Origin of the sequence: Ruegeria sediminis (assembly GCF_005938215.1) — a bacterium.
GTDB lineage: Bacteria > Pseudomonadota > Alphaproteobacteria > Rhodobacterales > Rhodobacteraceae > Ruegeria > Ruegeria sediminis.
Map to the genome: position 1 here is coordinate 54166 of NZ_VCPD01000007.1, position 54958 is coordinate 109123.

Annotated in this window: 57 protein-coding genes (2 of these 57 running past the window's edge); 26 read left to right on the plus strand and 31 right to left on the minus strand. The window is 66.6% G+C overall.

The genetic code is table 11. The annotated features are described in order from the left end of the window. Positions 1–136, minus strand: partial view of a metal ABC transporter ATP-binding protein gene (locus FGK63_RS17190; protein WP_138844556.1) — the 5' portion only. 668 nt of this gene lie to the left of the window's left edge; 136 of the gene's 804 nt are visible here — the first part of the coding sequence; its start codon is at positions 134–136; its stop codon lies beyond the left edge, outside the window. A 4-nt stretch (positions 137–140) separates the two neighbouring features. Then, the gene (locus tag FGK63_RS17195) at positions 141–1097 is read right to left on the minus strand and encodes a metal ABC transporter solute-binding protein, Zn/Mn family (RefSeq protein ID WP_171052696.1); all 957 of its coding nucleotides are present in this window, start codon (positions 1095–1097) and stop codon (positions 141–143) included. 197 nt (positions 1098–1294) lie between these two features. Between FGK63_RS17195 and deoC the strand changes: the two genes are divergently transcribed. The 3 genes from deoC to FGK63_RS17210 are packed head-to-tail and all read left to right on the plus strand — an operon-like array spanning position 1295 to position 5472. Then, positions 1295–2284 (plus strand): deoxyribose-phosphate aldolase, encoded by a 990-nt coding sequence (gene deoC / locus FGK63_RS17200; RefSeq protein ID WP_138844558.1) that lies wholly within the window; start codon positions 1295–1297, stop codon positions 2282–2284. Between the two features lie 11 nt (positions 2285–2295). Beyond that, positions 2296–4629, plus strand: coding sequence for an aldehyde dehydrogenase family protein (locus tag FGK63_RS17205; protein ID WP_138844560.1), 2334 nt, complete (start codon positions 2296–2298; stop codon positions 4627–4629). Between the two features lie 27 nt (positions 4630–4656). Beyond that, positions 4657–5472 (plus strand): SDR family oxidoreductase, encoded by an 816-nt coding sequence (locus FGK63_RS17210; protein WP_138844562.1) that lies wholly within the window; start codon positions 4657–4659, stop codon positions 5470–5472. A 22-nt stretch (positions 5473–5494) separates the two neighbouring features. On the opposite strand, the gene FGK63_RS17215 is transcribed toward FGK63_RS17210, so the two are convergent. From FGK63_RS17215 to FGK63_RS17245, 7 genes are all read right to left on the minus strand, one after another. Then, positions 5495–6805, minus strand: a complete 1311-nt coding sequence (locus FGK63_RS17215) for a M16 family metallopeptidase (RefSeq protein WP_138844564.1) — start codon at positions 6803–6805, stop codon at positions 5495–5497. Further along, positions 6802–8142: a M16 family metallopeptidase gene (locus tag FGK63_RS17220; RefSeq protein WP_138844566.1), complete on the minus strand. Its 1341-nt coding sequence runs from the start codon at positions 8140–8142 to the stop codon at positions 6802–6804. Before FGK63_RS17220 ends, FGK63_RS17215 begins: the two co-directional genes overlap by 4 nt. Positions 8143–8221: 79 nt before the next feature. Then, complete coding sequence (locus FGK63_RS17225; RefSeq protein ID WP_138844568.1) at positions 8222–8737, minus strand: DUF3035 domain-containing protein; 516 nt, start codon at positions 8735–8737, stop codon at positions 8222–8224. Positions 8738–8787: 50 nt separating this feature from the next. Beyond that, positions 8788–9261, minus strand: a complete 474-nt coding sequence (gene lspA / locus FGK63_RS17230) for a signal peptidase II (RefSeq protein ID WP_138844570.1) — start codon at positions 9259–9261, stop codon at positions 8788–8790. Beyond that, on the minus strand, positions 9261–10850 hold the full coding sequence (gene purH, locus FGK63_RS17235; protein ID WP_138844572.1) for a bifunctional phosphoribosylaminoimidazolecarboxamide formyltransferase/IMP cyclohydrolase: 1590 nt from the start codon (positions 10848–10850) through the stop codon (positions 9261–9263). The genes lspA and purH overlap by 1 nt, the downstream gene beginning before the upstream one ends. A 23-nt stretch (positions 10851–10873) precedes the next feature. Beyond that, positions 10874–12613 (minus strand): heparinase II/III family protein, encoded by a 1740-nt coding sequence (locus FGK63_RS17240; protein ID WP_138844574.1) that lies wholly within the window; start codon positions 12611–12613, stop codon positions 10874–10876. 87 nt (positions 12614–12700) lie between these two features. Next, positions 12701–13960, minus strand: a complete 1260-nt coding sequence (locus FGK63_RS17245) for an RsmB/NOP family class I SAM-dependent RNA methyltransferase (RefSeq protein ID WP_138844576.1) — start codon at positions 13958–13960, stop codon at positions 12701–12703. A gap of 91 nt (positions 13961–14051) precedes the next feature. On the opposite strand from FGK63_RS17245, the gene FGK63_RS17250 reads away from it, so the two are divergent. Then, complete coding sequence (locus FGK63_RS17250; RefSeq protein ID WP_138844578.1) at positions 14052–14234, plus strand: DUF1674 domain-containing protein; 183 nt, start codon at positions 14052–14054, stop codon at positions 14232–14234. Between the two features lie 6 nt (positions 14235–14240). Here FGK63_RS17250 and FGK63_RS20835 read toward each other — a convergent pair whose 3' ends face one another. The 4 genes from FGK63_RS20835 to FGK63_RS17265 all read right to left on the minus strand — a co-directional run bounded on the left by FGK63_RS20835 (position 14241) and on the right by FGK63_RS17265 (position 16427). Continuing rightward, a complete protein-coding gene (locus FGK63_RS20835) occupies positions 14241–14384 on the minus strand; it encodes a hypothetical protein (protein ID WP_171052697.1) in 144 nt (47 codons plus the stop codon). A gap of 3 nt (positions 14385–14387) precedes the next feature. Then, positions 14388–15092: a hypothetical protein gene (locus tag FGK63_RS17255; protein WP_138844580.1), complete on the minus strand. Its 705-nt coding sequence runs from the start codon at positions 15090–15092 to the stop codon at positions 14388–14390. A 63-nt stretch (positions 15093–15155) separates the two neighbouring features. Beyond that, entirely contained in the window at positions 15156–15515 is a 360-nt protein-coding gene (locus tag FGK63_RS17260) for a dihydrodipicolinate reductase (protein ID WP_138844582.1), read from the minus strand. 51 nt (positions 15516–15566) lie between these two features. Then, positions 15567–16427, minus strand: coding sequence for a LysR family transcriptional regulator (locus FGK63_RS17265; RefSeq protein ID WP_138844584.1), 861 nt, complete (start codon positions 16425–16427; stop codon positions 15567–15569). Between the two features lie 98 nt (positions 16428–16525). Between FGK63_RS17265 and tmpA the strand changes: the two genes are divergently transcribed. The 3 genes from tmpA (at position 16526) to FGK63_RS17280 (ending at position 19220) form a co-directional block, all read left to right on the plus strand. Then, positions 16526–17662 carry a 2-trimethylaminoethylphosphonate dioxygenase gene (tmpA, locus tag FGK63_RS17270; protein ID WP_138844586.1) on the plus strand — a complete coding sequence of 379 codons (1137 nt, stop codon included), beginning with the start codon at positions 16526–16528 and terminating at the stop codon, positions 17660–17662. After that, positions 17659–18249 (plus strand): (R)-1-hydroxy-2-trimethylaminoethylphosphonate oxygenase, encoded by a 591-nt coding sequence (gene tmpB / locus FGK63_RS17275; RefSeq protein WP_138844588.1) that lies wholly within the window; start codon positions 17659–17661, stop codon positions 18247–18249. Before tmpA ends, tmpB begins: the two co-directional genes overlap by 4 nt. A gap of 251 nt (positions 18250–18500) precedes the next feature. Next, positions 18501–19220, plus strand: a complete 720-nt coding sequence (locus tag FGK63_RS17280; protein WP_171052698.1) for a glycosyltransferase family 92 protein — start codon at positions 18501–18503, stop codon at positions 19218–19220. Between the two features lie 45 nt (positions 19221–19265). Here FGK63_RS17280 and dapB read toward each other — a convergent pair whose 3' ends face one another. Beyond that, entirely contained in the window at positions 19266–20075 is an 810-nt protein-coding gene (gene dapB, locus FGK63_RS17285; protein WP_138844592.1) for a 4-hydroxy-tetrahydrodipicolinate reductase, read from the minus strand. Positions 20076–20164: 89 nt separating this feature from the next. Here dapB and rbfA point away from each other — a divergent pair, with 89 nt between their 5' ends. The 7 genes from rbfA to rpsO all read left to right on the plus strand — a co-directional run bounded on the left by rbfA (position 20165) and on the right by rpsO (position 25084). Continuing rightward, the gene (rbfA, locus tag FGK63_RS17290; RefSeq protein WP_138844594.1) at positions 20165–20560 is read left to right on the plus strand and encodes a 30S ribosome-binding factor RbfA; all 396 of its coding nucleotides are present in this window, start codon (positions 20165–20167) and stop codon (positions 20558–20560) included. Continuing rightward, positions 20557–21294: a phosphodiester glycosidase family protein gene (locus FGK63_RS17295; RefSeq protein WP_246044073.1), complete on the plus strand. Its 738-nt coding sequence runs from the start codon at positions 20557–20559 to the stop codon at positions 21292–21294. Before rbfA ends, FGK63_RS17295 begins: the two co-directional genes overlap by 4 nt. Beyond that, the gene (locus FGK63_RS17300) at positions 21291–22010 is read left to right on the plus strand and encodes an aspartate/glutamate racemase family protein (RefSeq protein WP_138844596.1); all 720 of its coding nucleotides are present in this window, start codon (positions 21291–21293) and stop codon (positions 22008–22010) included. The genes FGK63_RS17295 and FGK63_RS17300 overlap by 4 nt, the downstream gene beginning before the upstream one ends. Positions 22011–22086: 76 nt before the next feature. Beyond that, positions 22087–22992: a tRNA pseudouridine(55) synthase TruB gene (gene truB, locus FGK63_RS17305; protein WP_138844598.1), complete on the plus strand. Its 906-nt coding sequence runs from the start codon at positions 22087–22089 to the stop codon at positions 22990–22992. Between the two features lie 41 nt (positions 22993–23033). After that, positions 23034–23555 carry a DUF1643 domain-containing protein gene (locus FGK63_RS17310; protein WP_138844600.1) on the plus strand — a complete coding sequence of 174 codons (522 nt, stop codon included), beginning with the start codon at positions 23034–23036 and terminating at the stop codon, positions 23553–23555. 85 nt (positions 23556–23640) lie between these two features. After that, positions 23641–24672 (plus strand): calcium-binding protein, encoded by a 1032-nt coding sequence (locus FGK63_RS17315; RefSeq protein WP_138844602.1) that lies wholly within the window; start codon positions 23641–23643, stop codon positions 24670–24672. A gap of 142 nt (positions 24673–24814) precedes the next feature. Continuing rightward, positions 24815–25084, plus strand: a complete 270-nt coding sequence (gene rpsO, locus FGK63_RS17320; RefSeq protein ID WP_138844604.1) for a 30S ribosomal protein S15 — start codon at positions 24815–24817, stop codon at positions 25082–25084. Positions 25085–25216: 132 nt separating this feature from the next. On the opposite strand, the gene FGK63_RS17325 is transcribed toward rpsO, so the two are convergent. Further along, entirely contained in the window at positions 25217–25624 is a 408-nt protein-coding gene (locus FGK63_RS17325) for a universal stress protein (RefSeq protein WP_138844607.1), read from the minus strand. Between the two features lie 184 nt (positions 25625–25808). On the opposite strand from FGK63_RS17325, the gene FGK63_RS17330 reads away from it, so the two are divergent. Next, on the plus strand, positions 25809–27146 hold the full coding sequence (locus FGK63_RS17330) for a metal-dependent hydrolase family protein (RefSeq protein WP_138844609.1): 1338 nt from the start codon (positions 25809–25811) through the stop codon (positions 27144–27146). Between the two features lie 16 nt (positions 27147–27162). Here FGK63_RS17330 and FGK63_RS17335 read toward each other — a convergent pair whose 3' ends face one another. Next, the gene (locus tag FGK63_RS17335; protein ID WP_138844611.1) at positions 27163–28551 is read right to left on the minus strand and encodes an SLC13 family permease; all 1389 of its coding nucleotides are present in this window, start codon (positions 28549–28551) and stop codon (positions 27163–27165) included. 142 nt (positions 28552–28693) lie between these two features. Here FGK63_RS17335 and FGK63_RS17340 point away from each other — a divergent pair, with 142 nt between their 5' ends. Next, the gene (locus tag FGK63_RS17340) at positions 28694–30352 is read left to right on the plus strand and encodes a U32 family peptidase C-terminal domain-containing protein (RefSeq protein ID WP_138844613.1); all 1659 of its coding nucleotides are present in this window, start codon (positions 28694–28696) and stop codon (positions 30350–30352) included. A gap of 85 nt (positions 30353–30437) precedes the next feature. Here the strand turns inward: FGK63_RS17340 and FGK63_RS17345 are convergent, their stop codons facing one another. Together FGK63_RS17345 and FGK63_RS17350 are read right to left on the minus strand one after the other, a co-directional pair. Continuing rightward, positions 30438–31322 (minus strand): ankyrin repeat domain-containing protein, encoded by an 885-nt coding sequence (locus FGK63_RS17345; protein ID WP_171052699.1) that lies wholly within the window; start codon positions 31320–31322, stop codon positions 30438–30440. A gap of 157 nt (positions 31323–31479) precedes the next feature. Next, entirely contained in the window at positions 31480–32601 is a 1122-nt protein-coding gene (locus FGK63_RS17350) for a hypothetical protein (protein WP_138844617.1), read from the minus strand. 509 nt (positions 32602–33110) lie between these two features. On the opposite strand from FGK63_RS17350, the gene pnp reads away from it, so the two are divergent. The 3 genes from pnp (at position 33111) to FGK63_RS17365 (ending at position 36608) form a co-directional block, all read left to right on the plus strand. Further along, positions 33111–35261: a polyribonucleotide nucleotidyltransferase gene (gene pnp, locus FGK63_RS17355; protein ID WP_138844619.1), complete on the plus strand. Its 2151-nt coding sequence runs from the start codon at positions 33111–33113 to the stop codon at positions 35259–35261. A 119-nt stretch (positions 35262–35380) separates the two neighbouring features. After that, entirely contained in the window at positions 35381–35776 is a 396-nt protein-coding gene (locus FGK63_RS17360; protein WP_138844621.1) for a nuclear transport factor 2 family protein, read from the plus strand. Between the two features lie 115 nt (positions 35777–35891). Next, complete coding sequence (locus FGK63_RS17365; protein WP_138844622.1) at positions 35892–36608, plus strand: glycosyltransferase family 25 protein; 717 nt, start codon at positions 35892–35894, stop codon at positions 36606–36608. Here FGK63_RS17365 and FGK63_RS17370 read toward each other — a convergent pair. Then, the gene (locus FGK63_RS17370; RefSeq protein WP_138844624.1) at positions 36605–37258 is read right to left on the minus strand and encodes a peroxiredoxin; all 654 of its coding nucleotides are present in this window, start codon (positions 37256–37258) and stop codon (positions 36605–36607) included. The genes FGK63_RS17365 and FGK63_RS17370 overlap by 4 nt on opposite strands. Before the next feature lie 265 nt (positions 37259–37523). Between FGK63_RS17370 and FGK63_RS17375 the strand changes: the two genes are divergently transcribed. Further along, complete coding sequence (locus FGK63_RS17375; RefSeq protein ID WP_138844626.1) at positions 37524–38963, plus strand: aldehyde dehydrogenase family protein; 1440 nt, start codon at positions 37524–37526, stop codon at positions 38961–38963. 64 nt (positions 38964–39027) lie between these two features. Here the strand turns inward: FGK63_RS17375 and FGK63_RS17380 are convergent, their stop codons facing one another. Both FGK63_RS17380 and FGK63_RS17385 read right to left on the minus strand, forming a co-directional pair. After that, positions 39028–39462, minus strand: coding sequence for a glyoxalase superfamily protein (locus tag FGK63_RS17380; RefSeq protein ID WP_138844628.1), 435 nt, complete (start codon positions 39460–39462; stop codon positions 39028–39030). A gap of 188 nt (positions 39463–39650) precedes the next feature. Then, positions 39651–40298, minus strand: a complete 648-nt coding sequence (locus FGK63_RS17385) for an RluA family pseudouridine synthase (protein WP_138844630.1) — start codon at positions 40296–40298, stop codon at positions 39651–39653. Between the two features lie 97 nt (positions 40299–40395). Here FGK63_RS17385 and FGK63_RS17390 point away from each other — a divergent pair, with 97 nt between their 5' ends. Beyond that, positions 40396–40806, plus strand: a complete 411-nt coding sequence (locus tag FGK63_RS17390) for a nuclear transport factor 2 family protein (RefSeq protein WP_138844631.1) — start codon at positions 40396–40398, stop codon at positions 40804–40806. Between the two features lie 2 nt (positions 40807–40808). Beyond that, the gene (locus tag FGK63_RS17395) at positions 40809–41522 is read left to right on the plus strand and encodes an SGNH/GDSL hydrolase family protein (protein ID WP_138844633.1); all 714 of its coding nucleotides are present in this window, start codon (positions 40809–40811) and stop codon (positions 41520–41522) included. Here the strand turns inward: FGK63_RS17395 and rarD are convergent. The 8 genes from rarD to FGK63_RS17435 all read right to left on the minus strand — a co-directional run bounded on the left by rarD (position 41513) and on the right by FGK63_RS17435 (position 51096). After that, positions 41513–42418, minus strand: a complete 906-nt coding sequence (rarD, locus tag FGK63_RS17400; protein WP_138844636.1) for an EamA family transporter RarD — start codon at positions 42416–42418, stop codon at positions 41513–41515. The genes FGK63_RS17395 and rarD overlap by 10 nt on opposite strands. 183 nt (positions 42419–42601) lie before the next feature. Further along, on the minus strand, positions 42602–45055 hold the full coding sequence (locus tag FGK63_RS17405) for a GcvT family protein (RefSeq protein ID WP_138844637.1): 2454 nt from the start codon (positions 45053–45055) through the stop codon (positions 42602–42604). Between the two features lie 89 nt (positions 45056–45144). Then, positions 45145–46116, minus strand: coding sequence for a GlxA family transcriptional regulator (locus FGK63_RS17410; protein WP_138844639.1), 972 nt, complete (start codon positions 46114–46116; stop codon positions 45145–45147). A gap of 12 nt (positions 46117–46128) precedes the next feature. Next, complete coding sequence (locus FGK63_RS17415; protein WP_138844641.1) at positions 46129–47025, minus strand: homocysteine S-methyltransferase family protein; 897 nt, start codon at positions 47023–47025, stop codon at positions 46129–46131. Between the two features lie 27 nt (positions 47026–47052). Further along, a complete protein-coding gene (locus FGK63_RS17420; protein ID WP_138844643.1) occupies positions 47053–49503 on the minus strand; it encodes a GcvT family protein in 2451 nt (816 codons plus the stop codon). 15 nt (positions 49504–49518) lie between these two features. Further along, on the minus strand, positions 49519–49899 hold the full coding sequence (locus FGK63_RS17425; protein ID WP_138844645.1) for a GFA family protein: 381 nt from the start codon (positions 49897–49899) through the stop codon (positions 49519–49521). A 4-nt stretch (positions 49900–49903) separates the two neighbouring features. Further along, on the minus strand, positions 49904–50527 hold the full coding sequence (locus FGK63_RS17430; RefSeq protein ID WP_138844647.1) for a LysE family translocator: 624 nt from the start codon (positions 50525–50527) through the stop codon (positions 49904–49906). Further along, on the minus strand, positions 50527–51096 hold the full coding sequence (locus FGK63_RS17435) for a helix-turn-helix domain-containing protein (protein ID WP_138844649.1): 570 nt from the start codon (positions 51094–51096) through the stop codon (positions 50527–50529). The genes FGK63_RS17430 and FGK63_RS17435 overlap by 1 nt, the downstream gene beginning before the upstream one ends. Positions 51097–51153: 57 nt before the next feature. Here FGK63_RS17435 and FGK63_RS17440 point away from each other — a divergent pair, with 57 nt between their 5' ends. Together FGK63_RS17440 and FGK63_RS17445 are read left to right on the plus strand one after the other, a co-directional pair. Then, on the plus strand, positions 51154–51495 hold the full coding sequence (locus tag FGK63_RS17440; protein ID WP_246044074.1) for a DUF1294 domain-containing protein: 342 nt from the start codon (positions 51154–51156) through the stop codon (positions 51493–51495). Positions 51496–51567: 72 nt separating this feature from the next. After that, entirely contained in the window at positions 51568–52494 is a 927-nt protein-coding gene (locus FGK63_RS17445) for a DMT family transporter (protein WP_138844651.1), read from the plus strand. 14 nt (positions 52495–52508) lie between these two features. On the opposite strand, the gene FGK63_RS17450 is transcribed toward FGK63_RS17445, so the two are convergent. Both FGK63_RS17450 and FGK63_RS17455 read right to left on the minus strand, forming a co-directional pair. After that, positions 52509–52961, minus strand: a complete 453-nt coding sequence (locus tag FGK63_RS17450) for a GAF domain-containing protein (protein WP_138844653.1) — start codon at positions 52959–52961, stop codon at positions 52509–52511. 95 nt (positions 52962–53056) lie between these two features. Next, positions 53057–54229, minus strand: a complete 1173-nt coding sequence (locus FGK63_RS17455) for a thiolase family protein (RefSeq protein ID WP_138844655.1) — start codon at positions 54227–54229, stop codon at positions 53057–53059. A gap of 103 nt (positions 54230–54332) precedes the next feature. Here FGK63_RS17455 and FGK63_RS17460 point away from each other — a divergent pair, with 103 nt between their 5' ends. Both FGK63_RS17460 and FGK63_RS17465 read left to right on the plus strand, forming a co-directional pair. Continuing rightward, positions 54333–54671: an STAS domain-containing protein gene (locus FGK63_RS17460; RefSeq protein ID WP_138844657.1), complete on the plus strand. Its 339-nt coding sequence runs from the start codon at positions 54333–54335 to the stop codon at positions 54669–54671. After that, a protein-coding gene (locus FGK63_RS17465) for an ATP-binding protein (RefSeq protein ID WP_138844659.1) crosses the window boundary here: on the plus strand, positions 54646–54958 show its 5' portion. Its footprint extends 236 nt past the window's final position; only the first 313 of its 549 coding nucleotides appear in the window; its start codon is at positions 54646–54648; its stop codon lies off the right edge, out of view. The genes FGK63_RS17460 and FGK63_RS17465 overlap by 26 nt, the downstream gene beginning before the upstream one ends.

The window sequence follows — 54958 nt, forward strand, 5'->3', positions numbered from 1 at the left end:
GCTGCACCGTCATGTCCACCGAAAAGACCGCCGGTTTCTGCCCGTAGGAGACCGTCAACCCCCGGATCGCAAGCGGGCTTGCGGCCAGATCCTGGGGTGCAACTGTGGTGCCTTCGCTGGTTGCAAGCTCGAGCATGGGCTCAGAACCCCGCCGAAAGCCGGCCGTCCATGCCGCGTTCCGGCACATCGGCGCCGAGCGCCCCGGCTATCACCGTGATGTTGTGGTCGAGCATGCCCAGATAGGTGCCCTCGTAGGTGTCTTCCTCGCCCATCGCGTCCGAGAACAGCTCGCCGCCGACATTCACCTCGTGGTCCTTGGCGGCGGCGCCTTCGATCAGCGCGCGCACGGAGCGGTCGGAGACCGAGCTTTCGACGAAGACGGCGGAGATCTTGCGTTCGACCAGAATGTCGACCAGTTCGCCGATCCGGTTCAGGCCGGCCTCGGACTGGGTCGAAATGCCCTGGATGCCCATCACCTCGAAGCCGAAGCTGCGGCCGAAATAGCCGAAGGCGTCATGCGCGGTGACCAGCACCCTGTTGTTCTCGGGCACGGCGGCCAGCGTCGTTTCGGCGTAATCCGACAGGCGGTCCAGTTCGGCCAGATGCCGTTCGGCGTTGGCGGCGAAGGTTTCGGCGGCTTCGGGGCGCAGGTCGGTCAGCGCCTGCTGCACCTCGACGACCACGTCGCGCCACAGGTCGGGCGTCATCCAGACATGCGGGTCGTACTTGTCGGCATAGTCGTCATGAGCGCGCAGCTTGGACTTGTCGATGCCCTCGGCCACCGCGACCACGGTGCGCTTGCGGCCGAGGTCGTGGAAGAACTCTTCCATCTGCGCCTCGAGGTAGAGGCCATGCCACAGCACCAGGTCGGCGCGGGTCATGGCGACGATGTCGCTGCGGGTCTGTCGATAGGCATGCGGGTCGACGCCCGGCCCCATCAGGGCCTTCACCTCGACCTGATCACCGCCGACCTGGCGCGCGGCGTCCGCGATCATGCCGGTCGTGGCGACGACCTTGAGCGGCGATTGCGCCCACGCGGCCAGCGGCATGGCGGCAACCAGACCCAAAACCACAAGAAAGCTGCGACGAATCATCATGAACCCCGTTCTGGCGATATCCTTGGATTGAATATGCGAACCATTCGCAATCAAGTCAATGCAATTGCGAATTAGTCGCAAGAAAATGCCGATTTTGTCCATTTGGTCAAAAACCGTGCGTCAAGCACCCTCGCGCCGCTTGCCAACCCGTCGCGGCTCATGCGACTTTGGCCGCGAGCCTCCCGAAGGAAACGATGATGGAAACGCAGAGCCTCGAGCGCACGGCGCATCTCCCGCAAGTGACCGAGCCCCGGAATCCCGGCATGGAGCTTGATCTGGACTGGGTGCGGACCGTGCAGGCCAACACCTCGGCGATCGAACGCCGCGCCGCCACCCTGCCCGGCCGCCGCTCGGTGAAGAAGGACCACCAGGCGGCGTGGCTGCTGAAGGCCGTCACGCTGATCGACCTGACCACGCTGGCGGGCGACGACACGGCGGGCCGGGTGCGCCGTCTCTGCGCCAAGGCCCGGCAGCCGGTGCGCGCCGAACTGCTTGAGGCGATGGGCATGCCGCCTATCACCACCGGCGCGGTCTGCGTCTATCACGACATGGTGGAAACCGCCGTTGCGGCGCTGAAAGGCACCGGCATTCCCGTGGCCGCGGTCTCGACCGGCTTTCCGGCGGGCCTGTCCCCCTTTCACCTGCGCATCGCCGAGATCGAGGAAAGCGTGAGGGCGGGTGCCGCGGAAATCGACATCGTGATCTCGCGGCGTCACGTTCTGACCGGCGACTGGCAGGCGCTCTATGACGAGATGAAGGCGTTCCGCGCCGCCTGCGGCGAGGCGCATGTCAAGGCGATCCTCGCGACCGGAGAGTTGGGCAGCCTGCGCAACGTGGCGCGCGCCTCGCTGGTCTGCATGATGGCGGGCGCCGATTTCATCAAGACCTCGACCGGCAAGGAAAGCGTGAACGCCACCCTGCCCGTGTCGCTGGTGATGATCCGCGCCATTCGCGACTATTTCGACCGCACCGGCTATCGCGTCGGTTACAAGCCGGCGGGCGGCATCTCCAAGGCCAAGGACGCGCTGGTCTACCTGTCGCTGATCAAGGATGAGTTGGGCGACAGATGGCTGGAGCCGGACCTGTTCCGCTTCGGCGCCTCGTCGCTGCTGGGCGATATCGAACGGCAATTGGAACACCATGTCACCGGGGCCTATTCCGCCGGTTACCGGCATTCGATGGGGTGAGGATACGCGCAATGACCATCAAGGAAATATTCGACACCATGGATTACGGCCCCGCCCCCGAAAGCGCCGCCGAAGCGTTGGCCTGGCTGGTGGATCAGGGCGACCGGTTCGGCCATTTCATCGATGGAGCCTTCACCAAGCCCGGCAAGGGCTTTGAAAGCCGCAACCCGGCGACGGGCGAGGTTCTGGCGATGCTGACGCAGGCGACGCAGGCCGACGTGGACGCCGCCGTCGCCGCCGCCCGCAAGGCCCAGCCGAAATGGGAAGGTCTGGGCGGCGCCGGCCGGGCGCGGCACCTCTATGCGATCGCGCGGCTGCTGCAGAAACATGCGCGGCTGTTTGCGGTGCTGGAAAGCCTCGACAACGGCAAGCCGATCCGCGAGAGCCGCGACATCGACATCCCCCTGGCGCAGCGCCATTTCTACTATCACGCGGGCATGGCGCAGCTGATGGAAAGCGCATTGCCCGACGCGGAACCGCTGGGCGTCTGCGGCCAGATCATCCCGTGGAACTTTCCGCTGCTGATGCTGGCCTGGAAGATCGCCCCGGCCCTGGCAATGGGAAATACGGTGGTGCTGAAACCGGCCGAGTACACCTCGCTCACGGCGCTGCTGTTCGCGGATATCTGCAAACAGGCGGGATTGCCCAAGGGGGTGGTCAACATTGTCACCGGCGACGGCGCCGTGGGCGAGATGATCGTCGCCGCCGAGGTGGACAAGATCGCCTTCACCGGCTCGACCGCCGTGGGCCGGCGCATCCGCGAGGCGACCGCCGGACGCGGATTGGAACTGACGCTCGAGTTGGGCGGCAAGTCGCCTTACGTGGTGTTCGACGACGCAGATATCGACAGCGCCATCGAAGGGCTGGTCGACGCGATCTGGTTCAATCAGGGCCAGGTCTGTTGCGCGGGCTCGCGCCTGCTGGTGCAGGAGGGCATCGCCGAGCGGTTCCACGACAAGCTGCGCGCCCGGATGGACGGCTTGCGCGTCGGCAATCCGCTGGACAAATGCATCGACGTGGGCGCGGTGGTAGACCCTGTGCAGTTGCAGACCATCAAGAGCATGGTCGACGCAAACACCGCCGGGCAGGTGCATCACGCCGCCTGCGAGTTGCCGGAAAACGGATGCTACTATCCGCCTACCCTGATCACCGGGCTGGAGACCAGCGACCCGCTGATGCAGGAGGAGATTTTCGGCCCGGTTTTGGTCTCGTCCACCTTCCGCACGCCCGCGGAAGCGGTGGAACTGGCGAACAACACCCGCTACGGGCTGGCGGCGACGGTCTGGACCGAGAACGTCAACCTTGCGCTCGACATCGCGCCCAAGCTGGCGGCGGGCGTGGTCTGGGTCAACGCCACCAACCTGTTCGACGCCGCGGCCGGATTCGGCGGCGTGCGCGAAAGCGGCTTTGGCCGCGAGGGCGGCTGGGAGGGGCTGAGCGCCTATACCCGGCCCAAGGGCAAGGCGAAGCCGCTGACCAGGGTCGAAGCGCGGACCGGCGACGGCGGACCCGTCGATCCGATCGACCGCACCGCCAAGATGTATGTCGGCGGCAAGCAGGCGCGGCCGGATGGCGGCTATTCGCGCCCCGTCTGGGGCAAGTCGGGCCTGCTGGGTCATGTGGGCCTCGCCAACCGCAAGGACGTGCGCAACGCGGTCGAGGCCGCCGCCGGGGCGGCCAGCTGGGGCAGGACGACCGGGCATCTGCGGGCGCAGATCCTGTACTACATCGGTGAGAACCTGTCGGCCCGCTCGGACGAGTTCGCACGCCGCATCGACGCGATGACCGGCAGGAAAGACGGCGCGAAAGAGGTCGACGCCGCGATCCAGCGCCTGTTCACCGCCGCCGCCTGGGCCGACAAGTATGACGGGCAGGTGCATGGCGTGCCGATCCGGGGCGTGGCGCTGGCGATGAAAGAGCCGGTGGGCGTGATCGGCGCGCTCTGCGCGGACGAGGCGCCGCTCTTGGGTCTGGTCTCGGTCATGGCGCCGGCGATCGCCATGGGCAACCGCGTGGTGCTGGCGGCAAGCGAGCCCTACCCGCTGGCGGCGACGGATTTCTACCAGGTCCTCGACACGTCGGACGTGCCTGCGGGCGTGGTCAACATCCTGACCGGCAGCCATGCCGACATGGCGAAACCGCTGGCCTCGCATCTGAACGTGGACGCCGTCTGGAGCTTTTCCTCGACCGATCTGTCCGGCGCGATCGAGAAGGCGTCGGCGGGCAACCTCAAGCGGACCTGGGTCAACAACGGCCGCGCCTTCGACTGGAACACGGACCAGACGCGCCGCTTCCTGCAGGCCGCGACCGAGGTCAAGAACATCTGGGTTCCCTACGGCGAGTAGGGAACCGTCCAACACGGGAGGCTCGACATGGATTTTGCGGGAAAAACGGTGATCGTCATTGGCGGCACCAGCGGCATCAACCGGGGCATCGCCGAGGCTTTCGCGGCCACGGGCGCGAAACTGGCGGTGGCGAGCCGGTCGCAGGACAAGGTGGATGACACCGTGGCGGCCCTGAAGGCGGCGGGCGCGGCCGAGGCCATCGGCGCGGCCTTCGACGTGCGCGACCCGGATGCGGTGGCGGCGGGTCTTGCGCGGTTCCACGACGCTTTCGGGGATTTCGACGTTCTGATCTCGGGCGCGGCGGGGAACTTTCCTGCGCTGGCGGCGGAAATGTCGGTGAACGCCTTCAAATCGGTGATCGACATCGACCTGATGGGCACGATCCACGTGATGAAGGGCGCCTACCCTTTCCTCAAGCGCCCCGGCGCCAGCATCATCAACATCTCGGCCCCGCAATCGTGGCTGCCCTATGAAGGGCAGGCCCATGTCTGCGCCGCCAAAGCCGGCGTAGACCAGATCACCCGGACACTGGCGATGGAGTGGGGCCCCGAAGGCATCCGCGTCAATTCCGTGGTGCCGGGCTTCATCGAGGGCACCGAGGGCGCGAAACGGCTGACCCCCACGAAGGAGGCCGAGGAGTTGTTCCGCTCGGACGTGCCGTTGGGCCGTTGGGGCAAGCCGCAGGACGTCGCCAACGCCTGCCTGTTCCTGGGCTCGGACTTGGCCGGCTACATCAGCGGCATCCTGCTGTCCGTGGATGGCGGGCTGTATCAGCGGGGTTCGGGACGGGCCGGGCAGATGATCGGGCAGATGCTGCGCTCGGCCAAGGGGAAAGAGGGCTGAGCGCGGCCCGGCCCTTTCCGGTTCAGTTCGTCGTTTCCAGCCCCACCGGCTTGCCGACCACGGTGAAATGCAACCCGTCGGGGTCCAGCAATTCGCGGGCGACGCGGTTGACCTCGTCCAGCGTCACCGCGTTCACCTTGTCGTTGCGGGTGGCGATGTAGTCGATCGGCAGCCCTTCCATCTGCATCCCGACCATGATCCCGGCGATCTGGGAGTTGCCGTCGAAGCGCAACGGGTAAGCCCCCGTCAGATAGGTCTTGGCGTCCTGCAGTTCCTTTTCGGTCACGCCCTCGGTCGCGGCGCGCTGCCATTCGGCGCGGATCACCTCGATCGCCTCTGCGATGCGGTCATTGGCCGAAGACACCGAGCCCAGATAGACCGAGGCAAGGTCCTTGGGCACGAGGTAGGAATAGACGCCGTAGGTCAGGCCGCGCTTCTCGCGCACCTCCTGCATCAGCCGGCTTTCGAATCCGCCGCCGCCGATGATGTGGTTGAGGATGTAGGCGGCGAAGAAATCCGGATCGTCGCGGTCGATCCCCTTCTGCGCGAAAAGCGCCACGGATTGCGGCGTGTCGAATTCGACAACGCTGACGCCGCCGGGAATGTTCACCTCGGCCCTGCCCGGAATCGGCGCACCGGCTTCGGGCAGATCGGCGAGCAGCGTGTCGAGCAGCGCACCCAGTTCTTCGGGCGTGATGTCGCCGACCGCACCGACATAGAGCCGGTCCTTGGCGAAAACACCGCGATAAGCTTCGAGAATGTCCGCGCGGGTCAGCGCCGAGACGCTTTCGATCGTGCCCTTGCCTTCGCTGCCATAGGGATGATCGCCATAGGCCATTCTCGCGAAGTTCACGCCGGCGATGTCGTTCGGGTCGGTCTCATCCGACTTCAGCCCCGAAATGACCTGAGCGCGCACTCTGTCGATGGCGTCCTGATCGAAGCGTGGCTCGTGAATGGTGGTGCGCAGCAGGTCCACGACCTCGCCCCGGTTCTCGGTCAGGAATTGCGCCGAGATGGCGACGGAATCGTCGGTGGCGTTGTAGGTGAAAGACGCCGCCAGCGATTCCAGTTCGCGGGCATAGGTGCGGGCATCCATGTCCCCGGCCCCCTCTTCCAGCAGGCCGCTCATCAGGTAGACCGCGCCGCGCTTGTCCTCGGGGTCGAGCGAGGTGCCGCCGCGGAAGCGCAATTCGAGCGCGGTGAAGGGGATCGAATGCTCCTCGACCAGCCACGCCTTGATGCCGCCGGGCGAGATGACCTCCTGAATTTTGATCTCGGCCCATGCGGGCAGCGCCAGGGTCAGGGCGATCAGGGTTGCGAAGAAAGTTCTCATTGCGTCACCTCGTCGTCGCGCATCAGCCAGCCGGTCACCGAAGCTTCGCGGCGCAGCACCTCGCGGGCGGCGGCGATGATCTCGTCGCCGGTCACCGCCTGCAACAGGTCGGGCCAGGCCTGCACGTCCTCGACCGTCAGGCCGCTGGCCAGCGCCTGCCCGTAGCGGTTGCCGATGCCGTCCACGTTGTCGCGGGCATAGATCTGCGCGGCGCGGAGCTGCATCTTGATCCGGTCCAGATCCTCCTGCTTGACGCCTTCGGCGATGAAATCGGCAACGGCCTGGTCCATGGCCGCTTCGGCCTCCTGCAGCGAAACGCCTTCGGCCGGGACCACGATCAGGTCAAAGGTCGTGTCGTCCAGCGAAACGCCCCGGTACCACGCGCCGGCATAGACGACCTTCTGCGCATCGAACTGGAGTTTTTCGTTCAGGTAGGATGTGGTGCCACCGCCCAGCAACTCGGCCAGAAGGTAGAGCGCCGCCGCCTGCTCCTGAGCGCCGGCGTCGCGTTCCGGCGCGAGATAGCTGCGCTGCACATAGGGTTGCGAGACGCGCGGGTCCTTGTAGGTCAGACGCCGTTCGGCCGTCTGCGGCGGTTCCTGGGGGCGGATGCGCTCCGGCAGGTCGGGGTTGGCCGGGATCACGCCGTAATATTGCTCGGCCAGCGCCTTGACCTCCTGCGGATCCACGTCGCCCGTCACCACGAGGATGGCGTTGTTGGGCGCGTAGTAGGTCCTGTAGAAGGACAGCGCGTCCTCCATGTCCAGTTCCTCCATCTCGTGCTTCCAGCCGATGATCGGAACGCCATAGCGGTGATTGAGGTATTGGGCCGCATTCATCTGCTCGCCGAACAGCGAACGGGGGTTGTTCTCGGTCCGCTGATTGCGCTCTTCCAGGATCACGTCGCGCTCGGTGACGATGTCGCGCTCGGTCAGGCGGACGTTGCGCATCCGATCCGCCTCCATCCGCATCATCAGTTCCAGCCGGTCGGAGGCGACGCGCTGGAAATAGGCGGTGTAGTCGTAGGAGGTGAAGGCGTTGTCATGGCCGCCATTGGCCGCGACGGTGGCCGACAGTTCGCCTGCCTCCATGGTGTCGGTGGCCTTGAACAGAAGGTGTTCGAGGAAATGCGCCACACCGGACGAACGCGCGGGCTCGTCGGCGGATCCCGCCCGGTACCAGACCATGTGCTGCACCACCGGCGCGCGGCGGTCCTCGACCACGACCACCTCCATGCCGTTGTCCAGCGTAAAGGTCGTCACCGCCTCTTGCCCCTCATCGGCAAAAAGCGGCGTTGCGGAAAGCAGGGCGGCAGAAAGCGCCAAAGCCCGAACCATGCGGCATCCTCCGTATCGTTTCCTGTTCAAACTACGGCGGGCACGCGCGGGTTCAAGTGCGATGACGGAAAGTTAAGGATTATTCACCAAATGGCGGGGCCGCCGGAGTATCGTAGCCCTGCCGCCTCAGACCCTGGACCTGCTTGTAGGGATCCAGCGACTGCTTGCGGTAGGCCTGTTCGTAGCGGTCGACCGGGAACAGCCGGATGCGGGTGAACCGGCCCTGCCGTTTGCGGAACTCGGCATCCTCCTGCGCCAGAACCTGCCGCGTGTTGGCCGGCACGCCGTAACGGCTGGAGGCGGTGATCAGCGCCTGGTCCTGCGACGGCACCTGGCGGGCGTTCAAGGCTGCGGCGCTGCCGCCCAGCGCCACCACGGCCTCGGCCTGCGGGTTCGGGTCGGTCAGGTTCGCGCCGCCCGGCGTCGGCGCGGGCAGGAAGCTGTAATCCTTGGGCGCCGTCAGCGGCTTGACGGGCAGCACCGAGAATTCATCCGGCCCGGCCCCTTGCGGCTTGATGTCCTTGAGGCCCTTTTCCGAGCAGCCCGACACCGCAACGGCAGCGGTCAGAATGATTGTCGCCAGCGGCGTCCGCATGGTCATCTCCAGCAAGTTTCAGGCGCTTTTAGCCGATTTCTTCCGGCCCGTCACGGGGCCTTTTTGCCGTCGAACAGCATCAGCCCCAACGCGCCGGCGAATATGAACACATCCGCGAGATTGAACACGAAGGGGTTGTCGATGCCGCAGCAGGACATGTTGAGAAAGTCCAGGACATAGCCGTAGAGCAGCCGGTCCACCACATTCGCCAGCGCGCCGCCGATCAGCAATCCGCCGCTAATCAGCATCCACCGCGAGCGCGCGGACCGGGCCAGCCAGACGAAGACGCCGAGGCAGATCGCCAGCGCCAGCACGATCAGAATCCACCGGGCGGCGTCGTTGTCGCCCTGGAACAGGCCGAAATTGATGCCGCGGTTCTCGCCGTAACGGAACACCAGCAGTGGCGGCAGCACGTCGATCGGTCCGCGCTGCGCCACGCCCATGACGTGCACGACCAGGTACTTGCTGGCCTGGTCGAGCAGAAAGGCCGCGAAACCGGCCCAGAAAAGAGCGCCGTACCGCATCAGTGCCGGAAATGCCGCATGCCGGTGAAGACCATGGCGAGACCCGCCTCGTCCGCCGCCGCGATCACCTCGTCGTCGCGCATCGAGCCGCCGGGCTGGATCACGCAAGTCGCGCCGGCAGCGGCGGCTTCGAGCAATCCGTCGGGGAATGGGAAAAACGCGTCCGAGGCCACGGCCGAGCCCTTGGTCAGCGGTTCCGGAAGGCCCAGTTCTTCGGCCATGCGCTCGGCCTTTCTGGCCGCGATCAGAGCCGAATCGACGCGGCTCATCTGGCCCGCGCCGACGCCGACGGTCGCCTCGTTCTTGACGTAGACGATGGCGTTCGACTTGACGTGCTTGGCGACCTTCCAGGCGAACAGCAGGTCGCGCATCTGTTCGGGCGTCGGCGCCGTTTTGGTGACGACCTTGAGGTCGTCCATGCCGACGAAGCCGTTGTCCTTGTCCTGCACCAGCAGGCCGCCGGCCACCTGGCGCACGGTCTTGCCCCCGGCCCGGACATCCGGCAGCCCGTCGGTGGTCAGCAGGCGCAGGTTCTTCTTGGCGGCGAAGACCGCCCTGGCCTCGTCGGTCGCGCCGGGGGCGATGACGACCTCGGTGAAGATGCCGGTGATCTCCTGCGCGGTTTCCAGGTCCAGCGGACGGTTCAGGGCGACGATGCCGCCAAAGGCCGAGGTGCGGTCGCAGTCGAAGGCGGCCTTGTACGCCTCGATCAGGGTCGCGCCGGTCGCGACGCCGCACGGGTTGGCGTGCTTGATGATGGCGCAGGCGGCGCTGTCGCGGGGATCGAACTCGGCCACCAGTTCGAACGCGGCGTCGGTGTCGTTGATGTTGTTGTAGCTCAGTTCCTTGCCCTGATGCTGGATCGCCGTCGCCACCCCGGGGCGGCCCGATCCGTCGACGTAGAAAGCCGCCGTTTGATGCGGATTCTCGCCATAACGCAGGGGCTGCGCGATCTGCCCCGCGAAGGTGGTGCGGCGCGGCGCGTCCTGCCCCAGCTGCCCGGCCATCCAGCCCGACACGGCGGCGTCGTAGGCGGCGGTGCGGGCATAGGCGGTCTGGGCGAGTTTCTGGCGGAAGGCATAGGTGGTCTGGCCGCCATTCGCCTTGAGCTCGGCCAGCAGCGCGTCGTAATCCTCGACATCCACCACCACGTTGACGAAGGCATGGTTCTTGGACGCCGCGCGGATCATCGCCGGACCGCCGATGTCGATGTTCTCGATGCATTCGTCGTAACCCGCGCCCTTGGCCACGGTTTCCTCGAACGGGTAGAGGTTGACCACCAGCAGGTCGATCGCGCCGATGCCGTATTCCTTCATCGCCGCCACGTGCTCGTCATTGTCGCGCAGCGCCAGCAGCCCGCCATGCACCATCGGGTGCAGGGTCTTGACCCGGCCGTCCATCATCTCGGGAAAGCCGGTCACCTCGGACACGTCCCTGACGACAAGGCCCGCGTCGCGGAGCGCCCTGGCGGTGCCGCCTGTCGAAAGCAGTTCGACGTCCCGCTCCGCCAGAGCCTTGCCCAGTTCGACCAGTCCGGTCTTGTCGGAAACGGAAAGCAGCGCGCGGCGCACGGGATAAAGGTCGGTCATGGGTCTCGGGGTCCTTATGCGGATCAATCGAAATCGGGTTCGTCCCGGTTCAGGTCGCGAACGGCAAGGGCTGTATCCTGCGCCTTGCTCAGCGTCCACCGGATGCGCGTCGCATACTCCATCGCGCGGCCGGATAGAACGATCTGTTTTGTCGCGCGCGGCTTCAAACGCCCTTTTTCCAGATAAACGCTTGGCTGCAATGACAGTTCTCCGACCCGATCGTGGCGGAACACCCAGATTTCACCGCTTTTCAGCGCCATCGACACGGCCGCGCCGCCCAGATCCACCGCCGCGTCGATCTCGGGATGGAGATGCAGGCGGATGTCGAAACCGATTCCGGCGAGGCCGGATGCGTCCATCGCCTTGTCGAACTGGCGCCTCGCGGCGTCGTCCATCGTCAGCAGCATGTCCTCGCCCTGAAGGCTGCGGCCGTCGAAGCTGAGTTCGAGTTTGCGGGCGTGGGTCAGCCCGAACACCCTGGCGTATCCGTCATGCCCGCCCTGGAAGCGGGTGGCCTGTTCGGTTTCGTCAAGCTCGACGGGAACGTCGCGAGGGCCGTCGACCAGCGCCTCCTGCGAGGTTCCCTTGAGCGGCGCGGTCAGGCGCGCGCTGGAATAGCCGTCGAGGCACAGCGTCGAATGCGAGGGCGTGGCGCGGCCGGCGCGGCGCCAATCGTTGCCAAAGCTCTCGCCCGAGCCGCAATTGACGATCAGCGGGCGGCGCCCCGAGGTCAGCTCGAAGGCGAGGGTCGAGGCGTGCGCGTTGTACGAGGCCTTGCCGCCCGGCGGCGGGCTGGCGTCCACGATGGCGCTTGTGCGGCCGGCGGACAGCCTTGCGTAGCCCATGGACAGCCCGGTCGGATGCTTGGGCTTGACCCCGCTCTGGGCCAGCGCGAGATCCAGCCGCCCGTCCAGCCCGCGTCCGCCGCCGTGGAACCGCGCCAGACCGCCATCGGCGTGGCGCAGGGCGCGCAGGGTCGGGGCGATCCTCTTGATCGCGGCGGCATGGGCGGCGGGCGTGCCGCGCGCCGCCTCGTGCAGCGCCGCCGCGGTCCAGGAAAGGAGGGTGAATACCTCGAGTAGTTCCTCGGGGTTGCGGGTGGGCAGTCCGCCTTGTGCATCGATCTGGCCGTCGCATTCCCGGGCCAGCGCCCTGAGCGCCGGGTCGGCCAGTTTCTCGAGACCTTCGAGCGCCAGACCGGCATGGATCAGCCCGGTCAGCGCCTCGAACCGCGGCAGGCCGGGCGTCGCGGCGTTCCAGCGTTTCGACAGGAACCACGCCTGCTGCGCCAGCGAGCGGAAGAACAGCCCGCTCCGCTCTGCGTCGGTCCCGTGCAGAAGGAACAGGGCGTGGTTGATCCAGCGGATCAGCCGGCGGCCGGTCAGGTCGGGCACCCAGCCCGGCCCGCGGCCGCCCCCGTGCGCCTCGATCCAGCCCCAGAGCCACCTTTGCGCCTGGGCCCGGGCCCGGGCGTCACCGACGGCGGCCAGATCGTCGAGCCATGCGAACCCGTGGCGTTCGGCGTCGAAGGCGGCGTTCGGCGCGGCCACTTCCCACAGCCCGGTGTCCTGCGACTCGACCAGATAGCCTGCGAACAGGAGGTTCCCGGCCACCAGCTGACGCCCGCGGGCGAACGAGCCCACGGTGCGCGGCTCAGGCTGCGAGACGAAGCCGCGGACGGCCTTCCTCCGCTGGCTGAGGCGCGCGTAGAGACGGTTCTGGAACCGCATCCACCTGGTCGCCATGGTTTCCGGACTGGACATGTCGCTGTTCTGCCTCGCACGCTCTTCAGGCGTTTGAGGGCGAGGATAGCCGGTGATTCCGGCCAAGTCACCGAAAAGAGTGCGCGGCTACCTCGCCTTGCGCAGGCAGGCGATGTAGAAGCCGTCCATGCCGCCCCGCTCGGGCCAGTAGTCGGGCCGCAGGCGCAGGCCGCCTTCCTCGGTGATCCAGGCGGGATCGACGCCCGGCAGGTCCAGCGCCGCGCGGTCGACGGACATGTCGGCGAAGAAGTCCAGCACGCCTTCGATCTGCACCTCGCCTTCGTCCGGCAAAAGCGAACAGGTGCAATAGACCAGCCGCCCGCCGGGCTTCAGAAGGCCCCAGGCACGGGCCAGCATCTGCGCCTGCAACTCGATGAGGCCGCCGAATTCCGATCCGTCCTTGGCCTGCGGCAGATCGGGATGGCGGCGGATCGTGCCGGTCGCCGAACAGGGCGCGTCGAGCAGGACGGCGTCGTACTGACCCTGGTGCTCGAGCGCGTCGCCGACGACCAGTTCCGCCGACAGGCCGGTCCGGTTCAGGTTGTCGCGAAGACGCGCCATCCGCGTCTCGGATATGTCCAGCGCGGTCACCGCCGCCCCGGCGGCGGCCAACTGCATCGTCTTGCCGCCCGGCGCGGCGCAGAGGTCGAGCACCCGTTCGCCCGGCACGGGATTCAGCACCCTGGCCGGCAGCGCCGCGGCGGCGTCCTGAACCCACCAGTCCCCGTCCGCGAACCCCGGCAAGGCGGAAACCTGCCCGGCCTCGTGCAGCCGGATCGACCCGGTGGGCAGAACCTCGCCGCCGGGGGCGCTGGCGCCGGGTTTCAGCGTCAGGTCCAGCGGCGCGCCCGCGAAATGGGCGCGTTCCATCCCGGCCACCGCCTCGGCCCCCCAGGCCTCGACCAGCGGCCCGCGCAGCCAGTCGGGCAGACGCGGCACACGCATGCGCGGCCAGGCATCGGGCCCTTCGGCCGCCACCTTGCGCAGGACGGCATTCACCAGCCCCTTGAGACGTCCGTGCTTGCGCGAGCGGCCGATGATCTCGACCATCGAATTCACCACCCCGTGCGCCGCGGCGCCCTGGCACAGTTCGACCGTGCCAAGCCGCAGCGCGTTGCGCACCGTCAGGGCGGGGGTCTTCTGCAGGTGACCGCCAAGCAGCCGGTCGGCGCGTTCGAGCCCGCGCAGGGTTTCCAGCGTCAGCCGCTGCGCCCTGGCGCGGTCTTCGGGGCTCAGCCGGTCCAGCGCGCCGGCGGCCAGGCATTCGGGCAAAAGGCGTCCCTCGCCCAGGATCTGATCCAGCAGGTAGATCGCGCTGCGCCGCGCCGTGGTTGCGCCGTCTGCCATTGGGCCGCCCTTGTCACTGTGACTCCTGCCCGCATTGCCTTGGGCGGACGCGGGCGTATATCAGGGGAGCGCACGGAAAGGAACCCAGGCGATGAGCGACGCACACAAAGATCTGCCACCCGCCGCCCAGCGCGCGCTGGCCGAGGCCGAGGAACGCCGAAAGAAGGCCGAGGCAAAGGCAAAGGCGGCGCCGAAGGAACTGGGCGGGCGCGACGGCCCGGACCCGGCCCGTTACGGCGATTGGGAGAAAAAGGGCATCGCGATCGATTTTTGAGACCGGTCAGTTCTGGACCCGCGGCACCTGCGCGCAATCGACCTGGGACGACAGGGGAAACTCGGCCCCGTCCATGTGGGCGCGCTGGCCGCAATAGTAGGACTTGCAGGCGTGGTCGCGGTCGCGGATGCGCACGCCCTGATCCTGCATGACCTAGAGATCCACGCCACAGAGCCGGCCGTCGAACAGCTGCTCCTGATACCGCCAGCCCGTGGCGGTCGGAGTCAGCGCGCCACCCACGGCGCAGAAATGCCCGTGCGAAGCCCAGATCTCGAGCTCGAAGTAACTTGGCCGGAATTGACCGAGTTCGATCCTGAGCGTCCCGTCTTGCTGTTTGAAACAGAACTCAGATGCCTGCGCCGCCGCGCCCGTGCCGGAACCGGCGGGTTCGCACGGAATCTGAGACAGCCGCCAGCCCTGCCCTGCGATGTCGTCGATCAGCCACCGGCCATCGACGGCGGTGAACTCGTACACGACCTGCGCCGGCTGGCCGAAATTCTGGAATTCCGCATGGACGATGCGGCGCGCGCCTTGGGTTTCGGTCCGCAGCCGGATCGTCCGCAGTATCTCTGCGGCATCGTAATCCTGACCCGGCACTTCGAGACCGAAATCGATGCAGGCCGAGGCCAGATCGCCGCCATGACTGTCATTGGCCGCGAAGAACCGGGACATCCGGTGCGAGAAAAAGGCATCCCGCTGCGCAGGCGCCGACAGGTAGGAAATGCCGTGGGATCCGGGCTGGGCCAGTGACAAATAGATCCATTCGACGATTTCCTGCGGGCTTTGCGCTGCAGCCCGACCGGACGGCAAGACACTCAGGACAATGGCAAAAAACAGGGCAACCGGAAACGCGGTCATGATACATCTCCCGCGAGCAGGATACTTCAAAACCGGCGCTTCTCCAATTCCGGGGTAAGGCGGCTAGTTTCCGCGCAGCCGGAAATCGGCGTAGTCGCCCTTGCCCCGGTCCGAGGTGAAACGGATGGTGCCCGAGGCGGCGCGCACCTCCTGGCAGTTGTAGCCAAGGTTTCTGCCGCCCCAGATCAGATCCCGGCAGAAGTACCCGTCGCGCCAGGTCCACGAGCCGGCGACCTCGCGGGCGGCGCCGGTGCCGGTGATCCGGCCGCCGGGCAGGACCTGCAGACGGATCAGCGGCCGGGTCAGGGTCTTGCCGGTGACGATCTGCCGGAACGTCGCTTCATCCCTGATCTGGGCCAGTTCGGCCGATGCGGGCGCCGCCAGGATCAGCAGCGCCGCTCCGATAATAAAACGTGCTCGCATGGTGTGCGCTCCTTTTTGACAAAGAGGATACGCAGCGGAAACTGGTCCGGATCAATCGGCGGCTTTGAGCGTTTCGAGGAAATCCCCGATAAGCGCCTTCAGTTTTCGCGACTGCACACGTTCGTCGGGCCAGGTCAGCCAGTAGCCGTCGCGCGTCGTCATTTCCGGCAGGTCGAGCCGCCGCAACTGGCCGGCCCGCAAAAGGTTCCGCGCCAGCGGCAGCGACCCCAGGGCGATGCCCAGGCCCAGCCGCGCCGCCGTCAGCGCGTGCTCCATCGAATCGACGCTGAGCATGGCCGGGGCAACCTCGGGCTGACCGGTGACGCGGCACCAGTCCTGCCAGCCCGGCCGCTCGCCGCGCAATTCGATCACCGGGGCGCCCCAATCCATCCCCGGCATCGCCATCGGCGCCAGCACCTCGGGGGCGATCAACCCTGCCTCGCGGCCCGGCCATGCGCCGCGGCCGAAACGGATCTGCAGCCAGGTGCGTTCCTCATCCAGCGACGACCGGCGCGCGACGGAATCCGTGACCAGGCGCACGCGGGGGTGGCGTTGCCGGAAACCCGCCACATGCGGGATCACCAGCGCGTTGACATGCGAACCCAACCCCGCCACCCGCAATTCGCGCGGCGCCTTGCCGAACAATTCCTCGGTGTTGCGTTCGAGCGCCGCAAGGCTTTCCTGCACCAGCGGCAGATAGCTTTCCCCCTCGACGGTCAGAGACACGCCGCGCGCCTCGCGCACGAAAAGCGACCGGCCCAGCCACGCCTCGAGATTGCCGATGCGCTGGCTGACGGCGGCCTGCGTCAGCCCGAACTCCCGCGCCGCGGCCGAAAACCCGCCCAGACGCCCCGCCGCCTCGAACACCCGCAGCCAGTCGAGCGGCGGCAAGCCGATCTTTTTCCTATCCATAAGTTTTTCCAACCCTCAGCCGGAACAAGGATTAATTGTCGTAATGCCACGGGCGGAGTATCTCCACAAGCAAAGCCGCGCCGAACAGGAGACCCCAAATGCTGCGCACCGCCACCCATGACGGTTCCGTCGTCACGCTGGTATTTGCCGACGGAACCCGCGCCCGTTTCCATGCCATCTGGCTGCGCGACAACGCGCTCGACCCCGAAACCCGCGCCCCGGGCAACGGCCAGCGCCTGATCACCATCGGCGACATCCCGGCCGATCTTTCGCTCGCCGCCGCCGAGGTGGCGAACGGCGATCTGCAGGTCACCTTCCAGCCCGAAGGCAAGACCGTCGCATTTCCCGCCGCGTGGCTGCGCGCGCACGTCTATGACCGCGACCACACCCATCGGCCGGGCTGGACCGAAGCCGGCATCACCACCTGGGAAAGCGGCCTGGCCGCGCCTTGCGCCGACTGGGCCGACGTCCATGCCAATCCCCGGGCCAAGCGCGGCTGGCTGGCGGCGGTGGCCGAATTCGGCTTCGCCAAGCTGACGGGCGGGCCGACCGAACCCGGATCGCTGCTGAAGGTCGCGGACCTTTTCGGCTATGTGCGCGAGACCAACTATGGCCCCTATTTCGAGGTCCGGACCGAGGTGAACCCCACCAACCTCGCCTATACCGGCCTCGGGCTGCAGGCGCATACCGACAACCCCTACCGCGACCCGGTGCCGACGCTGCAGATCCTCTATTGCCTCGAGAATTCGGCCGAGGGCGGCGACTCGATCGTCGTCGACGGTTTCCGCGCCGCCGAACGCCTGCGCGACGACAACCCCGAAGGCTTCGCCCTGCTCGCCGGCTATCCGGCCCGGTTCGAATACAAGGGATCGGACGGAGTCTGCCTGCGCTCGCGTCGTCCGATGATCGAACTGTCGCCGGACGGTCAGCTGGTGGCGATCCGGTTCAACAACCGCTCGTCGGCGCCCTTCGTGGACATCCCCTTCGACCGGATGGAGGCCTATTACGCGGCCTATCGCCAGTTGGGCGAATACATCGACGACCCGGCAATGGGCGTCGCCTTCAAGCTGGAGCCGGGCGAAAGCTTCATCGTCGACAACACCCGCGTCCTGCATGCGCGCAAGGGCTATTCCGGCGCGGGGTCGCGCTGGCTGCAGGGCTGCTACGCCGACAAGGACGGGCTACTTTCGACGTTGGCGGCGATGGAGATGGCCCAGCCGGAGGCGGCCGAATGAAACCGGATTTCTCGACGCTCGACCGGAACAACATCGTCGCCTTCCTCGCCGACATCTTCGAGCGGTGTGGCGACGAGGAATACCTGGGCGAGCCGGTGACCATGGCCGAGCACATGCTGCAGGGCGCGACCATCGCCGAGCGGAACGGGATGCCCGAAGACATCATCGTCGCGGCGTTGCTGCACGACATCGGCCATTTCACTTCCGAATTCGGCACCTTCACGATGGATGACACCGAGGACCGGCACCACGAGGATGCCGGCGCCGAGGTGCTGGCGCCGTTCTTTCCTTCGGTCGTCACCGATTGCGTGCTCTACCACGTGGCGGCCAAACGCTATCTCTGCGCCGCCAAGCCCGAATATTTCAAGCGGCTCAGCGAAGCGTCGATCCATTCGCTGAACCTGCAGGGCGGCCCGATGAGTCCCGAGGAGGTGGCGGAATTCGAGAAGAACCCGAACCTCGAGAAGATCATCCAGGTGCGGTACCTGGACGAGGCGGGCAAGCGGGCGGACATGGAAACCCCCGGGTTCCGCCATTTCGCACCGATGGTGCAGCGGGTGGTGGATGCGCATATGGGAGCGGGTTGAGCGGCCAGCGCAAGGCCGCTGACGACACAGGCCGGTCCATCGTGACAAATCCCGGCGCAAGCGGTTGGCGGGCCAACCCTTGCGCAACGGTTGCCCATTGGGCAAGAAGCCCAACGGGTCTGGCGGTTGACTGGGATCGGGAAATGAACTCGCTCACGTATTGGATAAAGAGCTGGAACGCTCGGAGAAAGAACGAGAGAACGAGAAAGAGGCGAGAGCGGCAGAAGGTCCACTATCCCCACAGGCTCTGCGTGCTTGGAATCCTAAAGAACGAAGCCTTCAATATCCGGGAATGGGTCGAACACTATGCCGGACAGGGCGCCGAGAAGGTGTTCCTGATCGACAACGGAAGCACGGACGGATCCCTGGAACGGATCGCGGATCATGTCGCGTCGGGCCTTGTCGAGACCATCTCTCTCCCGCAGCCGCACAAGCAGATTCACCATTACTGGACGGCTTTCCAGCATTTCCGGATAGCGGAGCGGTGCGAGTGGATGGTGATCGCCGATCTTGACGAGTTCTGGTTCTGCAAGGACGGCGGCGGGCTGTCCGATGCGCTGGCGGAGTACCAGGACTACGACGTCATCTACGCCAATTGGAGCCAGTTCGGCACGTCCGGTTTCGTCGATCACCCGGACAGTCTCAGGCGGCAGCTCGTTTGGAAAAAGCCGCAGCTCGGGCCGCACAACTGCAAGAAGTACCTGGCCCGGACTTCGGTTCCGACGAAAAGCCTCGACATCCGGCTGCACAAGATCATGGGCGCGGATTCGTCCCGGACGATCTCGGACAACATCAGGTTCCAGATCAACCACTATCAGGTGCAGAGCCGCAAGTTCTGGACCGAGGTCAAGATGACGCGCGGGGATGCCGACCGGTTCCACCAGGACGACATGCGGCGGATCGAGTTCCTTGAAGCCTATGATCGGGAATGCACCGAGCAGGACACGCTGCTTGCCGGCATGATCCGTTGAGGGATCCCGGCGCAGGAGAATCCGCGCCTCGGCAGTCCCTTGAACCTACAGCCCCAGCACGTCCACCATGTCGTACTGGCCGGGGGTCCTGCCCTGCGCCCACAACGCGGCCTTGAGCGCGCCGCGGGCGAAGATCGCGCGGTCGGTCGCCACGTGGCGCAGCACGATGCGCTCGCCCGGCGCAGCGAAGAGCACGTCATGCTCGCCGACGATGTCGCCGCCGCGGACCGCGTGAAAGCCGATGTCGCCCCGCCTGCGCGCGCCGGTGATGCCGTCGCGGCCCCGGTCGGACACGTGGGCCAGCTTGACACCCCGCCCTTCGGCTGCGGCTTCGCCCAGCATCAGCGCAGTGCCCGAGGGCGCGTCGACCTTGTGGTGGTGATGCGCCTCGATCACCTCGATGTCGAAATCCTCGTCCAACGCGGCGGCGACCTTTCTGGTCAGTTGCACCAGCAGGTTGACGCCAAGGCTCATGTTGCCGGCCCGCACGATCACGGCATGGCGGGCGGCGGGCTCCAGCGCGGCGATCTGTTCGTCGGTCATGCCGGTGGTGCCGATCACATGCACGCAACGGGCCTGCGCCGCCAGCGCCGCGAAACCAAGCGTCGCCTCGGGCGCGGTGAAGTCGATCACCGCCTGCGCCCTGGCGAAGGCTTCGAGCGGATCGTCGGTCACGGTGACGCCCAGCGGCTGTCCGCCCATCGCCTCGCCGACGTCGCGGCCGATCCAGTCGTGGCCCTCGCGCTCGACGGCGCCGACCAGCCGGGCCTGATCGCTGTCGCTCACGGTCCGGATCAGCATCTGGCCCATCCGGCCCGAAGCCCCGGTGATGACGATGCCTGGAATATGGGTCATTGCGCTGGTTCCTTCTCAATTCGGCTCAATGCCTCCTACCCGGTTCGGGGCCGCTTGGCAAAGCCCCGCTTTGGGCTTAGATCGGAGGCATGGCAAAGAACAAATTCCATGATGGCCCCGGTCCCTCGCAGCGGCAGCTTCGCGTCGGCGAACTGATCCGTCGCACGCTGTCCGACGTGCTGGCGCGCGGCGACGTGCATGACCCGGATCTCAACCGGCTGTCGATCACCGTGGGCGAGGTGCGCACCTCGCCCGACCTCAAGATCGCCACCGCCTATGTGCTGCCGCTTGGCGGCAAGGGTCAGGAGGACGTGCTGCAGCTGCTGGCGCGCAACAAGGGCGAATTGCGCCGCGTGGTCGGCAAGAAGGTCGGGCTGAAATTCGCGCCCGAACTGCGATTCCGCCTGGACGAGACCTTCGACCGGCTGGACGACGCCCGGCGGATGTTCGATCAGGACGCGGTGCGCCGCGATCTGGACGAGTGATCCGCGGGTTTCTAGCGCTGGGTGCAGTTCTGTGGGCCGCCGAGGCGGCCGCGGTGGACTGCCGTGACCTGGTTCACGAGGAAAACCGCTACACGGTCTGCGAAGTGGACGCAGGCACCGAAGACCTGCGTCTGTTCCTGAACGACGCGCAGGGAGAGTTGCTGGGCCAGTTTTCCGCGGTCGAATCGGAGCTTGCCGGGGAAGGCGGGCGGCTGGCCTTTGCCATGAACGCGGGCATGTATCACGACGACCGCTCGCCCGTGGGCCACTACGTCGAAAACGGCGCCGAGGTGACCCGGGTCATCGCCAACCCCGGCCCCGGCAATTTCGGCCTGTTGCCGAACGGGGTGTTCTGCATACGGCAGGGTCGCGCCGACGTGATCGAGACGCTTCGCTACGTCGAGGCGCAGCCCGAGTGCCGCTTTGCCAGCCAGTCCGGCCCGATGCTGGTGATCGATGGTGAGCTGCATCCCCGTTTCCTGCCCGATTCGACCTCGCGCTACATCCGCAACGGCGTCGGCACCAGCGAGGACGGGCAGCGCGTCGTGTTCGCCATTTCCGACGACTACGTGACGTTCCACGAATTCGGCGGCCTGTTCCGCGACGTGCTGAAGACGCCGCAGGCGCTTTATTTCGACGGTAACATCTCGCGGCTCTATGCGCCGCAGATCGACCGGTCGGATGTCGGCTTTTCGCTGGGTCCGATTGTCGGCGTGGTGGAGGCGGCGCAGTGACCGCGCGTCCGCTGCGCCAGAAGACCATCGGCCTGCTCGGTGGCAGCTCCAACGTGGCCACCGCCGAGTATTACCGGTTGCTCAACGATGAGGTGAACGCCCGGCTGGGCGGCTGGGACATCGCCGAGACGCTGATCGCGGGCATGAACTTTGGCAATATCGAGGCGCTGCTGCGGGGCGACGACTGGGATGGCCTGAGCCGGTACATGGCCGGCAAGGTGGACGGCCTGATCGCCGGAGGCGCCGACGTGATCCTCTGCGTCTCGAACACGCTGCACAAACCGCTGGAGGCGATCCTGGCCGACCGCGACATTCCCAGCATCCACATCGTCGATCCCACCGGCGCGGCGATCCGCGAGGCGGGGCTGAACCGCGTCGCCCTGTTCGGCACCAGGCCGGTGATGGAACTGGGCTATCTTCGCGAACGCTACGAAACCCGGTTCGGGTTAAAGATCGTGACGCCCGGCGCCGCCGAACGCGCCGAGATCGACCGCATCATCTTCGACGAACTGGTCAAGGGCGACATTCGCGACAGCTCGAAACGGACCTATCTCGAGATTGCGGACCGTCTGGCCGCGGAAGAGGGCGCGCAGGGCCTGATCCTGGGCTGCACCGAGATCTTCCTGCTGATCGGGCAGCCGGACCGCCCCGAATTCCCGATGTTCAACACCACCGAACTGCACTGCCGCGCCGCCGTCGACTTCGCCCTGTCGTGACGCGTCCGTCATGCTAAATTGACAGCGCCCGACCGATCCGCTAGGTCGCGCGCCTCGGCAAGACGCAAGGTGCAGGATGGGACGCAAAAGCAAGGGTCGCGACATTTCCGGATGGCTGGTGGTGGACAAGCCCGCGGGCATGACCTCGACCGCCGTGGTGAACAAGGTGCGTTGGGCCTTTGACGCCCGGAAGGCCGGACATGCCGGCACGCTCGACCCCGAGGCGACCGGCGTTCTGGCCGTGGCCCTGGGAGAGGCGACCAAGACCGTTCCCTACATCACCGATGCGCTCAAGGCCTATACGTTCACCGTGCGTCTGGGGCAGGCCACCAACACCGACGACGCCGAGGGCGAAGTGATCGCGGAAAGCGACGCGCGGCCGACGGACGATCAGATCAAGGCGGCGCTGTCGCCCTTTCTGGGCGAGATCATGCAGGTGCCGCCCAAGTTCTCCGCCGTCAAGATCGACGGGCAGCGCGCCTACAAGCTGGCCCGCGACGGCGAGGACGTGGAACTTGCGGCCCGCCCCCTCTGGGTCGAGGAACTGATCCTGGTTGACCGGCCCGACCCCGATCACGTGGTGCTGGAGATGACCTGCGGCAAGGGCGGCTATGTGCGCGCGATCGCCCGCGATCTGGGCGAAGCCCTGGGCTGCCACGGCCACGTCAAGCAGCTGCGGCGCATATGGTCGGGGCCGTTCGATGCCGAGGATGGCATCAGCGTCCAACAGATCGACGAGATGGCGAAATCCGTGGCGCTGGACGGCTATTTGCGCCCGCTGGAGGAAGGGCTTGCCGATCTGCCGGAACTCAGATGCACGCCCGAAGGCGCGGCCCGTCTGCGCAACGGCAATCCGGGCATGGTGCTGGCCTCGGACGTCGAATACGGCGACGAAGCCTGGGCCTCGCTCGACGGCAAGGCCGTGGCGGTGGGCGTCTACAAGTCAGGCGAGCTGCACCCGAGCAGGGTGTTCGTGGACTGAACATATGGCGCCCCCTTCCCCCGCATGTTAAGCGGGGCGCCATGATTACCCGCTCGCACACCAAGGGCGACGCGCCCTCGACCGCCGTCTATTCCGATTGCAAACGCTATCGCTACAGCCTCACCCGGGTCTGGGAGCCGCAGGGGCGCAAGGCGCTGTTCGTGATGCTGAACCCTTCGACCGCGACCGAGGTTCAGAACGACCCGACGGTCGAACGCTGCGAGCGGCGGGCGCGGGCGCTGGGTTTTGGCGCCTTTCAGGTCACCAACATCTTCGCCTGGCGCGAGACGGACCCGCGCAAGATGCGGGCCTCCGCCGATCCGGTCGGGCCCGAGAACGACATGGCCATCCTCAACGGCGTGTCCTGGGCCGATCAGGTGATCGCGGCATGGGGCACGCATGGGGCGCATCTGAATCGCGGGCCGGCGGTGGAACGGCTGTTGCGCGGCACCGGGCAGGCTCTGTTCCACCTCGGGCTGACAAAGGCCGGGCATCCCAGGCACCCGCTCTACATCGCCTACACCCAGCAGCCGGAGCTTTGGGACCTGGTTACGACCCCTTAACCAGAACACCAGATCGGCTTTGACCGAAGCCGTTGAAACATGGGATGTTTTGGGCATCCGGGCGCGGTGCCCGCAGAGGTGTCTCATGTTCCTGATGGCGGGTTTGCTGGGGCTGGCGGCTATGGGCGGCGTGGCCTACGCGATGAGCGGTGTTCTGGGCGACGAGGCCGAGGACGAGGAGGGTTCCTCGGCCGGGGCCGTGGCGGCAGACGAGCAGCCGCAGGGCAACTACCTGGAGATCGAGGACCAGCCAGAGGAAACGCCGGAGGCGGTAACCCCGCGCCCGACCGCCGGCGTGTTCAACGAATTCATGGGCAACCTGATCGTCGTTGGCGACGAAGCCGACAACGACCTTTCGGGACTGGACGGCAACGACCAGATCAACGGCTACGGCGGGCAAGACGTGATCGCGGGCGGCGCGGGCAACGACACGTTGTTCGGGGCGGGCGGAAACGACGTGCTGGAGGGCGGTCCCGGCGACGACGAGTTGCATGGCGGGGATGGCGACGACGTTCTCCTTGGCGGCGATGGACCTGACGCTCTGTTCGGGCACTTCGGCGATGACCGGCTGGATGGCGGGGCCGGCGACGACAGGCTGATCGGCGGTCAGGGCAACGACTGGCTCAGCGGCGGCGACGGCGATGACGCGCTGCAGGGCGGCGACGGCGATGACGTTCTGGAGGGTGGCGCGGGCGAGGACACGCTGTTCGGCGGCGACGGGAACGACGTGATCTCGGGACACGACGGGGCCGAGGGGAACGCGAAGGACTATCTCAACGGCGGCGCCGGTGAGGACCGGATCTTTGCCGACAGCGGCGATATCGTCAGCGGCGGCGACGGGTCCGACGATGTCATCCTGATGGACAGCGCCCCCTCGGAGGCGGTCACGGTCACGGATTTCCAGCCGGGCGCAGACCGGTTGCTGGTGACGTGGGACGACGCGGCCAACCCGGATCCGGAGATCGCGATCCGGCCCGATCCCGACACCGCCGGCCTGACCCGGATCCTGATCGGCGGGCACGAGGTTGCGCATCTCTACAGCGCGCAGCCGATTACGCCCGACGATATTCAACTGATGCGCCCGGCCGACCTGGCTTCGTTCGGGATCAGCGTTTGAGCGGCAGATTCCCTTTGCCATTCAGGGAAAATCCGCCTATACGCGCCCATCCGTGCCGGAATCGGTGCGGAATTCTCCATGGGCCTGCGCTGGACGACATCCCGGCCTGCGCCATTCACTCCAACCTGCAAAGGAGACCCCGATGTCGATTACTGCCGAAGAAAAGACCCGCGTGATGAAGGAATTCGCGACCAAGGAAGGCGACACCGGTTCGCCGGAAGTCCAGGTTGCGATCATGACCTCGCGCATCAACACGCTGACCGAGCACTTCAAGACCCACAAGAAGGACAACCACGGCCGCCGTGGACTTCTGAAGATGGTTGCGCATCGCCGCAAGCTTCTGGACTATCTGAAGGGCAAGGACGAGGCCCGTTACCAGGACCTGATCAAGCGTCTGGGCATCCGCCGCTGACCGGCGTTTTGTCCGGTTTGTACCGGCCCTGAAATCGGAAGCTTCCGGTTTGTACGCCCGCCACCCGGCGGGCGTTTTCCGTTTCCGGGGGGGGGCGGCCGGGGATTTCGGACGACCCGGCGCGGCGGTTGGCTAGCGGATCACGTGCACCGAGCATTTGGCGTGCCGCACGACCCGGTCCGCGGTGGAGCCGAGGAACAGGTTCTCGATCCCCGGCTTGTGCGACGCCATGACGATGCAGTCGGTCCCGGCCTCGGCGGCGTAGTCGACGATGAACCGGCCCGCATGACCGGATTCCAGAAGGACGGTCGCGTTGGGCAAGCCGGCCGCCAGCTGCTTGAGCTTGGCATTGATCTCGTCGCGCGACCTGGCCATGACCTCGGCCGGGATCTGCGTCGCCACATAGGCGGGGATCGCTTCCATCACGTGAAGCAGGGTGAACCTGGCATCGTCATTGGCAAGGGCCCGCGCGGCGAGAAACGAGGCTTGCGTGTCGTGACCCTCGTCAAAGACCACCGGCACAAGGATGTTGCTGTACATGATCGGCCTCCCGTTGCTGTGTCGCAGGGAACTTTAGCACCTTTTCGGCGTGCCTGTCGCCGCTTGCGTCGAGCCGGGTCAGGCGCGTCACCGGCAGGTGGAGAAATGTGCGCCCGGCGGGTTGAGTCGGATGGCCGAAACTGGAAAGATCATCGCGATTGATACTCAGATTGGATGCGATGTCATGCCCTTACCCCTGCGCCATTCCCTTGCCGCCCTGGTCCTTTCGGTCTCCGCGGCGCCAGCCGTCGCGCAGGACGGCGTCCCGATCCTGTTCACCAATGTCAACGTGTTCGATGGCGTCAACGAGGCGCTGATCGAAAACGCCAACGTCGTCGTCACCGACAACCTGATCACGCAGGTTTCGACCGAACCGCTGGCGGTGGCGGGCGGCCGCGTCATCGACGGAGGCGGGCGCACCATGATCCCCGGCCTGATCGACGTGCATTGGCATACCTCGTATTGCTGCGCCGCCCAGAGCACGGTCGTGACCGGCGACATCCTCGAGATCGCCATTCGCGGGGCCATCGGTTCGGAGGCCACCCTGATGCGGGGGTTCACCACCGTGCGCGATGTCGGCGGCAACCCCTTCGCGACCAAGAAGATGATCGACGCCGGCGAGATCCCCGGCCCGCGCATCCTTCCGTCCGGCCCGCCGATCGGCCAGACCGGCGGCCATTTTGACTATCGCCCCTACCAGTCGGTTCCGACCAACCCGGCGGATTCCCAATGGTACTGGTATTCGGTCGGCCTCATGGCGATGGCCGATGGCGTGGACGAGGTCACCAAGCGCGCCCGCGAAGTCATGCGGATGGGCGCGTCGCAACTCAAGATCTCGGGCGGCGGCGGCGTGTCGTCCGTCTATGACCCGCTGGACGTGCGCCAGTACACCATGGCCGAGCTCGAAGCCTTCGTCGAGGTCGCGGACACCTACAACACCTATGTCGCCTCGCATCTGTTCACCGACGAGGCCATCCAGCTGTCGATCGAGGCCGGTGTCAAATCCGTCGAGCACGGATTCCTGATGAGCCGCGAGACGATGGAGATGATGCGCGACAGGGACGTGTGGCTGTCGATCCAGCCGCTGCTTGACGACGAGGACGGGTTCACCTTTGACGACCCCTTCAGCCAGGCCAAGTGGATTGCCGTGACCAACGGCACCGACGCGGCCTACAAGATGGCCAAGGATGTCGGCGTCAAGGTCGCCTTCGGCACCGACATCCTGTTCGACCCGGCGCTGGCCGAGCGGCAGGGCGCCTTTCTTGCCAAGCTGCAGAACTGGTATTCGCCCTACGAGGTGCTGAAGATGGCGACATCGACCAATGCCGAGCTGCTGGAACTGGCCGGCCCGCGGCACCCGTACCAGCTGGGCCCGCTGGGCGTCATCGCGGAGGGGGCCTATGCCGACCTGATCCTGGTGGACGGCAACCCGCTGGAGGACATCGACCTTGTCGCCGACCCGCATGGGAACTTTGATCTGATCATGAAGGACGGGGTGATCTTCAAGAACGCGATCGAATAGCCCGGTCCGGGGCGGTTCAGCCGAAGAACACGGGCCCCAGCAGGGCGCTTGTCCCGACCGCGACCAGCACGCCGACGAGGTCGAGCGGGGCGCCGGCGCGCAGCATGGCGCCGCGGGTGACCGCCGGATTGGCGAAGACGATGGCGTTGGGCGGCGTGGCCACCGGCAGCATGAAACCGATGGACGCGGCCAGGGCGACCGGCAGCATGAAGGTCAGCGGATCGGCGTTCAGCGAGGCCGCGGCGGCTCCGGTGATGGGCAGGAAGATCGCCGCCATCGCCGTGTTGCTGGCCAGTTCGCCCACATAGACGATCAGGGCGGCGATCAGCAGAAGCAGCAGGATCTCGGGCAGGTCCGCCATCTGCCGGACGGTTCCTCCGATCCAGGCGGCGAGGCCGGTCTGTTCGAGGAGACCCGCCAGCGCCAGCCCGCCGCCGAAGAGGATGAGAACGTCCCAGCGCAGCCCGGCCGCGGTGTCCCAGTCGAGCAGCCTGCCGCCCGCCCCGTCCGGGACCAGGAACAGGGCGATCGCGGCCAGCATGGCGATGCCGGCATCCGAGAGGGTTATGGCGGGAAAGGCCAGCTCGATCAGCGGCCGCGTGATCCAGGCCAGCGCGGTCAGGCCGGCGATCAGCGCGACGCGGCGTTCCGCCGCCTGCATGGCATCGGCCCGAAAGTCGAAGGAGGTGGCGAGGTCGGGGCCGAGCGGCCCGGGCGTCAGCCGCGCCAGCACCAGCCAGGTGATCGCGAGCAGGATCGCGGCGACGGGCACCCCGATGGCGGCCCATTGGGCAAAGCTCACGGTGATGCCGTAGACCTCGGACACATAGGCGGCGAACAGCGCATTCGGCGGGGTGCCGATCAGCGATCCCATCCCGCCGATGGTGGCGGCGAAGGCCACGCCCAGCATCAGCGCCGTTCCGAAGGCGGGGCGGTCCGCCTGCGAGGCGGCGACGGCCGCCGCGATCGGCGCGACCACCATCGCCGAGGCGGTGTTGCTGATCCAGAGGCTGAGGAAGGCGGTGGTCAGCATCACCGCCGCCAGGACCCGGCCGGGGCTGCTGCCGGCCTTGCCCAGAAGCGCGCCGGCCAGACGCCGATGCAGGCCGGATTTCTCGATCGCCCGGGCCAGGAGGAAGCCGCCGAGGAACAGGATGATGAGCGGGTGGCTGTAGGCCCTTGCGACCTCGCCCAGATCCCCGATCCCCAGAAGCGGCGCGGCGGCCAGCGGCAGCAGCGCGGTGGCGGCCAGCGGCAGCGCCTCGGTCACCCACCAGAGCGCCATCGCGAGGGCGAGGCCCAGCGCCAGCCAGGCCGGGTCCGGGACCCCGCGCGGGGCCGGCAGGAACACGGGCGCGATCAGGAGCAGCAGACCGAGGGCGCTGAACAGGGATCTGGGCGTCATCCCGGCAGCTTACCAGCGTTTCGGTTTCGGGATAGCCCGATATGCGGTCGATCCGGGGCAGGCCCGGAGGCGGCAGATTCCGGTTCACAAGCCCGGGAAACTCTCATAAAACGCCGCCTTCTCCCATCGCCGGGCTGGTTCCATGACTCAGAAACGCTCCGAATTGCTGATGCCTGCGGGCAATCTGCGCAAACTCAAGATGGCGATCCTCTATGGCGCCGACGCGGTCTACCTGGGAACGCCGGACCTGTCGCTGCGGACGAAGTCCGAGTTAACGCTGGAGGAGGTGGTCGAAGGGGTCGCGTTCTGCCATGCGCACGGGCGGCGCGCCTATCTGACGCTGAACCTGTTTTCGCACAACAAGGACATCCCCAAGCTGGACGAATACATCGACACCGTGCGCCGGGTGAAGCCCGACGGGCTGATCGTGGCCGATCCGGGCGTGCTCCAGTACGTGCGCGACCGCGCGCCCGAGATCCCGCTGCATGTCTCGACCCAGGCCAACGTGTGTTCCTGGCTGTCGGTCAGGTTCTGGCAGGACCAGGGGGCGGAACTGGTGGTGCTGGCGCGCGAGGTGTCCTATCCGGAGCTGGTGGAGATCCGCGAGAAATGCCCCGACATCAGGATCGAGGCCTTCGTGCACGGCGCCATGTGCATGACCTATTCCGGACGCTGCCTGCTGTCGAACTTCATGGCCGAGCGCGGGGCGAACCAGGGCAATTGCGCCAATTCCTGCCGCTGGAACTACACGGTGCGGATGCGGCTCAAGGACGGCACGGTCGAGGAGCTGAACCTGACCGAAGAGAATGCGGGGATGTTCGAGTTCCTGCTCGAGGAAGGCTGCCGCCCAGGCGAGCTGATGCCGATCGAGGAGGACGGGCGGGGCTCGTACATCCTGAACTCGCGCGATCTGTGCATCATGCCGAAGCTGGACGAATACCTGAAGATCGGGGTGGACAGCCTGAAGGTCGAGGGGCGCGGCAAGTCGGAATATTACGCCGCCATCGTCGCCCGCGCCTATCGCATGGCCATCGACGACTACTACGCCGATCCCGACAACTGGGACCCGAAGCCCTACATGCGCGAGCTGGAGGCGGTGGGCAACCGCGGCTACACGCTGGCCTTCCACGAGGGGCGGCTGACCAACCATGCGCATGGCTACGAACACACGGCGTCGCTGGCGCAGTGGGAATATGCGGGCGTCGTGACCGAGGTGACCGACGACGCCTTCCTGGTCGAGGTCAAGAACAAGCTGGTCGCGGGCGAGGTGCTGGAATTCGTGTCGCCCATCGCGCGGGAGACCGTGCTGCTGCGGGTCTATGATTTCGAACGCGCCGAGGACGGCGCGCGGGTGGAGGTGGTGCGCGGCAGCGACAGGACGGTGATCCGCCTGCCGTTCGCGCTGTTCGACCACGAGGATGCGGACGAATTGCGCGCCCGCTTCCCGGCCTATTCGGTGCTGCGCAAGGAACGCGCGCTGACCGACGAGCAGTGGAAGCGGCTGCGGCTCGACAAGCTGGTGCAGGGGATGGAGGCGTCGGGGCGCGACAACCCCGCCGCCTACGAACGCCGCCGCGACGCGCTGGTCGATGCCATCGGGCAGGACGACAACGAACGCCGGTTCAAGACCAACCGGGTCGGCACCGAGGGCTGCTGCGGCCGCGGCTGCAACGGCTGCCTGATCTTCTGGCAGGGCGACCAATACGCCCGCGCCCGCGAGGTGCTGCTGAAACGCAGGCAGGGCGAACAGCTGAGCCGGGCCGAGGCGTCGGAACTGAGGCAGGCCGGGGGCGTGGTGTAGGGGCTCGTGGTGGTCGGGCAGAGGGGCAAAGCACCGCCGCGCGGACGAGGTTGGCCCGGGCGGCGGATTGACGGGTCCGCAAGTGTCACTTGAGCGTCTTGAGATAGGCGATCAGGGCCCAGCGGGTTTCCCGATCGGTTACTTCCACGCGATCGTTGCCGGCCGCCATCATATTGCCGGGCATCGCCATCCTCGGGTCCGCCAGAAATGCGTCCAGCCTGGCGATATTCCAGGTCCCACCATCTTCACGCATCGCGATCGAGTAGGGGAAGTCGTTGAAACCGGCAACGGGCCTGCCGACGACGTTCCACAAGGTGGGCCCTTTCGAAAACTTGCCTGCCGCAAGCGGGTGGCACACCTGGCATACCTGAACTGCTTCGCGGCCCTTTTCTGTGTCGGCCTCCAGCAAGTCCGCCTCGGTCGGCGGTTGAGGCGGCGTCCAATTCGTCACCTCGCGAAGCATTTCGGCAACCGCAGTCCGGTTTTTCTGAACGGCAAGATGCAGGGCGGTATCGCCGAATTTGGCGCGGGCCAACGGGTCGGCCCCGGATGCGAGAAGAACCTGAACGGCCTCCGCCGCCCCGGAAAACGCGGCCGTGTGCAGTGGCGTGCGGTCTTCTCGACCTCCAACGACATTGGGATCGGCGTCGTGGGCCAGCAGCAAGGCCAAGATCTCCGTCCGATCCCGGCCTGCGGCGACCATCAGGGGCGTGCCAAGCGCGGAGTCCGCGTTGGGATCGGCACCGCGTTCCAGCAGGATACGCGCCGTCTCATGATGACCCGACATGATCGCGAAATGAAGCGGACTGGCGACGCCAGGTTCGTCCACGGGGGCACCGTTGTCGAGAAGGCGGATCAGAGTGCCGACGTCCCCTGAACGCGCTGCGTCCGCAACTTCGCCTGCTTTCGATCCCTGGGCCGGCAGGACACAAAGCGTCAATGAACACAGAAAAACGGTAAGAGGCTTCATGTGAAACTCTCCGTGCCGGGCGATCGGATCCGCCATGACGGTAGCATATTCTGGGCGCGGGCGCTTGAGTTGGCGGAGGGCGCGGCGGCATGTGCGGTTCTCGGGTCGGGCCGTGCCCGGACCGTCGCGCATCGCGGGCGGGCCACGAGGTCAGGTGCTACAGACTGGCGCCCATGCTTGACGCGTTCTCTGCCCAGATCGCCTCGATCACATCGACGTCCATCTCGTGGGTGACGCTTTCGTCCACGATTACCTTGACCGCGCCGCCGTAGAGGTCGCGCGCGATGCCCGCGAAATGACTGGCCGAAGGTTCCATGAAACAACAGTCGTCGCGATCGTTGAACACGAAATACTGCACCCGTTCTTCCGCGTTTTCTCCGCGCCGGCTGCCCAGGTGGTAGAGTTGCCAATAGTCGAATTCGAAATAGACGGGGCTTGCGATCTCTTCGAAATCGGCGAAGAACGCCTCGGAAGTGCGGTACACCAGCGGCAGGCTGCCGGCATAGACGATCGAATAGTCGACTTCCGGTATCAGCGCGGCCATCCAGACCGTGTACCAGCCGCCCCCGGATATCCCCATCACCGACACGTCTTCGTACCCGTCGAGGAGGGAGCGGATCTTGTAATAGTGAGGCGTCAGGAACAGCGCCAAGTGGTCGTATTCCGGCAGGGTCTGATCGCGGAACAGGAGGAAGCTGCCGTGTCGGTGAGCCTCGCGCCAATCCATGCTGGTGGTCTGGCCTTGGTACTTTCCGCTTGGAAACTCCGCGGGGCCTTTGTTCAGGCCCAACCCGAGCATCGACATGGAAAGGAAATCGCATCCTTGCTCGACCGACCTGGCCCGCAGGCTGTTGTGATAGGCGTGGTCGAACGGATCGCGCCCGTGGCCCTGGATGTAGACCCGCAGGCAGGTTGCGTCTTGGGGCGCCTTGGCGAGAATCGATCTGGTCTTCATCCCGTAGATCTGCGCGCTTATCTCGACCTGTCCGGCGTCGATGTCCCGGCTTGTCACCGCGACCCGGTCCGCCGGCAGGATGACCCGGGATTTCAGGGCCTCCCGCGTCGCCTCGATATCGGCCGACATGGCGCCGAGCGAGCGGGAGATCGCCTCGGTGTTCAGGGAGAACTCGGCCATTTTCGGCGTTTCTTTCGATTTGAGAGTCCGAACCAGTTCCTGCAACTGGCCGTAGGGCGGCAATTCCTTGTGGCGGAAGATGACCCCGAAGGTGAAGGAGGCACCGCAGAGGACCAGGATTATCGCGGCTGTCCCGATCTTCATGCGCGCGAACCTGCGGGTTCGAATACAACGAAATCCGGGCATTCGCATTCGGTCGCCGCGCGGGGCTCATGGACCGCGCGAGAGAAGGTCGCTGTTCCGACAGGTAGCTGGCCTGCGAGCAGCCGTTGAGTGTAATGCATCATGTCGCCCCTCGGTGACAGCAGAGCATTAAATGGTCATCCAGGATACATTAATTTTGCGGCAAAATTGTGGCTTTGGGAAGCGCCGGGATTGCCGGGGCTGGAACGAACCCGGAAGTTCTGACAAGGAAAGCGCCGCGGTCATGCCGCCCTCGGGCCCGGTCCGGAGGCGCAACCGCGTGATGCGGCCCATCCCCCGCTCTCCCCTTTCCTTCGTGCGCAAACTCCTGTATGGGCGCTTCATCTGAGACGTGGCGCCCCGACCCCGGCGCCGTGAAGGAAATGATAATGGGGTCGGCGGCAATGGGGCCGCCATGAAAACGGGAGACCCGGGATACGCCTGGGAGTGCTCTCATCTAGGATATGCACATGTTTGATGTAACGACGAAATCGATGCAGTGGGGCGAGGAAACGCTTACGCTGGAAACCGGCAAGGTTGCCCGTCAGGCCGACGGCTCCGTGATTGCCACCCTGGGCGAAACCTCGGTTCATGCCGCGGTCACCTTCGCGCGGGAACAGAAGCCCGGTCAGGACTTTTTTCCGCTGACCGTGCACTACCAGGAAAAATACTATGCCGCCGGCAAGGTGCCGGGCGGCTTCTTCAAGCGCGAGGCGCGTCCGACCGAGAAAGAGACGCTGACCGCGCGCCTGATCGACCGTCCGATCCGCCCGCTGTTCGTCCCCGGCTTCAAGAACGAAGTGCTGGTGATGTGCACCGTGCTGAGCCATGACCTGGTCAACGATCCCGACATCGTGGCGATGATCGCCGCCTCGGCGGCGCTGACCATCTCGGGCGTGCCGTTCATGGGCCCGATCGCGGGCTGCCGCGTCGGCTATTCGGACGGCGAATACGTCCTGAACCCGACCGTGGACGACATGCAGGACCTGCGCCTGAACCCCGAGCAGCGCCTGGACCTGGTGGTCGCCGGGACCAAGGACGCGGTGATGATGGTGGAATCGGAAGCCTACGAGCTGTCCGAGGCCGAGATGCTTGGCGCGGTGACCTTCGCGCATGAGCAGATCCAGCCGGTGATCGACCTGATCATCAGCCTGGCCGAAAGCTGCGCGAAAGAGCCGTTCAACTTCCAGGCGCCGGATTACTCGGACCTGTACGCGGCGGTGAAGGCCGCCGGCGACGCCCAGATGCGCGCCGCCTTCGCCATCACCGACAAGCAGGAGCGCACCGCCGCAGTCGCCGCCGCCCGCGAGGCGATCAAGGCGGCCCTGACCGAAGAGCAGCTTGAGGACCCGAACCTGAGCTCGGCGATGAAGAAGCTCGAGGCCGGCATCCTGCGCGGCGACGTGGTGAAGGGCGGCAAGCGGATCGACGGCCGCGACACCACCACCGTGCGTCCGATCGTGGCCGAAACCGGCCTGCTGCCGCGCACCCACGGGTCGGCCCTGTTCACCCGCGGCGAGACCCAGGCGCTGGCCGTGACCACGCTGGGCACCGGTGACGACGAGCAGTTCGTCGATGCGCTGCATGGCAACTTCAAGTCGAACTTCCTGCTGCATTACAACTTCCCGCCCTATTCGGTCGGCGAGGTTGGCCGCGTGGGCAGCCCCGGACGCCGCGAGATCGGCCACGGCAAGCTGGCCTGGCGCGCGCTGCAGGCCGTTCTGCCGGCGCCGACCGACTTCCCCTACACCATCCGCGTGGTGTCGGAGATCACCGAATCGAACGGCTCGTCCTCGATGGCCTCGGTCTGCGGCGGTTCGCTGTCGATGATGGATGCGGGCGTTCCGCTGAAGGCGCCGGTGGCCGGCGTCGCCATGGGCCTGATCCTGGAAGAGGACGGTTCCTACGCGGTTCTGACCGACATCCTGGGCGACGAGGATCACCTGGGCGACATGGACTTCAAGGTTGCGGGCACCGAAAACGGCATCACCTCGCTGCAGATGGACATCAAGGTCGCGGGCATCACGCCCGAGATCATGGAGAAAGCCCTGGCCCAGGCCAAGGACGGCCGGATGCACATCCTGGGCGAGATGTCCAAGGCGCTGAGCGAGACCGCCGAGTTCTCGATCCACGCGCCGCGCATCGAGACCATGCAGATCCCCACCGACAAGATCCGCGAAGTGATCGGGTCGGGCGGCAAGGTCATCCGCGAGATCGTCGAAGTGTCGGGCGCCAAGGTCGACATCAACGACGATGGCGTGATCAAGATCGCCTCGCCCAACGGCGAAGCCATCAAGAAGGCCTATGACATGATCTGGTCGATCGTGGCCGAGCCGGAAGAAGGCCAGGTCTACACCGGCAAGGTGGTCAAGATCGTCGATTTCGGCGCCTTCGTGAACTTTTTCGGCAAGCGCGACGGCCTGGTGCATGTCAGCCAGATCGAGAACCGCCGCCTGAACCATCCTTCGGACGTTCTGAAGGAAGGCCAGGAAGTGAAGGTCAAGCTGCTGGGCTTCGACGACCGCGGCAAGGTGCGCCTGTCGATGAAGGTCGTCGACCAGGAAACCGGCGAAGAGATCGTGCCGGAGAAGAAGGAACGGAAAGAGGAAAGCGCGGAGTGATCCGCCCCTCTGTCTGAACGCGAAAGGCCCCGGTCGATGACCGGGGCCTTTTTTTCTGGCCCGGACGGCGGACCGGCCTAGACTGGGCGTCACGGGACGCAGACCGTGGAGAGACCGGCATGACAGCGGAGCAGACGGCCAAGGTCGAGGCGCTGTGCAGGCGCTACCTGGACGCCATCGAGCGGGGCGGGCCTGCGGATTTCGATGCGCTGTTCGCCGAGGACGCGACCGCGACCTCGCCGCTTTCGGGGCCGCAACCGGCCGGGGTTTTCTACCGGAACGTCCTGCGCATCACGTCGGACCGGTCCACGGTTCTGAGGAACGTTCTGGTGGCCACCGCCGGCCCGCGGCACGTCGCGGTCCATTTCGACTATACCCGGACCGTGCGGGGCGGTCGGCCGGGAACCATCGAATGCGTCGATCTGTTTGAACTGACCGCGGACCTGGACAGGTTCGCCTCGGTCCGCATCATCTACGACATCGCTCCGGTGCGGACGGATTTCGATGACAAGTGACAAGCGCCGAAAAATTCTCTATCGAAGCGGCGTGCCGCAAACGTAACCGCCTGCATGGTGCAAGACGTTCCGCGCGGCCGTTCAGTCGCCTTGATCGGGGTCCATCCACGTCACCATGCGTTCGTTCATCATCCATATGTCCGCCAGCACCAGCCGACGGCCGAATGCGGATCGCCTGTGCGCCGATCTGCCCGGGGCCGAACTGTTCGAGGCGGTGAACGGGCGCGACCTGGCGCAGATCGCCGGCGTGGAGTTGTTCCCGGGCGATCTGCACCGCCCGCGCTATCCGTTTGCGCTCTGCCCCGCCGAGATCGGCGTGTTCGAAAGCCACCGGAAGCTGTGGCGCAAGATGGTGGATGAAGAGATCGACCTGGCGATCATCACCGAGGACGACCTGCGGATCGACCCGGACCGTTTCGCCGTCGCGCTGGACATGGTCAGGGCGCACGCGACGCCCGATCACTATATCCGCCTGCCGGTGAAGCAGCGCGAAACGCCGGCGGCGGTCCTGGAGGCGCGGAACGGCCTGCGGCTGATCCTGCCGCGCGTGATCGGCCTGCAATGCGTGTGCCAGGTGGTGGGGCGCAACGCCGCCGCCCGGCTGCTGGGCGCCACGCGAAGGATCGACCGGCCGGTGGACACGTTCCTGCAGATGCACTGGATCACCGGGCAGCCTGTCCATGCGCTGCAGGGCACCGGCAACCAGGAGGTCGCGGCCGAGATCGGCGGTTCGACCATCCAGAAGAAAACCCGCCCCGGCGAGGCGCTGGAGCGGGAGGTCAAGCGGGCGAAGTACCGCCTGAAATTGCAGGGATACCCGCAGAAGCCCTAGCCGGGCAGTTTCACCGTGCGCAGATAGGGGAAGTGGGTGGTGTACTCACCGTATTTCGCCTTGGCGTCGGCGTCGCTGACGGCCACCGGAATGACCACGTCCGCGCCCGGCGTCCAGTTGGCGGGTGTCGCGACGTTCTCCTTGGCGGCGGTCTGCAGCCCGTCCAGCGCCCGCAGCACCTCGGCGAAGTTGCGGCCGACGTTCATCGGGTAGGTCATCGACAGCTTGAGCGTCTTGTCCGGCGCGATGATGAAGACCGAGCGCACCGTCTGGCTGTCCGCCGGCGTCGGGTTGTCGGGCAAGTAGTAGCCCGCCGGCAGCATGTCGAACGCCTTGGACACTTCGAGCCCCTTGTCGGCGATGATCGGGAAGCCGGCCTTGGTGCTGCCGAATTTCTCGATGTCGCCCTTCCATTTCTTGTGGTCCTCGGCGCTGTCCACCGAGATGCCGATCACCTTGGTGCCGCGCTTGGCCCATTCGTCCGCCAGTTGCGCCACGACCGAGAACTCGGTGGTGCAGACCGGGGTGAAGTCCTTGGGGTGCGAAAACAGGATGGCCCAGCTGTCACCGATCCAGTCGTGGAACTGAATCGTGCCCTGATCCGTTTCTGCGGTGAAATTCGGAACGGTATCGTTGATGCGCAAACCCATGGCTCGTCTCCTTTCGTGAAAAAACCGAGTCGTCCGATGCAAAGCCTAGCTTCTTTGTCGCCACGTTAAAGGCCCGGCTTTCATCGGCGGTCAAAAACCCGGGCCGCGCAGATGCCCGGGGCATTTCGCAGCGCGGGTTTTCGCGCGGCCAGAAATTTGATCAAATTTTCCGCCGCGCCCCCTTGCCCCTGCCGCACGGCAATGACAGAGTGTGCGCGAAAACCGACCGCCCGGTCGAAAACAACGCTGATCAGGAGGGAGAGCCATGATCGAAAGACGCGACTTCTACATCAACGGAAAATGGGTCGCCCCCGCCACCGCCAGTGATTTCCAGGTGATCGACCCTTCGACCGAGGAGCCCTGCGCGGTGATCTCGCTAGGTTCGCAGGCGGATACCGACGCCGCCGTCGCCGCCGCCAAGGCCGCCCTGCCCGGCTGGATGGCGACCCCGCCCGAGGAACGCATCGCGCTGGTCGAAAAGCTGATCGAGATCTACAAGACCCGCGGCGAGGATCTGGCGCGGGCGATGTCGCAGGAGATGGGCGCGCCCATCGACATGGCGCGCACCCAGCAGGTCGGCGCCGGCATCTGGCACCTGAAGAACTTCGTCAAGGCGGCCAGGGAGTTCCGCTTTGAACGGCCCCTGGGCGAGCACGCGCCGAACGACCGCATCATCTACGAGGCGGTGGGCGTCTGCGCGCTGATCACCCCGTGGAACTGGCCGATGAACCAGATCACGCTCAAGGTCGGCGCCGCGGCGATCGCGGGCTGCACCATGGTCCTGAAACCGTCCGAGCAGAGCCCGCTGAACGCGATGATCTTTGCCGAGATGATGGACGAGGCCGGGTTCCCGCCGGGCGTCTTCAACCTGGTGAACGGCGACGGCGCGGGCGTGGGGTCGCAGCTGTCGGGCCATCCGGACGTGGACATGGTCAGCTTCACCGGCTCGACCCGCGCCGGCACGGCGATCTCGAAGAACGCCGCCGAGACGCTGAAGAAGGTACATCTGGAACTGGGCGGCAAGGGCGCCAACGTGATCTTCGCCGATGCCGACGACAAGGCCGTCAAGCGCGGCGTGCTGCACATGATGAACAACACCGGCCAGAGCTGCAACGCGCCCAGCCGGATGCTGGTGCAGCGCCCGATCTACGACAAGGCGGTGGAAACCGCCGCCGAGGTCGCGAACAAGGTGACGGTCGGCAACGCGCTGGAGGAAGGCCGCCACATCGGCCCCGTGGTCAACGAGCTGCAGTGGACCAAGATCCAGGATCTGATCCAGAAGGGCATCGACGAGGGCGCGCGCCTGGTGGCGGGCGGCACCGGCCGGCCCGAAGGGTTCAACAAGGGCTATTTCGTGCGGCCCACCGTCTTTGCCGACGCCAACAACCAGATGACCGTCGCGCGCGAGGAGATCTTTGGCCCGGTGCTGACCATGATCCCCTTCGAGACCGAGGAAGAGGCGGTCGAGATCGCCAACGACACGCCATATGGCCTGACCAACTATGTCCAGACGCAGGACCCCGCCCGCGCCAACCGCATGGCGCGCGTGCTGCGGTCCGGCATGGTCGAGATGAACGGCCAGTCGCGCAGCGCCGGGTCGCCCTTCGGCGGCATGAAACAGTCCGGCAACGGCCGCGAGGGCGGCACCTGGGGGCTGGAGGATTTCCTTGAGGTCAAGGCCGTCGGGGGCTGGGCGGCAGAATAGGGCGCCCGCACAGGTCGGTGAATTCGGGCGGGGCGCGACAGGGCGCCCCGCCCTTTTTTGTCCCTCAGATCGGGCGCACCACCAGTTGCGGCTCGCCGTCCGAAGTGCGGCGTGGCGAACGGCCGTCCCAGCCGATCTCGCCGCTGACCCGCTGGCGGTAGGACGAGAAGCTGTCGAAGGTCACCACATCGACGGGTTCGTCGAAATGCAGGGTGATCCGCCGGTGCGCGCCATCGCCGAGGGTGGTCAAACCGCGGATCTCGGCGGTGAAGGGCTGGCCCAGATAGCGCCCTTGGACCCGGTCGCCGACCCGCAGCTGCATCCGGTTGCCCGCCATCGCGTGCAGGGTATTCCAGTCCCGAACGCCGTGCTGATGCGCGACGAGTTCCAGCGACTCGCCATGCGACAGCTGCAGGCCGGTGCCGCGCAACCTGTCGCGCAGGCGTTTCGCCTGTGCCTTGAGCTCTGCAAGCGGAGCGATGTTTCCTGAATCAGTCATTCTTTGCCTCGTTTCCTTGAACGGGCGCATGTGAAGGGACGGGGCTCGCATTGCCATCCGTGCGCCGTTGGAATGGGCAACAGACGTTCATCGACCGGGTTTCACCAGAGCCTTGCGGGCCGCGAGCGGCAGGGAACCCGAACCTGAGCCCCTCATATGGGGGCGGCTTGGCGCTTGTCAACCGCAGCTCAGAACGCGGGTTTGGCGCGGAACTTCATCGACACGCCGCCCTCGGGGTGTTTCAGGCGCAGTTCCTCGGAATGCAGCATCAGGCGGGGGAAATCGCGCGCCTCGCCCGTCGCGTAGAAGGGATCGCCCAGGATCGGGTGGCCCAGCGCCTGCATGTGAACGCGCAGCTGGTGCGAGCGGCCGGTTTTCGGGAACAGCCGCACGCGGGTCGTGCCGCCTTCGTGTTTCACGACGCGCCATTCGGTCACGGCGGGCTTGCCGGTGTCATGGCAGACCATCTGCAGCGGCCGGTTCGGCCAGTCCACGATCAGCGGCAGATCGACGGTGCCGGTCTTGGGTTCCAGCCTGCCCCAGAGCCGCGCGACATAGGTCTTGCGGGTCTGGCGCTTTTCGAACTGCAGCCCAAGGTGCCGCTGCGCGTGGGGCGTCTGGGCAAAGACCATCACGCCCGAGGTGTCCCGGTCCAGCCGGTGCACCAGCAGCGCCTGCGGAAACGCCGCCTGCACGCGGCCCAGCAGGCAGTCGGCCAGATGCGGGCCCTTGCCCGGCACCGACAGCAGGCCCGAGGGCTTGTTGACCACGATCAGCTGCGCATCCTCGTGCAGCACGTCCAGCGGCGTCATGGGGGGATCGTAGGTCTCGCTCATGCGGGCCTGCCTAGCGCAGGCCGGCACCTCTCGCAACGTCGTCCTTGCGTGGGGCGGCGGGTTCCGCAACTCTCGCCGGCAACGGAAAGGAGGCCCCATGCACCCGACGATCGAGAAATTGCAGGAGGTCGTGGCCAAGGGCGACGAGAGCCTGATCCACGAGTTGCTGGCCGAGGATGTCCGGTTCCTGCCGCCTACCTATTACAAGACGTGGACAGGACGCGAGCCGGTGGCGGCGGTGCTGGGCCATGTCGGGCAGGTGTTGTCCGACTTCCGCTATCGCCGGATCATGGGCCAGGGCCGCGACTGGGCGCTGGAGTTCCAGTGCAGGGTCGGCGATCTGGACGCGGTGGGCGTCGATCTGATCACGCTCGATGACGGCGGGCTGATCCAGGAGTTCGAGGTGGTCATGCGCCCCTACAAGACCGTGGGCGCGCTGCGCGACGCGATGAACGCGCGGGTGATGACCGACGCGCGGTTCCTCAGGTTCCGCGACGCGCTGAGCTGACCATGCCCGGCCCGATCGCCGCCGACCAGATCCTGCGGGTGCCGCTGTTGCCACTGCTGGCGGCGCAGGCGCTGGCGGTGCGCCGCAGCGCGCATTTGCTGCCCGAGCCTTCCGGGCCGCGCGAAGGGCGCGAGGGGCGCGGGCCGCGGTTGCGGTTGCTGATCGCCGGCGACAGTTCGGCGGCCGGGGTCGGCGCGGGCACCCAGAAACAGGCGCTTGCGGGTCAGCTGCTGCGGCAGCTGGGCCGGCATTACAGCGTCGAGTGGCGGCTGGAGGCGGCGACCGGACAGACGACGCGCGATGCGCTGGAGCGGCTGCGGCGGCTGCAGGGGGCATTCGACGTGGCGGTGACGGCGCTCGGGGTCAATGACGTGACCCGCCTGACCACGCGGGCGCAGTTCGCGGCGCGGCAGGACGAAATGCTGAGGCACCTGACCGGGGCGCTTGGCGTCCGCCGGGTGGTGATGACGGGCGTGCCGCCGATGCACCGGTTTCCGGCGTTGCCGCAGCCGCTGGCCTGGGTGCTGGGCCGGCAGGCGGCGCGGCTGGATCAGGCGATGCAGGAGGCGGCGGCACGGTTTCCGCAGGCGCGGCATCTGGCGCTGCACCTGCCGGACGACCCCGCCCTGGCCGCGCCCGACGGCTATCACCCGAGCCCGCGCGCCTATGCGCTCTGGGCCGAGGCGGCGGCGCGGATCATCCGCGATCAGGGCTGAGGGCGCATCCGCCGCAGCATCTGGACCGAATAGATCACCAACGCCGCCCAGATCATCGGAAAGGCGATCATCCGGCCGCGGCCGATCTGCTCGTCGAACAGGGTGATGGCGGTGATGAAGATCATCGTCGGCGCGATGTATTGCAGGATGCCCATGGTGGACAGCCGCACCAGCTTGGCGCCGTTGGCATAGACCAGAAGCGGCACGGCCGTCACCACGCCCGCCCCGGCAAGCAGGGCGGTGTCCGTGGCCTGCAGGCCGAAATGCCCGGCCCCCTCGGCCCCCAGCCAGATGACATAGACGAGGGCCGGAAGGAACAGGATCAGCACCTCGAGCAGGAAGCCCTGGTTGGGGCCGATCGGAAGCGAGCGTTTGAAAAAGGCGTAGAAGCCCCAGCTGACCATCAGGCCCAGCGCCGCCCAGGGCAGTTCGCCCGCCTCCAGCACCAGGACCAGCACCCCGGCCGCCGCCAGCGCCACCGCGGCCAGCTGCATGCGGGTCAGCGGTTCGCGCAGCAGGATGGCGCCGAGGGCGATGCTGAAGAGCGGGTTGATGTAGTAGCCAAGCGCCGCATCCAGCGCATTACCGCTGGCGATGGCCCAGACATAGATCGCCCAGTTGACCGAGATCAGCGCCGCGGTCAGGCAGGCCATGGCCAGCATCCGCGGATTGCGCAGCGCCGCCACCAGGTCGCGGGTCCGGCCCAGCGCCACCAGCAGCAGTCCCGCCACCGGCACCGACCAGATGATTCGGTGCGCCACCACCTCGACCGCCGGGATATGCGCCATTGCCTTCATGTAGAGCGGCAGGAAGCCCCACAGCACATAGGCCGTGACCGCAAGGGCCAAACCCTTGGGGGTGTCCGCAGTGTCGGCGGGAAGCGCGGCTTGGGACATCACGGGTCTCCGAACGGTGTGCCCGGTTCTTACGGCAGGTTGTGCCCGAAAGGGAATAGAGGTTTCTGTTGCGGCGGGCATCAGGGATCGTGATCGGAACCCGGACTCTGGCGGCCCGGCGGCCGGCATTCTGCGAGGTTCCGCGGAGCGCGACGGGGGCAGAGCCCCCGCCGGCCCCGGCCGTCAGGCTTTCACCCGCTCGGACTTGGGATCGTACATCGGTATCAGCGAGGCTTCGGCCCTGACCTTGATGCCGCAGACGTCGATCTCGTAGGTCGAGGCCAAAACATCCGCCGGTTTTTCGCCGTCGCAGGGCACGTAGCCCATGCCGATGGCGCCGCCCAGCGTGTGGCCGTAATTGCCCGAGCTGAGATAGCCCACGTATTCGCCGTCGCGCAGGATCGGCTCGTTGTGGAACAGCAGCGGTTCGGGATCGGTCAGGCGGAACTGCACCAGCCGCGCTTTCGGGCCGGTTTCCTTGCGCGCGATCACCGCCTCGCGGCCGATGAAGTCGCAGCCCTTGTCGACCTTGACGGCGAAGCCCAGGCCCGCGTCCACCACGTGATCCTCGCAGGTGATGTCGTGGCCGAAATGGCGGAAGCCCTTTTCGATGCGGCAGCTGTCCATCATGTGCATGCCGCAGAGTTTCAGCCCCATGTCCTGCCCCGCCTCGTGCAGCGTCTCGAAGACGTGGCCGGCCATGTCGGCGGAGACGTAGATCTCCCACCCCAGTTCGCCGACATAGGTGACGCGATGGGCGCGGGCGAGGCCCATGCCGATCTCGATCTCCTGCGCGGTGCCGAAGGGATTGGCGGCGTTCGAGAAATCGTTGGGCGAGACCTTCTGCAGCAGCGCGCGGGAATTGGGGCCCATCACCGCCAGCACCCCCTCGCCCGCCGTCACGTTGGTGATGACGACGCGGAAATCGCCCACGTGGCGCATCATCCAGGTCTGGTCGGCCAGACGGGTCGCCGCCGGGGTCACCACCAGATAGGCGGTTTCGGACAGGCGCGTGACGGTCACGTCCGACTCGATCCCGCCGGTGCGGTTGAGGAACTGGGTATAGACGATCTTGCCCACCGGCACCGCGTAGTCGCCGCCGCCGATGTAGTTCATGAAAGCCTGCGCATCCGGCCCTTCGACGCGGATCTTGCCGAAGGAGGACATGTCGTACATGCCGACATTCTCGCGGATGGCGCGATGTTCGGCGGCGGCGTTGTCGAACCAGTTCTGGCGCTTCCAGCTGTATTGGTACTCGCGCTCCTGGCCATCGTTGGCGAACCAGTTGGCGCGCTCCCAGCCGGCCAGTTCGCCGAAGACCGCGCCCCGTTCCCTGAGGTGGTGGTGGAAGGGCGTGCGGCGCACGCCGCGCGCCGTCGCCTTTTGCCGGTAGGGATAGTGGTCGGCGTAGAGCAGGCCCAGCGTTTCCTTCGACCGTTCGAACAGGTATTTCCGGTTGCCCTGGAACGGCTGCATCCGGCTGATGTCCACGTCGCCCAGATCGAAGGGCTTGGCGCCGCTGTCCATCCATTCGGCCAGCGCCATGCCGGCGCCGCCGGCGGACTGGATGCCGATCGAGTTGAAGCCCGCGGCGACCCAGACATTGTCCATCTCGGGCGCGAGGCCGAGGTGGTAGGCGTCGTCGGGGGTGAAGCTTTCGGGGCCGTTGAAGAAGGTGTGGATGCCCGCCTCGGCCAGCATGGGCATCCGGTTGCAGGCGGCTTCGAGGATCGGTTCGAAATGGTCGAAATCCTGCGGAAGCTGGTCGAATTCGAAACTGTCGGGGATGCCGTCCATCGCCCAGGGCTTGGCGTTTGGCTCGAAGGCGCCCAGCAGGATCTTGCCGGCGTCCTCCTTGTAATAGGCGCATTCGTCGGGCACGCGCAGCACCGGCAGCTGGGTCAGGCCGTCGATGGCCTCGGTGACGATGTAGAAATGCTCGCAGGCGTGCAGCGGCACGTTGACGCCGGCCATGCGCCCGACCTCGTGGCCCCACATGCCGGCGCAGTTCACCACCATGTCGCAGTCGATATGACCCGAGGCGCTGCCGTCGTCGGCCTGCCAGTCGACGCCGGTGACGCGGCGCCCTTGCCGGGAGATGCCGGTGACCTTGACGCGCTCCTTGACGATGCCGCCGCGCTGGCGGGCGCCCTTGGCCAGGGCCAGCGCGATGTTGGCCGGGTCGCCCTGCCCGTCCAGCGGCAGGTAGACCGCGCCCTTGACGCCGTCGAGATTGAGATGCGGGTATAGCTCGGCCACCCGCTCGTTCGGGATCTCCTCGACCTGCACGCCGAAGGCGCGGGCCATTGCGGCCTGGCGGTAGATCTCTTCCTTGCGTTCCTCGGTCAGGGCGACGGTGATCGAGCCGACCCGCTTGAAGCCGGTGGCGACGCCGGTTTCCTCTTCGAGCGAGCCGTAGAGTTCCTGGCTGTATTTCGCCAGCCTGGTCATGTTGGCGGTGGCGCGCAGCTGCGCGATCAGCCCCGCGGCGTGCCAGGTGGTGCCCGAGGTGAGCTGCTTGCGTTCCAGCAGCACCACGTCCTTCCAGCCCTTCTTGGTCAGGTGGTAGGCGACCGAGCATCCGATCACGCCGCCGCCGATGATGACCACGCGGGCCTTGCTGGGAAGATCAACCATTCCGATGTCTCCGAATCTTCAGATTTCCGGCATCGTGCCACGGAAAGGCGGCAGGAAATCCATCAAAAACGTCAGAACGCGGGCGATAATCACCTTGCACCAGCGGTTCGGCGCTGGCGGCGCAGGGCAAAGGGGGTGACGCCGTAGACGCTTTTGTAGATGGCGGAAAACCCGTTCGGAAAGCCGCAGGCCAACCCGATCTCGCGCACGCTGAGGGTGGTGTTCATGAGCAGGTTGTTGGCCTTGGCGAGGCGCATTTCACGGTAGAACCCGTTGGGCGTGGTGCCGAGAAACGTCTTGAACTTGCGCTCGAGCGAGCGGTTCGACAGGTCGAGCGCCGCGACGATCTCGTTGATCGGAACGGGGTCTTCGATGTTGGCCTGCATGATCTTGATGCACTGGTCGAGCTTGTCGTCGCCGGTGGCGGTGGCCTTGATCCCGGAAAACGGCTGCAAGGAGCTGAAATCGCGGATGTTCTCGTGCAGCATGATGTCGGCGACGGTCATCCGCGCCGCGCCCGAGACGTGGCGGCCGATCACCGCCAGCGTCACGTCCACGGTCGCGCCCATGCCGGCGCAGGTGACGACGGGGCCGTGTTCCGTGGCGATCGAGTAGTTGGCGTCGAACCCGGCGCCGCGCTCGCGCAGGAACGAGGTGTTCTCCCAATGGGTGGCGTGGCCTTCGGCCCCCTTGTCCTTGATGTAGCGGCTGGCGGCCTCGGCCAGCAGGTACACCTGCGCGCCGCGATGGGTGTAGTCGGAAATCACCCGCGTCAGCGCCAGGTCGGGATGGTCCGGGTCGGTGTTGCCGATGACGAAGAGGTAGTCCGCGCGGGGCTGCCGGGTGACCGGTTCCGTCTCGACATAGGCCCTGGCCCGGCTGGCGACCGGGCCGCCCCGGAGCGAGCGGTAGGTGTAGCTGAAGAGCGGCCGCGGGCAGACCCGGTTGGCGATGCGCAGCACGTCGACGACCCCGGCCAGTTCGGTCAGGACGAAGCCGTCGGCGACGATGACGTCGAACTGCCATTGCCGGTCCGGACCCGGCGCCTGTGGTGCCGCCATGTTGCGGACCCCTCAGACGATCCGGTGCCCGGCGGCGCGCAGGCGCCCGGCCAGTTCCGAGATGTGATCGGGGCCGACCTCGCAACAGCCGCCGACGATCGTGGCGCCCTGCGCGACCCAGCCCATCGCGTGATCGGCATAGGCTTCGGGGCCGAGATCCTGCCGCTGTTCGAGCGCGTCCACGGTGGGCGCGTCCTTGAGAAACGCCTCGGAGATGCGGGTGAAGCCGTTGGCGTAGGCGCCGAAGGGCCGGCCCAGCGCCGCGAGGATGTCGAGCGCGGCCGGGATCGCCTCGGGGCGGGAACAGTTGATCAGCACCGCCTCGGGGCCGAAACGGTCCACGAGCGGCGCGACATCGGCCAGCGGCTCGCCCGACCGCAGCCGGGTGCCGTCGTCGTCCATCACCGTCAGCGCCAGCCAGACCGGCTTGCCGCAGCCCTGCGTGCCGCGCAGCGCGCCCTCGGCCTCCTGCACCGACGAGACGGTTTCGATCAGGAACAGGTCGACGCGCGGCGCCATCAGATCGACCAGTTCGCGGTACTTGCCGGCGGCCTCTTCCGGATCGGGATTGAGGTCGGGGCGGTAGGAGGCCAGCAGCGGCCCCAGCGATCCGGCGACGCGGCCGCCGGGGGCGTCGGCGCGGGCGCGTTCGGCCTGAGCCAGGGCGGTGTCGATCAGGGCGGACACCTGGTCCTCCATCCCCACCCGGACGAGGCGCGAGCGGTGGACCGCGTAGGTGTTGGTGGTGGCGATGGTAGCGCCGCGCCGGAAATAGTCGGCGTGGACCTCGCCCACCAGCTCGGGGTTGTCGATCATCACCCGCGTCGACCACAGCGGCGTCGCCCGGTCGCCGCTGCGTTTCACCAGTTCCTGGCCGATGGAGCCGTCCAGAAGCGTGATTTCGGTCATCGTCCTCTCCTTGTCATCGGCGGGGCGTCAGGCGCGCAGGCGCTCGTTGGCGGGATCCCAGAGCGGCTGATCCTCTTGCACCACGGCGCGGCATTTCTGGCCGTAGATCTCGACCTCGAGCGCGGTGCCGGGGACCGCCAGATCGGCGCGCACCATGCCGAGCGCGACCGAGGCGTTGACGCGGTAGCCCCATGCGCCCGAGGTGGTTTCGCCGACGATCTGCCCGTCATGCCACAGGCAGGACATGTAGGGCGCGTCGCAGTCGCCGGCCTCCACGATCAGGGTGACGAAGCGTTTTTTCACGCCCTGCTGCCTTTCCCTGAGAATGGCGGCCTTGCCGGGGAAATCCTGCGGTTTGTCGAGCTTGACGAAGCGGTCCAGCCCGCCTTCGAGCAGCGAGTAGTCGGTCGAAAGATCGCCCTTCCACGCGCGGTAGCCCTTTTCGATCCTGAGCGCGTTCAGCGCGTACATGCCGAAGGGTTTGGCCCCCGCCGCGAGGATCGCGTCGTAGATCGCCGGCTGGTGTTCGTTGGCGCAATGCACCTCCCAGCCCAGTTCCCCGGCGAAGGAAACGCGCGCCAGCGCGCAGGGCCGGCCCGCGACGGTCGCCGGCTGATGCGACAGCCACGGCAGGGACAAGTCGGCCTCGGTTCCGATCGCCTGGAACAGGTCGCGGGATCTGGGGCCGGTGACGATCATCGTGCCGTATTCGGTGGTGTGATCGGTCAGCGACAGGCCGGCCGGGAGCGCGTTTTTGAGCAGCTCGAAATCGTGCCATTGCGCCGCGCCGGCGGTGATCAGGGTGAAGTGATCCTCGGAATGGCGCAGACAGGACATCTCGGTCAGGATGCGACCGCAGTCGTCGGAGAAATACATCAGGTTCATGCGCCCGGCCTTGGGCAGACCGCCGGTGATCATGCCGCGCAGCCATTCCGCGGCGCCGTCGCCCGACAGGTTGAAGCGCGAGAAGCCCGGCAGGTCGAGCACCCCGACGCCGTCGCGCACCGCCTCGCATTCCTCCCTGATCCGCTGCTCCCACGGGCCGGAGCGGCCCCAGGTATGAGTCGCCTCGAGCGAGGTGTCGTCGCCTGCCTTCGCGAACCAGTTGGCGCGTTCCCAGCCGTTGTATACGCCCATCACGCCACCCAGTTCCCCGATCCTGGCGTGGACCGGCGAGACCTTCTTGTCGCGCGCGGCCGGCCATTCGTGATGCGGGAAGTGCATGGCGTATTCGTTGCCGTAGACCTCCATGCCCTTTTGCACGCAGTAGTCGTGATCGGTGTAGTCGGTATAGCGGCGCGGATCGACCGCCCACATGTCCCATTCGGTGTGACCGTCCACGATCCATTCCGCCGCCACCTTGCCGGCGCCGCCGCCCTGGGCGATGCCGAAGGTGAAGACGCAGGCCTCGAAGGCGTTTTTCACGCCCGGCATCGGGCCGATCAGCGGCAGGCCGTCGGGCGCGTAGGGGATCGGGCCGTTGATGACCCGCGAAACGCCGGCCGTCCCGAGTGCAGGCACCCGTTCCATCGCGTCGGTGACGATGTCCTCGATCCGGTCGAGGTCGTCGTTCCAAAGCTGGAACGAGAAATCCTCGGGCATCGGGTCGTCCGCCGTGGCCCAGTGCGCCCGGCAATTGGGCTCGTAGGGTCCGAGGTTGAAGCCGTTCTTTTCCTGCCGCAGGTAGTAGGAGATATCGACATCGCGCAGCAAGGGCAGCTTTTTGCCGTTTTCCTTGGACCAAGCCTCGATCTCGGGGATTTCCTCGGACAGCAGGTACTGGTGGCTCATCACCATCATCGGCACCGTGCGCCCGCCGTACTGTTTGAACCACTCGCCCACGCGCTGCGCGTAGTAGCCGGCGGCGTTCACCACGTAATCGCAGGCGATATCGCCCTTTTCGGTGTGGACGGTCCAGGTGCCGTCGTCATGTTGGGTGACGCCTGTGGCCGGGGTGAAGCGCAGGATCTTCTGGCCCAGGTCGCGGGCGCCCTTGGCCAGCGCCTGGGTCAGCTGCGCCGGGTCGATGTCGCCGTCGGTCGGGTCGTAGAGCACGCCCATCAGGTCGTGGGTTTCGAGGAAGGGATAGCGCGCCCTCGCCTCCTCGGGCGTCCACATCTCCATCGGGATGCCCTGATAGCGGCCCATCGAGCAGGCGCGTTCGAATTCCTGCATCCGCTCCTTGCTGTGCGCCAGGCGGATCGAGCCCGAGACGTGGTAGTTCATCGGATAGTCGACCTCGTCGGCGAGCCGCGAATACAGCTCGGTCGAATAGCGCTGCATGTTCATGATCGCCCAGGAGGTCGAGAAAGTGGGCACGTTGCCGGCGGCGTGCCAGGTCGAACCGGCGGTCAGTTCGTTCTTTTCCAGCAGGACGCAGTCGGTCCAGCCCTTCTTGCCCAGATGGTAGAGCGTGGAGGTTCCCACCACGCCGCCGCCGATGATGACCACGCGGGCCTTGTTCGGAAAATCACTCATGATCTTGCTTCCCTGTCATTGCGCCCGCCGGGGCAGGTCGTCCGTGATGTCGTAATAGTCGCCCTTGTCCGCCACGAAGATGTGGCGGGCGAGGGTCAGGCCGGTGGGCGCGTCGAGCGCCCCCATGGAGATCGAGATCGTGTCCTCGTCATCGTGCTGCCAGAAGAGGAACGAGCCGCAGTTGCCGCAGAAGCCGCGCCGGGCGGTGCCGGAGGCGCGGAACCAGCTCAGCGTGTCGCGGGCCGTCAGGCGCAGATTGTCCTGGTTGGTCGAGGTCGAGGCCCAGACATGGCCCGACTGCCGGCGGCACTGGCCGCAGTGGCAGACGGATGGCGGCGACAGGTCTCCGTCGATGGTGAAGGCGACCGAACCGCACAGGCAGGAACCGGTATGCATCGCGTTACCCCTTGGTTGCGGGCGCGGCGCTGGTGCCCAGCAGCACGCCGTAGATGATGAAGCAGGCGGCCATGAGCCGGCGCACCCAGGTGTTGAAGACCGCGCCCAGCGCCGCCTTGCCCATCAGCGCGCCGAGCAGCGTGAAGCCGGTATAGCTGAGCGCGGTGATGGTCAGCGCGGTGGGCATGATGACCGTCATCTGCTGCCAGATCGGCACGTCCGGCTGCACGAATTGCGAGAAGGCGGCCAGGTAGCCCGCGACGCTTTTGGGATTGATCGCCGCGACGGCCAGCGCGTGCAGGTAGACGTGGCGCGCGGGGCGCTCGGCGGCGGGCGCGGGCCTGGCGGCGTTCCTCCAGCCGCGGATGCCGAGCCAGATCAGGAACCCGGCGCCGACCAGCTTGGCGATGAAGAACCCGATGGCCGAGGCGGCGATCAGCGCCGTGACGCCCAGCGCCGAGAGGATCAGGAAGCCGCTGGCCTGGGTCAGGATCGCCAGCACGCCCAGCATCGCCTTGGGAAACGGCAGGCTCATGCCGTTCGAGATGCAGTTGACCGCGTTCGGCCCCGGCGTGGTCACGAACACCACCCAGAACAGCGCGAATATGGTCCAGGCTTCGAAGCTCATCAGTAGACCGGCGGGGCGATGACCCAGACGGCCACGGCGGGCTCGTCATAGGGGTTGGCCCATTGATAGGGTTCGTGCCGGATCCGGAAACTGTCGCCCGGTCCGACGGTGAAGCTGCGGTCGCCGATCGTCAGGTCGAGGCGGCCCGAAACCATGTAGCCCACCTCCTGCGTGGGGCGGTTGGCCGGGGTCTGCATCCGCGAGCGGGGCCGGAAGGTGGAATGCACCATCTCGAAATCGTCGGTCAGGTCGGGGGAAAGCAGTTCCTCGATCAGCCCCTCCTCGCCCGAGCCCATGGGGCGGCGGGCGCCGGCGCGCACCACATAGCCCTGCTCGTCCGCAGGCGCCGCGGAATGGGCAAACAACATCGACATCGGCACGCCGAGACATTGGGCGATCAGGCGCAGATCCGAGATCGAGGGTTCGGACATGTCGCGCTCGACCTGGCTGAGCCAGCCGACGGAGCGGTCGAGCCGCGCGGCGACCCCGGTCAGCGTCAGGCCGCGCGCCTTGCGCAGGGCGCGGATGTCGGCGCCGAGCGTTGCGCTGTGCGGGACTTGGCTGTTCACCGGGCGGCTCCGTCGTTCGTGAAATTTCAGCTGCGTTTTTCACGATGGCCCGAATCGGTGAAATTTCCAAGAGATTTTTCATTGGCGGTGCGGGCGGCGCGCTGCTATCCGGGGGCCATGTGGTATGCCGTGATCTATCTCTGGGCCGTCAACCTGCTGACGCTGCTGGCATTCGGCTGGGACAAGCTGCGGGCGCGCGGGAAACGGCGGCGCGTTTCGGAACGGACGCTGCTGTGGCTGGCCGCACTCGGCGGCAGCCCCGGCGCGGTTCTGGGCCGCTGGATCTTCCGCCACAAGACCCGCAAGCGCGGGTTTTCCATCTGGCTGTTCGCGATTGTCGTGGTCCAGGCGGCGGTTTTCTATCTGGTGGTTGCGAAATACGGCGCCGGCCTGCCTTGAGCCCATCTTGGACTGTGGCTGCCCCGATCATCGGCGCTATGCCTGCCGGGCAGGACGTGATTTCATGTCGTCATGGAGGACAGAAGGACCACACTGGCCTACGGCGCCCTGCTTCTGGCCATGCTGATCAGCGCCGGGAACTTCCTGTTCGGAAACCTGGCGGTCAACGAGGTCCCGCCGGTTGTGCTGGCGTTCTGGCGCAGCCTGATCGCCGCTGTTTGCGTGCTGCCGTTCGTGATCGTGAAGCGCGGCAATCCGTTGGGCTGCTTTCTGGGAAACTGGCTGCGCATGACGGTGCTTGCGACCGTGGGCGTCGTGTTCACGCCCTGGCTGGTCTACCTGGCGCTGCGGTCGAACGACCTGATAGATCTCGGGGCCGGCTACACGAGCGTGCCGCTGTGGACCATTCTCATCTCGGCGCTTCTGCTGGGCGAGCGGCTGCGTCCGCTGCAATACCTTGGCGTTGCGCTGGCGCTTGTGGGAGCCCTGGTCTTCGTGTTCCGGGGCAGCCTTGCGAACCTCGGCGAGTTCAAGCCGCACCTCGCCTTTCTTCTGATGATCGCCTCCAACGCGTTCCGGGGTCTCTACCTGGTCCTTCTCAAGAAATGGGACTTGCACCCCAAGCCCGAAGAGGGCCTGTTCGTCATCCTCGTTCTCGGCTGCCTCATCATGTCGCCCTTTGTCATCGCTTACGAGACCGGCGCGCCGAAGCCCTTCGACTATTCCTGGCAGGTTTGGGGGTCGATCCTGTTCATAGGTGTCGGCATGGGGGCGCTTTACCTTCATCTGCTCAACTTCGGCACGGCGGAAATCGGCGCTTCGGCGGCCTCGCTGTTTTCCTATCTCGTGCCGATCTTCGTGGCGGTGGAATCCGTCCTCGTGCTGGGCGCGGGGCTACACATTTATCAAGGTGTTGGCGCGGTGCTGATCATCGGCGGCGTGCTGATCGCGACGCGGCTGCATGTCCGCGAGGCGCCTGCGGATCATGCGCCGCATTGACGCCAGAGCATCCGTCAGCGCGCGAAGACCTGCGACAGGATCGCGCTAAGCGCCTGAGCGTCGGTTTGAGTGAAGGCATCCGGCTGGTCGCTGTCGATGTCGAAGACCGCGATGATCTCGCCGCCCGCATTGCGCACCGGCAGGACCAGCTCCGACCGGGTGGAGGAGGCGCAGGCGATGTGACCGGGGAAAGCGTCCACGTCCGGCACCAGTTGCACTTCGCCGGTGCGGGCGGCGGCGCCGCAGACGCCCCGGTCGAAGGGAATCACCAGGCAGCCGTGGCCGCCCTGATAGGGGCCGATCTTGAGCAGGCCCGGCTCGGCCACGCGGTAGAAGCCGGTCCAGTCGAAACGGTCGTCGGCATGATGCACCTCGCAGGTGACGGTGGCCATCAGGGCGACCTGGTCGGTCTCGCCTTCGGTGAGGGCGGCGATGGTCTTGGCGAGGGTGTCGTAATCGGCGCTCATGGCTTTGCCTGTGCAGAGGGGATGGGAGGGGGCGCTGCCCCCTCTTGAGCCTGCGGCTCAATTCACCCCCGGAGTATTTGCAAAAAGGCGAAGGGTCAAACCCTCTCGATGGCGATGGCGGTGCCTTCGCCGCCGCCGATGCAGATGGCCGCGACGCCGCGTTTGAGGCCGCGCTTTTCCAGCGCGTTGAGCAGGGTGACCATGATCCGCGCGCCCGAGGCGCCGATCGGATGGCCCAGCGCGCAGGCGCCGCCGTTGACGTTCACCTTGTCGCGCGGCAGGCCCATTTCATGCATGAAGGCCATGGGCACGACGGCGAAGGCTTCGTTGACTTCCCACAGATCGACGTCGTCGACGCTCCAGCCGATGCGGTCGAGCAGCTTCTTCGCGGCGGGAACGGGCGCGGTGGTGAACAGACCCGGCGCCTGGGCATGGCTGGCATGGCCGAGGATGCGGGCGCGGACGGTGAGGCCCTGCGCCTCGGCGGCGTCGGCCGAGGCCAGCACCAGCGCGGCGGCGCCGTCGGAGATCGACGAGGAATTGGCCGCGGTGACGGTGCCGTCCTTGCGGAAGGCCGGCTTCAGGGTCGGGATCTTTTCCGGGCGGGCCGATTTCGGCTGTTCGTCGGCGTCATGGGCGGTTTCGCCCTTGCGCGTCGTCACGGTGACCGGGGCGATTTCGCCCGCGAAGGCACCGCTGTCCTGCGCCGCCAGCGCGTTCGACAGAGATTGCAGCGCGTATTCGTCCTGCGCCTCGCGGGTGAACTGGTAGGCTTCGGCGCAATCTTCGGCGAAGGTGCCCATCAGGCGGCCCTTGTCATAGGCGTCTTCCAGCCCGTCGAGGAACATGTGGTCGATGACCTGGCCGTGGCCGATTCGGGCCCCGCCGCGCATCTTGGGCAGCAGGTAGGGAGCGTTCGTCATGCTTTCCATGCCGCCGGCGATCATGGTGTCGGCGTGGCCCAGCGCGATCTGGTCGAAGGCCATCATCGCCGCCTTCATGCCCGATCCGCACATCTTGTTGAGGGTGGTGGCCGGCACTTCTTCGCCCAGTCCTCCGGCAAATCCGGCCTGGCGAGCGGGGGCCTGGCCCTGCCCCGCCGGCAGCACGCAGCCCATCAGAACCTCGTCCACGGTGCGGGCACCGGCGCCCTGAAGCGCGGCCCGGATTGCGGCGCCGCCCAGCTCGGCCGCGCCGACGCCGTCGAACATGCCCTGGAAGCCGCCCATCGGCGTGCGGGCCGCACCGGCGATCACAACCTCTTTCATCTCGAAACTCCTTCTGATCCGGGGCGATGAATACCGAATGGTAAGAATTGGCGTCTAGCGTATTTCTACGCAACGCAGTCAATTTTTCGGGGGGAACCGGGGCATGAGCCTGAGCAGCAGAGTGGCCGGGACAACGCAGGTGATCACCGTCGGGGCCGACCGGATCGACGCGGCGATGGCCATTCAGTTCAAGGAAGACATGCGCGCCGAGACCGAGGGCGGGCCGGAGCGGGTGATCCTGGACCTGAGCGCCGTCGAGTTCATCGATTCGAGCGGCCTGGGCGCGATCGTCGCGGCGATGAAGCAGTTGGGCGGCGGGCGCAGGCTGGACCTGGCCGGGCTGACCCCGGTCGTCGAAAAGGTGTTCCGGCTGACGCGCATGGACACGGTGTTCACCCTCTATCCCACGCTCGACGATGCCCTGTCCGAGCGCGCGGAGTGACCCGGGGCGGGACTGGACCGGCGTGGAACGGTTGCAGGATCAGAACCGGCTGGAGCTTTGCTTTCCCGCGACCGAAGCGGCGGCCAGCGCGGCGATCGCGACGCTGGCCCTGAGGCTTGGCGCCCGCGGATTGACCGAGGAGCGCGCGGCGGACGTGAAGATCGCGCTGGCGGAGGCGGTCAACAACGTGGTTGAGCACGCCTATGCCGGGCTGGAACCGGCGCGGGTCCGGGTCGAGTGTCGGCTGCGCCCGGACCGGCTGGACATCCTGATCTGGGACACCGGCC

Coding starts and splice junctions, on each gene's coding strand:
- FGK63_RS17195 (WP_171052696.1), bottom strand. CDS start 1,097: ATGATGATTCGTCGCAGCTTTCTTGTGGTTTTGGGTCTGGTTGCCGCC.
- deoC (WP_138844558.1), top strand. CDS start 1,295: ATGGAAACGCAGAGCCTCGAGCGCACGGCGCATCTCCCGCAAGTGACC.
- FGK63_RS17205 (WP_138844560.1), top strand. CDS start 2,296: ATGACCATCAAGGAAATATTCGACACCATGGATTACGGCCCCGCCCCC.
- FGK63_RS17210 (WP_138844562.1), top strand. CDS start 4,657: ATGGATTTTGCGGGAAAAACGGTGATCGTCATTGGCGGCACCAGCGGC.
- FGK63_RS17215 (WP_138844564.1), bottom strand. CDS start 6,805: ATGAGAACTTTCTTCGCAACCCTGATCGCCCTGACCCTGGCGCTGCCC.
- FGK63_RS17220 (WP_138844566.1), bottom strand. CDS start 8,142: ATGGTTCGGGCTTTGGCGCTTTCTGCCGCCCTGCTTTCCGCAACGCCG.
- FGK63_RS17225 (WP_138844568.1), bottom strand. CDS start 8,737: ATGCGGACGCCGCTGGCGACAATCATTCTGACCGCTGCCGTTGCGGTG.
- lspA (WP_138844570.1), bottom strand. CDS start 9,261: ATGCGGTACGGCGCTCTTTTCTGGGCCGGTTTCGCGGCCTTTCTGCTC.
- purH (WP_138844572.1), bottom strand. CDS start 10,850: ATGACCGACCTTTATCCCGTGCGCCGCGCGCTGCTTTCCGTTTCCGAC.
- FGK63_RS17240 (WP_138844574.1), bottom strand. CDS start 12,613: ATGTCCAGTCCGGAAACCATGGCGACCAGGTGGATGCGGTTCCAGAAC.
- FGK63_RS17245 (WP_138844576.1), bottom strand. CDS start 13,960: ATGGCAGACGGCGCAACCACGGCGCGGCGCAGCGCGATCTACCTGCTG.
- FGK63_RS17250 (WP_138844578.1), top strand. CDS start 14,052: ATGAGCGACGCACACAAAGATCTGCCACCCGCCGCCCAGCGCGCGCTG.
- FGK63_RS20835 (WP_171052697.1), bottom strand. CDS start 14,384: ATGCAGGATCAGGGCGTGCGCATCCGCGACCGCGACCACGCCTGCAAG.
- FGK63_RS17255 (WP_138844580.1), bottom strand. CDS start 15,092: ATGACCGCGTTTCCGGTTGCCCTGTTTTTTGCCATTGTCCTGAGTGTC.
- FGK63_RS17260 (WP_138844582.1), bottom strand. CDS start 15,515: ATGCGAGCACGTTTTATTATCGGAGCGGCGCTGCTGATCCTGGCGGCG.
- FGK63_RS17265 (WP_138844584.1), bottom strand. CDS start 16,427: ATGGATAGGAAAAAGATCGGCTTGCCGCCGCTCGACTGGCTGCGGGTG.
- tmpA (WP_138844586.1), top strand. CDS start 16,526: ATGCTGCGCACCGCCACCCATGACGGTTCCGTCGTCACGCTGGTATTT.
- tmpB (WP_138844588.1), top strand. CDS start 17,659: ATGAAACCGGATTTCTCGACGCTCGACCGGAACAACATCGTCGCCTTC.
- dapB (WP_138844592.1), bottom strand. CDS start 20,075: ATGACCCATATTCCAGGCATCGTCATCACCGGGGCTTCGGGCCGGATG.
- rbfA (WP_138844594.1), top strand. CDS start 20,165: ATGGCAAAGAACAAATTCCATGATGGCCCCGGTCCCTCGCAGCGGCAG.
- truB (WP_138844598.1), top strand. CDS start 22,087: ATGGGACGCAAAAGCAAGGGTCGCGACATTTCCGGATGGCTGGTGGTG.
- FGK63_RS17310 (WP_138844600.1), top strand. CDS start 23,034: ATGATTACCCGCTCGCACACCAAGGGCGACGCGCCCTCGACCGCCGTC.
- FGK63_RS17315 (WP_138844602.1), top strand. CDS start 23,641: ATGTTCCTGATGGCGGGTTTGCTGGGGCTGGCGGCTATGGGCGGCGTG.
- rpsO (WP_138844604.1), top strand. CDS start 24,815: ATGTCGATTACTGCCGAAGAAAAGACCCGCGTGATGAAGGAATTCGCG.
- FGK63_RS17325 (WP_138844607.1), bottom strand. CDS start 25,624: ATGTACAGCAACATCCTTGTGCCGGTGGTCTTTGACGAGGGTCACGAC.
- FGK63_RS17330 (WP_138844609.1), top strand. CDS start 25,809: ATGCCCTTACCCCTGCGCCATTCCCTTGCCGCCCTGGTCCTTTCGGTC.
- FGK63_RS17335 (WP_138844611.1), bottom strand. CDS start 28,551: ATGACGCCCAGATCCCTGTTCAGCGCCCTCGGTCTGCTGCTCCTGATC.
- FGK63_RS17340 (WP_138844613.1), top strand. CDS start 28,694: ATGACTCAGAAACGCTCCGAATTGCTGATGCCTGCGGGCAATCTGCGC.
- FGK63_RS17345 (WP_171052699.1), bottom strand. CDS start 31,322: ATGAAGCCTCTTACCGTTTTTCTGTGTTCATTGACGCTTTGTGTCCTG.
- FGK63_RS17350 (WP_138844617.1), bottom strand. CDS start 32,601: ATGAAGATCGGGACAGCCGCGATAATCCTGGTCCTCTGCGGTGCCTCC.
- pnp (WP_138844619.1), top strand. CDS start 33,111: ATGTTTGATGTAACGACGAAATCGATGCAGTGGGGCGAGGAAACGCTT.
- FGK63_RS17360 (WP_138844621.1), top strand. CDS start 35,381: ATGACAGCGGAGCAGACGGCCAAGGTCGAGGCGCTGTGCAGGCGCTAC.
- FGK63_RS17365 (WP_138844622.1), top strand. CDS start 35,892: ATGCGTTCGTTCATCATCCATATGTCCGCCAGCACCAGCCGACGGCCG.
- FGK63_RS17370 (WP_138844624.1), bottom strand. CDS start 37,258: ATGGGTTTGCGCATCAACGATACCGTTCCGAATTTCACCGCAGAAACG.
- FGK63_RS17375 (WP_138844626.1), top strand. CDS start 37,524: ATGATCGAAAGACGCGACTTCTACATCAACGGAAAATGGGTCGCCCCC.
- FGK63_RS17380 (WP_138844628.1), bottom strand. CDS start 39,462: ATGACTGATTCAGGAAACATCGCTCCGCTTGCAGAGCTCAAGGCACAG.
- FGK63_RS17385 (WP_138844630.1), bottom strand. CDS start 40,298: ATGAGCGAGACCTACGATCCCCCCATGACGCCGCTGGACGTGCTGCAC.
- FGK63_RS17390 (WP_138844631.1), top strand. CDS start 40,396: ATGCACCCGACGATCGAGAAATTGCAGGAGGTCGTGGCCAAGGGCGAC.
- FGK63_RS17395 (WP_138844633.1), top strand. CDS start 40,809: ATGCCCGGCCCGATCGCCGCCGACCAGATCCTGCGGGTGCCGCTGTTG.
- rarD (WP_138844636.1), bottom strand. CDS start 42,418: ATGTCCCAAGCCGCGCTTCCCGCCGACACTGCGGACACCCCCAAGGGT.
- FGK63_RS17405 (WP_138844637.1), bottom strand. CDS start 45,055: ATGGTTGATCTTCCCAGCAAGGCCCGCGTGGTCATCATCGGCGGCGGC.
- FGK63_RS17410 (WP_138844639.1), bottom strand. CDS start 46,116: ATGGCGGCACCACAGGCGCCGGGTCCGGACCGGCAATGGCAGTTCGAC.
- FGK63_RS17415 (WP_138844641.1), bottom strand. CDS start 47,025: ATGACCGAAATCACGCTTCTGGACGGCTCCATCGGCCAGGAACTGGTG.
- FGK63_RS17420 (WP_138844643.1), bottom strand. CDS start 49,503: ATGAGTGATTTTCCGAACAAGGCCCGCGTGGTCATCATCGGCGGCGGC.
- FGK63_RS17425 (WP_138844645.1), bottom strand. CDS start 49,899: ATGCATACCGGTTCCTGCCTGTGCGGTTCGGTCGCCTTCACCATCGAC.
- FGK63_RS17430 (WP_138844647.1), bottom strand. CDS start 50,527: ATGAGCTTCGAAGCCTGGACCATATTCGCGCTGTTCTGGGTGGTGTTC.
- FGK63_RS17445 (WP_138844651.1), top strand. CDS start 51,568: ATGGAGGACAGAAGGACCACACTGGCCTACGGCGCCCTGCTTCTGGCC.
- FGK63_RS17450 (WP_138844653.1), bottom strand. CDS start 52,961: ATGAGCGCCGATTACGACACCCTCGCCAAGACCATCGCCGCCCTCACC.
- FGK63_RS17455 (WP_138844655.1), bottom strand. CDS start 54,229: ATGAAAGAGGTTGTGATCGCCGGTGCGGCCCGCACGCCGATGGGCGGC.
- FGK63_RS17460 (WP_138844657.1), top strand. CDS start 54,333: ATGAGCCTGAGCAGCAGAGTGGCCGGGACAACGCAGGTGATCACCGTC.